Raw genomic sequence first — 57671 nt, 5'->3', positions numbered from 1 at the left:
CGGATGGATGGCGTCGGCGCCGCTGCGCCGGGCGGCGTCGAGAATGGCCGGGATGTTCAGGTAGGACTGCTGCACGGGTGCCGGGCCGATGTTCACGGCCTCGTCCGCCATTTGGACATGCAGTGCGTCAGCGTCGGCATCGCTGAAAACGGCGACGGTGCGATAACCGAGGGCCTGGGCAGTGCGCTGGATGCGGCAGGCGATTTCACCGCGGTTGGCGATCAGGATTTTGTGGAGGGCTGGCATGATAATTTTCCTGAGTTTTTGGCGGTGAATTGAAGGGCCTCATCGCGGGCTTGCTCCGGGCGGCGTTCCGACGAAGCTTTCAGGAGGCCCACCTCGGTTTGCGTTTTTGCACAAACGCCATCGTGCCTTCTATGCCTTCGGCGCCGGTCACCGCTGCGCTGAACCACTGCGCGGCTTCGTCCAGCAACTCACTCGACGGCTGGCCGGCGCTGGCCAGCAGCAGTTTTTTCGTCATGGCGTTCGCTTCGGGGGCACAACACAAGACGTGATCCAGCACTTCATCCAGTCGCTCGGCGAGCGCCTGTGGATCCTGTTCGACAAAATGCACCAGCCCCAGACGCCGGGCCTGATGGCCGTCGAAGCGGGCGGCGGTCAGGGCCAGGCGGCGGGCTTCAGTCAGGCCGATGCGCTGCACCACGAACGGTGCGATCTGCGCCGGCAGCAGGCCTAGGCTGGTTTCCGGCAAACCGAATTGCGCCTGATGATCGGCTATCGCGATATCACTGACACAGGCCAGCCCGAATCCGCCCCCGAGCACTGCGCCCTGCAGCACGGTGATCAGCACTTGCGGTGCGTGCTGCGCTTCTTCCAGCAACGACCCGAACGCCCGGTTCAGGTCGCGATAGGCATCACTGCCCTGAGCACGGGCGTTGGCCATGTCCTTGATGTCACCGCCGGCGCAGAAATGCCCGCCGGCACCGCTGAGCACCAGTGCGCGGACGCTGCGGTCATCGCACACGCTGGTCAGCACGGCGCGCAACTCGGCGACCATTTGCAGGCTCATGGCGTTGCGGCTGTCCGGGCGATTGAGGGTGATGTGCAACACGCCGTTGTGCCGCTCCAGCAGCAGCGTCTGGCAATCGGGCAGGGCGCTCATTTCTTTTTCCCCGGCAGGATGCCCATCAGTTTGCAGATGATCCCCAGCATGATTTCATCGGCGCCGCCGCCAATCGACACCAGCCGCACGTCGCGGTAGGCGCGGGCTACCGGGTTGTCCCACATGAAGCCCATGCCGCCCCAGTATTGCAGGCAACTGTCGCTGACTTCACGGCCGAGACGCCCGGCCTTGAGCTTGGCCATCGAGGCCAGTCGGGTGACGTCCTGGCCTTTGACGTATTGCTCGGTGGCCTGATAGACCAGCGCCCGCAGGCATTCGATTTCGGTCTGCAATTCGGCGAGGCGGAAGTGGATCACCTGGTTGTCGATCAGCGCGTTGCCGAAGGTTTTGCGTTCCTTGCAGTACTCGATGGTGCTGTCGACGCAGTATTCCAGGCCCTTGATCATGTTGGCCGCGCCGAACAGACGTTCCTCCTGGAACTGCAGCATCTGCATCATGAACCCGGCGCCTTCATGGCCGATGCGATTGCGCTGGGGCACGCGCACGTTGTCGAAAAACACCTGGGCGGTTTCCGAGCTGCGCATGCCGAGCTTGTCCAGATGCGAACTGAGGCTGATGCCCGGCGTGTTCATCGGCACCATGATCAGCGATTTGTTGACATGCGGCTTGTCGTCCGAGGTGTTGGCCAGCAGGCAAATGAAATCGGCGCTCGGCGAGTTGGTGATCCACATTTTGCTGCCGTTGATCACATAGTCGTCGCCATCCTTGCGCGCTGTGGTCTTGAGCCCGGCGACATCGGAGCCGGCGCCGACTTCCGAGACGCCGATGCAACCGACCTGCTCGCCGGTGATCGCCGGACGCAGGAATTCTTCGCGCAGTTCATCGGAGCCGAAGCGGGCGAGGGCGGGGGTGCACATGTCGGTTTGTACGCCGATCGACATCGGAATGCCGCCGCAGTGGATGGTGCCGAACTCTTCGGCGGCGACGATCGAATAGCTGTAATCCAGGCCCATGCCGCCGAATTTTTCCGGCTTGGAAATCCCCAGCAGACCGAGGTTGCCGGCCTTGCGGAAAATCTCGTGGATCGGAAAGCGCCCGGCCTTTTCCCATTCATCGACATGGGGGTTGATCTCGTGCTCGACGAACTGGCGGACGGTGCGGCGCAGAGCTTCGTGTTCCGGGGTGAAGATCATTTTTATTGTTCTCCTTTAATCCGTGGCGGTCAGAACCGGCTGACGCCGAAGCTGTTGGGTTGCAACGTGCGGATGTCGGCTTCGTGGCAGATGTCCAGCAGGTAACCGAGCAGGGTGCGGGTGTCGCGCGGGTCGATCAGCCCGTCGTCCCACAGGTTGGCGCTGCCGTAGAGGGCGGTGGACTGGCTGTCGAGTTTCTGCGCGGTGACCTGCTCCAGCATGTCGAGCATTTTCGGATCGGGCACCAGACCGTCCTTGAGCTGTTTGGCTTCGGTGACGATGCGCAACACCTTGCCGGCCTGGGCGCCGCCCATCACGGCGGTGCGGCTGTTGGGCCAGGCGAAGATGAAGCGTGGATCGAGCCCGCGTCCACACATCGCGTAGTTGCCCGCGCCGTAAGAACCTCCGACCACGATCGTCAGTTTCGGCACCCGCGCATTGGCCACGGCCTGGATCAGTTTCGAGCCGTGCTTGATCACGCCGTGCTGTTCCGATTCGGTGCCGACCATGAACCCGGTGGTGTTGTGGAAGAACAGCAGCGGTGTCTGGCTCTGATCGCAGAGCTGAATGAACTGCGCCGCCTTGCTCGCACCGTTGGGCGTGATCGGGCCGTTGTTGCCGATGAAACCGCAGGCGCGGCCCTGGATTTTCAGGTGGCCGCAAACGGTCTGTTGATCGAACTCGCCCTTGAACTCCAGGAAGCGCGACTCATCGGCAATCCGCGCAATGATTTCGCGTACGTCGTAAGGTTTTTTCGGGTCGTCCGGGATCAGGCCGAGCAGTTCGTCGATGGGGTACAGCGGCTCTTTGAATTGCGGCTCGGGCAGCCACGGCAGTTGCTCGTTCCAGTTCAGCAGGCTGACGATTTCCCGCACCTGACGCACGCCGTCGGCGTCGTTTTCGGCCAGGTATTCGGCGGTGCCGGCGACTTGCGCGTGCATCTCGGCGCCGCCCAGTTCTTCGTCGGTGGCGACTTCACCAGTCGCTGCTTTAAGCAACGGCGGGCCGGCAAGAAACAGCTTGGCCTTGCCGCGCACCACCACCACGTAATCCGACAGCCCCGGCTGATAGGCACCGCCGGCGGTGGCCGAGCCGTGCACCACAGTGATCTGCGGCAAACCCATGGCCGACATCCGCGCCTGATTGGCAAAGCTGCGTGCGCCTTCGACGAAAATTTCTGCCGCGTAATTGAGGTTGGCGCCGCCACTTTCGGCGAGGGTGATGACCGGCAGTTTGTTTTCCTGGGCGATCTGTTGCAGGCGCAGGGATTTTTTCAGGCCTGACGGGGAAATCGTTCCGCCCTTGATCGCGCTGTTGTTCGCCACGATCAAGGCGCGCACGCCGGACACGTAACCGATGCCGGCGATCAAGCCGCCACCGGCGGAGCTGCCGTCCTTGTCGTCGTGCAGTTTGTAGCCGGCCAGGCTCGCCAGTTCGAGGAACGGCGCGCCGGGGTCGAGCAACAGATTCAGACGTTCACGGGGCAGCAGTTGCCCGCGCTTGTCGAATTTCGGTTTGGCCTCGGCCGCCTTGTTCAGCAGGTTCTGTTCGAGCTGCTGGACTTGCTCGATGGCGGCGAGCATCGCTGCGCGGTTGCGGGCGAAGGCTTCGCTGTGTGGGTCGAGTCGGGATTGAATGACCGGCATGGCTTACTCCTTGTCCTTCAAGACATCCGGCATGTAAGCCCGGTGAAAACCGTTGAAGGATTCGCTGTGGGTCGCCTTGTGCAACGGCCACGCACGACTGCCCAGACTGGCCGCGCCGTCGATGCGCAAGGTGCTGCCGCTGATGAACGCGGCAGCCGGGCTGAGCAGAAACACGATCGCCGCGCTGACTTCCGATTCGGTGCCGATGCGCTTGAGCGGCACGTGTTCGCGCAAGGTCGGGATCACCGCTTTGAACGCGCCTTCGTAAGTGTCCATGCCGCTGGAAGCGATCCAGCCCGGGGCTACCGCATTCACTCGAACGCCGGCATAACCCCATTCGAACGCCGCGGTTTTGGTGAAATTGTCCATGCCCGAACGCGCGGCGCCTGAGTGGCCCATACCGGGCATGCCGCCCCACATGTCGGCGAGCATGTTGACGATGTTGCCGCCGTGTTTGCTCATCGACTGGTTGAACACTTCCCGGGCCATCAGGAAACCGCCGACCAGATTGGTCCGCAGTACGGTTTCGAAGCCTTTCTGATTGATCGAGGCCAGGGGCGACGGATACTGCCCTCCGGCATTGTTGACCAGCCCGTGGATCGGCCCGTGTTCGCGGATCAGTTCGCTGACCAGTGTCTTCACCGCTTCTTCGTCACGAATATCGCAGGCCTTCCAGTGGGCGCGACCGCCGTCCTCGGCAATCTCGGCGGCGACGGTTTGCAGCTTTTCCGGCTTGCGACCGACCAGCACCACGTTGGCCCCGAGCGCCGCGAGTTCATGGGCGGTGCAACGCCCGATGCCACTGCCGCCGCCGGTGACGATGACGGTCTGACCGCTGAACAGATCAGCCCTGAAAATCGATTCGAACGCCATGGTGCCAATCCTCTAGTCGAACTGTTCGGCGATGCTCTGCGGCACCGGGATCTGGATTTCCAGTAGTTGTTGGGCGAAGGCCTTGCCTTGCGGGTCGATGCGCAGGCTCGCCACGCCACCACCACCGAGGGCGTTTTCCAGCAGAAAGTTGAGGCTGTGGGTGCCCGGCAGATACCAGCGTTCGACCCGGCCGTGAATCGGGTCGAGGACATGGCTCATCCAGTCCACGACCACCGCCGGGGTCAGCGCTTCGGCGATCCACGGAAGGTATTCGGGACGGCGCGGCATGACGCCAATATTGCTGTGATTGCCCTTGTCGCCGGAGCGCGCCACCGCCAGCTTCACCAGTGGCACACTCGCGTCGGCGCGGCCCTGGGGTTTGGGCGTTTCGTGGGGCAGGGGCAGATCCTGACTGTCGAGGGCGGCGGGGACGGGCAGGGCGAGCGGGTGAGATTCGCCGGCGATGTCGATCTGCAAGGTGCAGGCGCTTTTGTCGATCAGGAACGAGAACAGCCGGATCAGCGGATACACCGTCGGCCGCCCGCCGACGATACCGGTGAGGCCCGGCGCCATGCCGGTGGCGGCCTGGGCGATCTCCCGGGAGAACAGGATCAAGGCTTGTTTGTTCGGGTGGCGCACGGCGAGTTTGATCACCACTTCGCGGCTGTCCCGACGCTGGCCGTGAGGACCGTAGGTGGCTTCGCTGCCGAGCAGTTCGACATCGGTTTCGGTGTAGGGACCGAGGCCTTTCTGTTCGAGCATTTCCGAGGTCTTGTCGAGGATCGCCTGGCTGACGCGCCGGGCTTTCTCCACGGCATCGATGCCGGCGATCAGGCAACTGGCGGTGCAACGGAATCCGTCCGGGTACGTTGCGCTGACCTTGTATTGGTCGCTGGGCGGCAAGCCTTTGGCACCGTGGACCCGGACGGCGTTCTTGCCTTGTTGCTGGAGTTTGACCTGGCTGAAATCGCAGACCACATCGGGCAACAGATAGGCCTGCGGATCGCCGATTTCGTAGAGCATCTGCTCGCCGACAGTCAGCGGCGTGACCAGCCCGCCGGAGCCTTCGGGTTTGCTGACGATGAACTGACCGTCGGCGCTGACCTCGACGATCGGGAAACCGATGTGTTCGTAATCCGGGACGTCGCGCCAGTCGGTGAAATTACCGCCGGTGCACTGCGCGCCACATTCGATGATGTGCCCGGCCAGGGCGGCTTGCGCGAGTTTGTCGTAGTCGTGCCACGACCAGTCGAATTCATGCACCAGCGCGGCGCTGACCACTGCGCTGTCGACCACCCGGCCGGTGATGACGATGTCGGCGCCCAGGCGCAGTGCTTCGACAATGCCCGGCGCGCCGAGGTAAGCGTTGGTCGACACGCACATCGGCGGCAGCGGGGCGCCGCTGAACATTTCAGTAATGCCTTGGGAGGCGAGGTGTTTGAAGTGGGGTTGCAGGTCATCGCCCGACAGCACGGCGATTTTCAACGATACGCCGGCCTTGTTGCAGGCCGCTTGCAGCGCGGCGGCACAGGCCTTTGGATTGACCCCGCCGGCATTGCTGATAACGCGAATGTTCTGTTCGGCCAGTTGCGGCAGCAGGGGCGCGAGGACTTCGATGAAATCGCCGGCGAACCCGGCCTGCGGATCCTTCATGCGGGCGCCGGCCATGATCGACATGGTGATTTCGGCGAGGTAGTCGAAGACCAGATAATCCAGCTGTCCTGCGGCCACAAGCTGCGCGGCGGCGGTCGAGGTGTCTCCCCAGAATGCGCTGGCGCATCCGATGCGAACCGTGGTGGGCATTTTGATCTCCGACTCAGCAACCTGTGACAGAAGTGCATCGAGGCTACCAAGCAAGCGCTTGGTTTGTAAACAGCTGAAATTATCTTCTGCCCAAGCGCTTGCTTGGTCACCGCCGGCGGCTTAAATTGCCCGCGCAACCCCGCCGTTTCTGCGGCGTGCGGCGCATTTGACTGATCGACTGTAGGAGAGAACGGGTGGACGAGCAAAAAGCCCTGAGGGTCATGCGTGAACTGGTCGATGCCGGGCAGCTGACCGATCCGGACAGCGCTCGCGGCAAATTGCTGCAAGTGGCGGCCCACCTGTTCCGCAACAAAGGCTACGAGCGCACCACCGTGCGCGATCTGGCCGGTGCCGTGGGGATCCAGTCCGGCAGCATCTTTCATCACTTCAAGAGCAAGGATGAAATCCTGCGGGCGGTGATGGAGGAAACCATCCGCTACAACACGGCGCTGATGCGCGCAGCCCTTGCCGATGCCGCCGATGTGCGCGAGCGGGTGCTGGCGCTGATCCGCTGCGAATTGCAGTCGATCATGGGCGGCAGCGGCGAGGCGATGGCGGTGCTGGTGTATGAGTGGCGCTCGCTGTCCGAAGACGGTCAGGCCAAAGTGCTGGCGCTGCGCGACATCTACGAAGACCTCTGGCTGCAAGTGCTGGGCGAAGCCAAAGAGGCGGGGTTCATCCGTGGCGACGTATTCATTACCCGGCGTTTTCTCACGGGCGCATTGTCCTGGACCACCACCTGGTTCCGTGCCGGCGGCAGCCTGAGCCTCGATCAACTGGCCGAAGAAGCGCTGATTCTGGTGCTCGAAGAGCGCTAGGCGCTTTCTATCGGGTCGGGAAACTGGCTAACTTGGCGAAACCGCCTAGCTTGAATGCAATGATCGGTACTTTTTCGGGGAGTGGGGTGTTTTGAAGTCTTCGCCAATTCGGACGGCCGCCGGGCTGATGCTCGCAGCGCTGGCTGCATTATGGGTATTGCCTGCTCCGGCGGCGCAAGTGGTTCGGGTGGGCGCGGCGCATTTTCCGCCCTACACCATTCGCCCGGAAAACGGCGCCGACACCGGCCTGCTGCCGGAACTGGTCGCGGCTTTGAACAGCGCCCAGAGCGACTATCGTTTCGAACTGGTGCCCACCTCGATTCCTCGCCGGTTCGGCGATTTCAAGGATGGCCGCACCGACATGGCGATCTTCGAGAACCCGGAGTGGGGCTGGAAAGACATTCCCCACATCACCGTCGACATGGGGCTTGAGGACGCAGAGATTTTCGTCGCCCAGAACAAGCCCGGACGCCAGCAGAATTACTTCGCTGATCTCAAGGGCAAACGGCTGGCGCTGTACAGCGGCTATCACTACGAATTCGCCAACTTCAACGCCGATCCCAAGTACCTCGCCGAAACCTACAGCGCCACGCTGACCTATTCCCATGACAGCAACCTGTTGATGGTGCTGCGCGGTCGGGCGGACATTGCGCTGGTCACTCGCTCGTATCTGTTCGATTACCTGCTGCGCAACGAAAAAGTGCGCGATGAATTGCTGGTGTCGCAGCGCATCGACCAGATCTACCATCATTACGCGATTCTCAGTCCGAAAGCGCCAATCACCGGTGAGGCGTTCGGCAAGTTGCTGCAAGGGCTGCGCGACAGTGGGCAGATGCTGAAGATCTTCGATCCGTACAAGATTGCGGTGGTGCCGGTCCCTAAATAGCCAGTGCACTGCGATCGCAGGGACTGCCGTTTATCGGTTTTGCGTTGTCACCTGTCAGATCTGACAGTAGACGGCCCGTGTCTGCCGGGGGTTTGATTCCTGTCAGGTTCTACTCGTTGTGAGGAGGACCCCACACAGAGGAATACCTCATGCCGGCCCCATATCCTATTTCCCTGCATTGCGTGCCCACGCCCGTAGCCGAACAAGCTGTCGGCGATGTCCTGACTCTGAACAGGCCTGAGGAATCGACCGGTGTGAAGGTTGAAGTCTCGCGATGGCCGTTCATGACCGAGAACCAATTGGCGACATTGCATGCCTGTGGGCAGAACACGGATGGCACTGCGCTGATGTTGTGCGTCGCTGATGCCGAGCCAGTTACTCGGAAAGAGTATGAAGAGGGCTGGCATAGAACGATTGAGTGGAGTTATCTGCAGGATCTGAAACACAACAGCCATCTGGTGTTTGTTTTTCAGGTCGCATTGAATAGTGTTGGCTGTGATTGCCCACTGTTGTTTCCGCCACTGAGTCTTCAGATACGGGAGCCCATCGATGATATGACTACATTCGAAAATGGTGACTGGAACAATTGGGAGGTTGGTTCGGACATGCGTCTGGGAGATGTGATTCTGAGGAATGGAATTCTGATTTCGGATACCGCGTCTAAGCCCGCTGGCGAGCTCCTTGTTAAGAAGTTAACCGGTCTCGCAGTAGGTCACAGGTATGATTTCAGCTTGTCGGTAAGACGTAGAAATAGCATCGCACCTGTCCCTATCCTGTCACTTGAAGCCGGTTCTAATTCGGTGACAGAACAGACTCCCTTCGCTCTGACAAGTTGGCAAATTCTTTCCGGTACTTTTGTCGCGACAGAGCAAGATACGACGCTTCGGGTAAAAAGTTATGCATCCGGCAATGATGGAAACGATTTCGAAATCGACAACATTCGCGTCAGAGAGCTGTGAGTCGTCTGATTTCAATCGCAAAGACTAAATTTTCATAAACGGCTCACGTCCCATCGTTGAACTGTCGACGATTATCGTGAGCCCGACCCATGTCCAATCTGAATGACCTGACTGCCCTGGCCTTGCCTTCGGGCAGTCAACTGATAGCCGATGCCACTGAAAGCCGTCTGAGCCTGAGCCTGGACGGGCAACCGCTGATTCGCCTGCGCCTCGATCGTGAAGGCCGGGGGCCGATCCAGATCGATGAACGCTTTGCATTGCCACCAGGCCAGGCGCTGTGGGCCGCCTGCTATTGGCTGTTTGCCCGGGATCCGGCGCGCCAGCAATTGATCTGGCAACTGGATCAGCCGCCGACCGAAGCCTTGCTCAGCGGTTTGCTGGTGAGTACTGAAGTGGCGGGTGAATATCGCTGCGAGCGCACGCTGTTCTGGCAACTGCCGCAACCCTGGCTTGGGGCTTCGCTGACTGGCAGCTACCCGCAGCAGATGGTCATCAGCAACGGCAAACGCCATCCGCTGCGACCGGTGAAACCGAGGGGTGAGGTTTATCGGCGTTTCGATGCGCGTCTCGGTGCGTGGATTTTCCTGCGTACGGTTGAGATCGAGCAGGATCTTGCGCGTTTCAATCGCTGGCAGAACAGTCCGCGAGTCGCCAGTTTCTGGCAGGAGGAGGGCAGCCTCGAGCAGCATCGCGAGTACCTGAGCAAGCTCGAGGCCGATCCGCACACGCTGACGTTGATTGGCTGTTTCGACGACCAGCCGTTCGCTTATTTCGAAGCCTACTGGGCCAAGGAAGATCGCATCGCGCCGTTCTACGATGCTGACAATTACGACCGCGGCATCCACATGCTGGTCGGGGAAGAAAACCATCGCGGGCCGCACAAAGTGGCGAGTTGGCTGTCGGCGCTGGTGCACTACCTGTTTCTGGATGATCCGCGCACTCAGCGGGTGGTCGCCGAACCCCGTGCCGACAACGCGAAGATGATCGGCCACATGCACAACCAGTGCTTCCACTGCGAGAAGGAATTCGACTTTCCGCACAAGCGCGCGGCGCTGATGATCCTCGGGCGCGAACGGTTCTTCGACCGGTGCACGCTGGCGTGACATTTCCCTGAAAACAAAAAAGATCGCAGCCCTTCAACGAAGGCTGCGATCTTTTTTTGCGGCCGATTTTTATCAGCGACGGTTTGCGGTCACTGCATCAGCGCGACTGCTCGACACCTTGCGGCAATGCACCAGCGCGTCGCGAATCATGAAGTTGACCAGGGTCGGCGAAACGCCGAGTTCCTTGGCGATGTCCTTCTGCGGCACGCCGTGCAGGCGGTACATCTCGAACGCATAGCGAGTGCGGACCGGCAGCTCGGTCAGCGCATCGGCGATGTGTTCCAGGGTCGAGAAGTTGATGTGTGAGGTTTCCGGCGAGGCGCCCTGAATGACCACGTTCAACCCTTCCTCCTCGGGGCCGGCGTACTTCTGCTCCAGCGCCTGCTTGCGGTAGTGATCGATGGCCAGATTGCGCACGATCTGGAACAGATAACTCAGCTGGGCCTTGATCGACGACGTGATCGGCGGCGCCGATTGCAGTCGGAAGAACGCATCCTGCACCACATCTTCGGCGCGTGACCGGCAGCCGGTAATGCGGGCTGCAATCTTGACCAGAATCAGTCGATTGTCGACGAATGCCTGAAGTAGCGGTGAATCGCACCTGCTTGTGGATACTTGTTCCGTCATGGAAATCACCTTGCTGCCAATAGGTTAGTGGGACGCCTGGGGGACGGGGCCGTCCTACACATCGAGCGACAAATTATGTTGAATGATAATGATTGTCAATTGAGAAAGAGAACTAATGATCCATAACAGTGCTATCTGAGAACTGCGACACGCCGCCGCACTCGCCCAAGCGCCCAGCCCCATTGGCGATCCAGCCTGCCGACTAATTATTTCAAGACGTCATCCGTTCTCATTGGTGAATGGATCCGGGTACGCAGCCCCGGACCTACCGCATTCCAATGCCGTGCACGGTCGGCGAAGACCGTGTCCCGCATGCCTTGCACGGGCATGCCGCAGCCAACCCGATTCCACCAGCAAGCCGAATTCAGGCAGGAAACCTCATGACCGACGCGTTCGAACTCCCCAGCACCCTGGTCCAAGCCCTTCAGCGCCGTGCGGCCCTGACGCCGGATCGGCTGGCCCTGCGCTTTCTCGCTGAAACCGAGGAGCAGGCTGTGGTGCTCAGTTATCGCGAACTCGATCAACGCGCACGCGCCATCGCCGCCGCGTTGCAGACCGAGGCCGGATTCGGTGATCGCGCGGTATTGCTGTTCCCGAGCGGTCCGGATTACGTCGCGGCGTTCTTCGGTTGCCTGTACGCGGGTGTGATCGCGGTGCCGGCCTATCCGCCGGAATCGGCCAAGCGTCACCATCAGGAACGCCTGCTGTCGATCATCGCCGACGCCGAACCGCGTCTGCTGCTGACCAGCGCCGACCTGCGCGACGCCCTGCAGCAAATCGAAGGCGCGCCGCCGCTGTTGTGCGTCGATACCCTCGACGCTTCGCTGGCCGAGCGTTGGGTCGAGCCGGCCCTGCCGACAGACCATATTGCTTTCCTGCAATACACCTCCGGCTCCACCGCGCTGCCCAAAGGCGTGCAGGTCAGCCACGGCAATCTGGTGGCCAACGAACTGCTGATCCGCCACGGTTTCGGTATCGACGTAAACCCCGACGACGTGATCGTCAGCTGGCTGCCGCTGTACCACGACATGGGCCTGATCGGCGGTCTGCTGCAACCGATCTTCAGTGGCGTGCCGTGCATCCTGATGTCGCCGGCGTACTTTCTCGGCCGGCCGTTGCGCTGGCTTGAAGCGATCAGCCAATACGGCGGCACCATCAGCGGCGGCCCGGACTTCGCTTACCGTCTGTGCAGCGAGCGGGTCAGCGAATCGGCGCTGGAACGCCTCGACCTGAGCCGCTGGCGCGTGGCCTATTCCGGCTCCGAGCCGATCCGGCTCGACACCCTCGAACGCTTCGCCGAGAAATTCACCGCGTGCGGTTTCAGCGAAAGCAGTTTCATGGCGTCCTACGGTCTGGCGGAAGCGACCCTGTTCGTCGCCGGCACACCGCGCGGCACAGGGATTCCGGCGTTGCGCGTCGACGATCAAGCCCTGGCGCAGAACCGTGCCGAGCCGGGCGAGGGCAGCCCGATAATGAGCTGCGGCATCAGCCAGCCGGAACATGCGGTGCTGATTGTCGAGCCGAACACCCTTGAAGAACTGGCCGACAACGCCGTGGGTGAAGTCTGGGCTGCCGGCCCGAGCATCGCCCTCGGCTACTGGCGCAACCCCGAGGCGACGGCCAAGACCTTCGTCCAGCACGCGGGCCAGACCTGGCTGCGCACCGGTGACCTGGGCTTCATTCGCGACGGTGAACTGTTCATCACCGGTCGCCTGAAAGACATGCTGATCGTGCGCGGCCACAATCTCTATCCGCAGGACCTCGAAAAGACGGTCGAGAACGAAGTGGAGGTGGTGCGCAAGGGCCGTGTCGCGGCGTTCGCGGTCAATCAGAATGGCGAGGAGGGCATCGGCATCGCGGCGGAAATCAGCCGCAGCGTGCAGAAAATCCTCCCGCCTGAAGCGCTGATCAAAGCCATTCGCCAGGCCGTGGCCGAGGCGTATCAGGAAGCACCGAGCGTGGTTGTGCTGCTCAATCCGGGCGCGTTGCCGAAAACTTCCAGCGGCAAGCTGCAACGTTCGGCCTGCCGCAATCGTCTGGCTGATGGCAGCCTCGACAGCTACGCCGTATTCCCCTCAGCCACTGCTGAAACCGCTCAGGACTCGACCGCGTCCGCCTCCGAACTGGAAGCGTTGATCGGCAAAGTCTGGGCCGAGCAACTCAACGTCAAACAGGTCAACGCCGACGATCATTTCTTCCTGCTCGGCGGCAACTCGATCGCCGCCGCTCAGGTGATCGCCAAGGTCCGCGAAGAGCTGAGCCTGGAGCTCAATCTGCGTCTGCTGTTCGAAGCCCCGACCCTGTCTTCGTTCGCCGCCGCCGTGGCGCAACAGCAACAGGACGGCGGCAGCGCCCAAGGCGAAATCACCGCGTTGTCGCGCAACGAAGCCTTGCCGCAATCCCTGGCACAAAACCGTCTGTGGATCACTTGGCAGCTCGACCCGCACAGCAGCGCCTACAACATTCCCGGCGCCTTGCGTCTGCGTGGTGAACTGGACGAAGACGCATTGCGCGCCAGTTTCCAGCAACTGATCGAACGCCACGAATCCCTGCGCACGCGCTTCTTCGAACGCGACGGCGTGGCCCTGCAACAGGTTGAAGCAGCGGGCGAATTCAACCTGCAACTGATCGACATCAGCGACCTGCCCGTCGCCGAACGTGAAGCCCGCGCACTACAGATCCGCGAGGACGAAGCCCGCACCCAATTCGACCTGGAGAAGGGCCCGCTGCTGTGGGTGACGCTGGTGCGCCTCGAAGACGAAGATCACCAGTTGCTGGTGACCCTGCACCACATCATCGCCGACGGCTGGTCGCTGAACGTGCTGATCGACGAGTTCTCGCGTCTGTACGCCGCCGCGTCCCAAGGCCAGCGCGCGGAACTGGCGCCGCTGCCAACCCAATACGCCGACTACGGTAGCTGGCAGCGCCAATGGCTGGCGCAAGGCGAGGGCGAGCGGCAACTGGCGTACTGGAAAGCGCAGTTGGGCGATGAGCATCCGACTCTGGAACTGGCGACCGACCTTCCGCGTTCTGCCAAACAAATTCACAGCGCCGCACGCCACAGCGTTCGTCTGGAGATCAGCCTCAGCGACGCCATTCGCCAGACGGCCCAGGCCTATCAATCCACACCGTTCATGCTGCTGCTCTCGGCTTTCCAAAGCCTGTTGCATCGCTACAGCGGCCAGCGCGACATCCGCATCGGTGTGCCCAACGCCAACCGTCCGCGTCTGGAAACCCAGGGCCTGATCGGCTTCTTCATCAACACTCAGGTGCTGCGTGCCGACGTCGATTCACGACTGCCGTTCACCGAACTGCTGGCGCAAACCCGTCAGGCGGTACTCGGCGCTCAGGCGAATCAGGACCTGCCGTTCGAACAACTGCTCGAAGCCTTCCCGCAGGCCCGCGAACAAGGCCTGTTCCAGGTCATGTTCAACCACCAGCAACGCGACCTGAGTGCGCTCAAACGTCTACCGGGCCTGCTCGCCGAAGAACTGTCGTGGCACAGCCGCGAGGCCAAGTTCGATCTGCAACTGCACAGTGAAGAAGACCGTAACGGTCGGCTGACGCTGTCCTTCGACTATGCCGATGAGCTGTTCGACGCCGCAACCATCGAGCGCCTCGCCGAGCATTTCAGCAACCTGCTGCGTGCTGTCTGCGAACGTCCGCAACAATCCATCGGCGATCTGCAACTGCTGACCGCCGCCGAAAATACTCAGCAAAGCGAATGGAGCATCGCTCCGTGCACCCCGGCGCAACAATGGCTGCCGGAGCTACTGAATGAACAGGCCCGTCAGACCCCGGAACGCACGGCATTGGTGTGGGACGGCGGCAGCCTGGACTTCGCCGAACTGCAAGCCCAGGCCAACCGTCTCGCCCATTACCTGCGCGACAAGGGCGTCGGCCCGGACGTGTGCGTGGCCATCGCCGCCGAGCGTTCGCCGCAACTGCTGATCGGCCTGCTGGCGATCATCAAGGCTGGTGGCGCCTACGTGCCGCTGGACCCGGATTACCCGGCCGAGCGTCTGGCCTACATGCTCAGCGACAGCGGCGTCGAACTGCTGCTGACCCAGACGGCATTGCTCGACCGCTTGCCGGCCAGCGAAGGCGTCAGCGTGATCGCCATGGACACCCTGCACCTGGAGAACTGGCCGAGCCAGGCACCGGGCCTGCACCTGCACGGCGACAATCTCGCCTACGTGATTTACACATCCGGCTCCACCGGCCAGCCAAAAGGTGTGGGCAACACGCATGCGGCGTTGGCCGAGCGTCTGCAATGGATGCAGAACACTTATCGCCTGAATGAAACCGATGTGCTGATGCAAAAGGCGCCGATCAGTTTCGACGTGTCGGTGTGGGAATGCTTCTGGCCGCTGATCACCGGTGCGCGCCTGCTGATCGCCGGCCCCGGCGAACACCGCGATCCGCATCGCATTGCGCAATTGGTTCAGCAGTACGGCGTGACCACGCTGCACTTCGTGCCGCCGCTGCTTTCGCTGTTCATCGACGAACCGTTGAGTGCCGAATGCACCAGCCTGCGCCGCGTGTTCTCCGGCGGTGAAGCGCTGCCGGCGGAACTGCGCAACCGCGTGTTGGCGCAACTGCCGGCGGTGCAGCTGCACAATCGTTACGGCCCGACCGAAACCGCGATCAACGTCACCCACTGGCATTGCAGCGTGGCGGATGGCGAGCGTTCGCCGATTGGCCGTCCGCTGGGCAACGTCGTTTGCCGGGTGCTCGACAGCGATCTCAATCCAGTGCCGGCCGGTGTGCCGGGTGAACTGTGCATCAGCGGCATCGGTCTGGCTCGTGGTTACCTCGGCCGTCCGGCGCTGACGGCCGAGCGTTTCGTGGTCGATCCGCTGGGCGAGCAGGGCGCGCGTCTGTACCGCACCGGTGACCGCGCACGCTGGACGAATGATGGTGTGATCGAATACCTCGGCCGTCTCGATCAGCAGGTCAAACTGCGTGGTTTCCGCGTCGAGCCGGAAGAAATCGAAGCCCGTCTGCTGGCTAAGGACGGCGTGGCGCAGGTCGCCGTGCTGGTGCGCGAAACCGTCGCTGGCCCGCAACTGATCGGTTACTTCACCGCCACCGACGCCAGTGAAGATCAGGACGGGCAAATCGCTCGCCTGAAAACCGCACTGGCCGCCGAGCTGCCGGAATACATGGTCCCGGCGCAACTGATGCGTCTCGACGCAATGCCCCTGAGCCCGAGCGGCAAACTCGACCGCCGCGCCTTGCCCGAGCCGCAATGGCAGGTGCGCGAACACGTCGAGCCGGTCTCCGAGTTGGAGCAACAGATCGCCGCGATCTGGCGCGAAGTGCTCGGCCTGAAGCAGGTCGGCCTGCGCGACGACTTCTTCGCCCTCGGCGGTCACTCGCTGCTGGCCACGCAAATCATCTCCCGCACCCGTCAGGCCTGTGACGTCGAGCTGCCGTTGCGTGCCTTGTTCGAACACAGCGAGCTCGGTGATTTTGCCGAGCAGATCCGCCAGATCCAGGCCAGCGGTCGCACCAACAAACAGCCGCCGATCAACAAGGTTGATCGCAGCCAACCGGTGCCGCTGTCCTACTCGCAGCAGCGCATGTGGTTCCTCTGGCAGATGGAACCGGACAGCCCGGCGTACAACGTCGGCGGCATGGCGCGCCTGCGTGGCGTGCTGGATGTCGGGCGTTTCGAGGCAGCATTGCAAGCGTTGATCCTGCGTCACGAAACCCTGCGTACCACGTTCCCGAGCGTCGATGGCGTGGCCCGTCAGCAAGTGCATGCCGAGACCGGCGTGCGCATGGGCTGGAAGGATTTCTCGAAACTCGCCGCCGATGTGCGCGAGCAGAAAGTCCAGCAACTGGCCGACGACGAAGCGCACCTGCCGTTCGATCTGGAAACCGGTCCGCTGCTGCGCGCCTGCCTGGTCAAGACCGCCGAGCAGGAGCATTACTTCGTCCTGACCCTGCACCACATCGTCACCGAAGGCTGGGCGATGGACATCTTCGCCCGTGAACTCAGCGCACTGTACGAAGCGTTCGTCGACGACCGCGAATCGCCGCTGGAACCGTTGCCGGTGCAGTACCTCGACTACAGCGTGTGGCAGCGCCACTGGCTGGAATCCGGTGAGCGTCAGCGTCAGCTCGACTACTGGACCGCACAACTGGGCCGCGAACATCCGCTGCTGGAACTGCCGGGCGACCGTCCGCGTCCGCCAGTGCAAAGTCACCAGGGCGAGTTGTTCCGTTTCGACCTTAGCGACGATCTTGCCGCGCGGGTTCGCGCGTTCAACGCGCAGAACGGTCTGACCCTGTTCATGACCATGACCGCCGCCCTCGCCACACTGCTTTACCGCTACAGCGGCCAGACCGATCTGCGCATCGGCGCGCCGGTGGCCAACCGTATCCGCCCGGAAAGCGAAGGCTTGATCGGTGCGTTCCTCAACACGCAGGTGCTGCGTTGCCAGCTCGACGGCCAGATGTCGGTCGGCGAATTGTTCGAGCAGGTGCGCCACACCGTGATCGAAGGTCAGTCCCATCAGGACCTGCCGTTCGACCATCTGGTTGAAGCGTTGCAGCCACCGCGCAGTGCCGCGTACAACCCGTTGTTCCAGGTGATGTGCAACGTGCAGCGCTGGGAGTTCCAGCAGAGCCGCATGCTCGCCGGCATGACCGTCGAGTACCTTGCCAACGATGCGCGGGCGACCAAGTTTGACCTCAACCTGGAAGTCACCGACCTCGACCATCGCCTTGGTTGCTGCCTGACCTACAGCACTGACTTGTTCGACGAGCCGACGATTGCGCGCATGGCCAAGCACTGGCGCAACCTGCTGGAAGCGCTGATCGCTGACCCGCAGCAGCGTCTCAGCGAACTGCCGTTGCTTGATGCGCCTGAGCAACAGCAATTGCTCGACAGCCTTGGTGTCGAGCCGGGCGAGCGTCGTCTCGACCAGTGCATTCATCATCTGTTCGCCGAGCAGGCGCTGGCGCGCAAAGATGCGCCGGCCCTGACTTTCGCCGGGCAGACCCTCAGCTACGCCGAACTCGACGCTCGCGCCAATCGCCTGGCCTGGGCCCTGCGTGAGCGCGGTGTCGGCCCGCAAGTGCGGGTCGGTCTGGCGCTGGAGCGTTCGCTGGAAATGGTCGTCGGCCTGCTGGCGATCCTCAAGGCCGGCGGCGCCTACGTGCCGCTGGACCCGGAGTACCCGCTCGACCGTTTGCATTACATGATCGAAGACAGCGGCGTCGGCCTGCTGCTCAGCGACCGGGCGATGTTCAAAGCCCTCGGCAAACTGCCGGCGAACGTGGCGCGCTGGTGCCTGGAGGATGACAGCGCCGCGCTGGCCGATTACCCGGCCACCGAACTTCCGTTCATGAGCTTGCCGCAGCATCAGGCGTACCTGATCTACACCTCGGGTTCCACTGGCAAGCCGAAAGGCGTGGTGGTGTCCCACGGTGAAATCGCCATGCATTGCCAGGCGGTGATCGAACGCTTCGGCATGCGTCCGGACGACTGCGAACTGCACTTCTATTCGATCAACTTCGACGCCGCTACCGAGCGTCTGCTGGTGCCACTGCTCAGCGGTGCGCAGGTGGTGCTGCGTGCGCAAGGCCAGTGGGACGCGGAAGAAATCTGCGGCCTGATCCGTGAACACCGGATCAATATTCTCGGTTTCACCCCGAGCTACGGCAGCCAGTTGGCGCAGTTCCTCGCGACGCAAAACGAGGTTTTGCCGGTGCGGATGATCATCACCGGCGGCGAAGCACTGACTGGCGAACACCTGCAACGGATTCGCGCAGCGTTCAAGCCGAGTCTGTTCTTCAACGCTTACGGCCCGACCGAAACCGTGGTCATGCCGCTGGCCAGCCTTGCGCCGGAAGTGCTGGAAGAGGGCGCCGGCAGTGTGCCGATCGGCAGCGTGATCGGTGATCGCGTGGCCTACATTCTCGACGCCGATCTGGCGCTGGTGCCGCAAGGTGCGACCGGTGAATTGTTCGTCGGCGGCGCCGGTCTGGCGGTGGGGTATCACGAGCGTGCGGGCATCACTGCCGAACGTTTCGTCGCTGACCCGTTTGCCGTCGATGGCGGGCGCATGTACCGCACCGGCGACCTGGTGCGCCAGCGCGCCGATGGTCTGGTGGAATACCTCGGGCGGATCGACCATCAGGTGAAGATCCGTGGTTTCCGCATCGAGCTGGGCGAGATCGAAACCCGCCTGCTCGATCACGATTCGATCCGCGAAGCGGTGGTGCTGGCGCTGGATGCGCCGAGCGGCAAGCAACTGGTCGGCTATCTCGTGACCGAGGTCGCTTCGCGAAGCGAAGCCGAGCAAGCCGAACTGCGCGATGCGCTGAAGGCGCACCTGAAGACTCAACTGCCGGACTACATGGTGCCGACCCATCTGATTCTGCTGGCGAGCATGCCGCTGACCGCCAACGGCAAGCTCGACCGCCGCGCCTTGCCGGCGCCGGACCCGGAGCTCAATCGTCAGGATTACGTGGCGCCGAGCAACGAGCTGGAGCAGACCCTGGCGCAGATCTGGTGCGAGGTGCTCAACGTCGAGCAGGTCGGTCTCAACGACAATTTCTTCGAGCTGGGCGGCGACTCGATCCTGTCGATTCAAGTGGTCAGCCGCGCGCGCCAGCAGGGCATTCACTTCAGCCCGCGCGACTTGTTCCAGCACCAGACCGTGCAGACCCTGGCCGCTGTTGCCAGCCGCAGTGAAGCCGTGACCGCCGAGCAAGGTCTGGTGACGGGCGAATCGCGTCTGACCCCGATCCAGCACTGGTTCTTCGACACCGAGATTCCCGAGCGTCAGCACTGGAACCAGGCGTTGCTGCTGGAGCCGACGGTGGCGCTGGAACCTCATCGTCTGGAGCAAGCGTTGCTGGCGGTGATCGAGCAGCATGACGCCCTGCGTCTGCGCTTCAGCGAGGTCAACGGCGCATGGCAAGCGACCCATCAACCGGTGACCGATGCTGCCGTGCTGTGGCAGGTTCGCGTGCCGTCGATGGACAAGTGCGCCGCGCTGTTCGCCGATGCCCAGCGCAGCCTCGACCTTGCCCAGGGCCCGCTGCTGCGTGCCGTGCTGGTCGATGGGCCGGACGCTCAGCAACGACTGTTCATCGCGATCCATCACCTGGTCGTCGACGGTGTGTCGTGGCGGGTGCTGCTCGACGATCTGCAAACCGTGTATCGCCAGCTCGACGCCGATCAGTCGGTGAAACTGCCGGCCAAAACCAGCGCCTTCAAGGACTGGGCGGCGCGCTTGCAGGCTTACGCCGGCAGCGAATCCCTGCGTGAAGAACTGAGCTGGTGGCAAGCGCAACTGGCCGGCCCGAGCGCCGATTTGCCGTGCGAACGTCCTGAGGGCGGTCGCGAGAATCGGCATGCGCAAACCGTCAGCGTGCGTCTGGATGCCGAGCGCACTAAGCAACTGCTGCAACAGGCACCGAGCGCCTATCGCACGCAGGTCAACGACCTGTTGCTGACCGCGCTGGCCCGCGTGCTGTGCCGCTGGAGCGGGCAGCCGTCGGCGCTGATTCAACTGGAAGGCCACGGCCGCGAAGCCCTGTTCGACGAGATCGACCTGACCCGCACCGTCGGCTGGTTCACCAGCGCCTATCCGCTGCGCCTGACCCCGCACAATATCGAAGAGGCTGCGGGGCAGGGCGCTTCGATCAAGGCGATCAAGGAGCAACTGCGCGCCGTTCCGCACAAAGGCCTCGGTTATGGCGTACTGAGTTATCTCGCCGATGACGCCAGCCGTCAAAGCATGGCGGCGTTGCCGAACGCACCGATTACCTTCAACTACCTCGGCCAGTTCGACCAGAGTTTCGGCAGCGACGCGCTGTTCCGGCCACTGGATGAGTCGGTCGGCGCCGCCCACGATCCGCACGCACCGTTGCCGAACGAGTTGAGTGTCGACAGTCAGGTGTATGGCGGGGAACTGCTGCTGCGCTGGACCTTCAGCGCCGAACGCTACGACGCGCAGACCATCAACGAGCTGGCCGATGCCTACGTCGGCGAGTTGCAGAGCCTGATCGAACATTGCCTGCAGGACGAGGCCGGTGGCCTGACGCCGTCGGACTTCCCGCTGGCGAAACTGACCCAGGCGCAACTTGACGCACTGCCGGTGCCGGCGGCGCACATTGAAGACGTGTACCCGCTGACGCCGATGCAAGAAGGCATGCTGTTGCACACCTTGCTCGAGCCGGGCACCGGTCTGTACTACATGCAGGATCGCTACCGGATCAACAGCGAACTCGATCCCGAGCGTTTCGCCCAGGCGTGGCAAGCGGTGGTCGCCCGTCACGAAGCGCTCCGTGCCTCGTTCTGCTGGAACGTCGGCGAAGACATGCTGCAAGTGATTCATACGCCGGGGCGCACGCCGATCGAGTACCTGGACTGGAGCGCCATCGCTGACGCCGAGCAAGAGCCGAAACTGCAAGCGCTGCTCAAGGCCGAGCGCGAGGCCGGGTTCGATCTGCTCAATCAGGCACCGTTCCACCTGCGTCTGATCAAGGTCGGCGCGGCGCGTTACTGGTTCATGATGAGCAACCACCACATCCTCATCGATGCCTGGTGCCGCTCGCTGCTGATGAACGATTTCTTCGAGATCTACACGGCCCTCGGCGAAGGTCGCGAAGCACAATTGGCGGTGCCGCCGCGTTATCGCGATTACATCGGCTGGCTGCAACGCCAGAGCCTGGCCGAAGCGCGTCAGTGGTGGCAGCAGAACCTGCAAGGGTTCGAGCGCACCACGCCGATCCCGAGCGACCGTCCGTTCCTGCGTGAACACGCCGGCGAAAGCGGCGGCATGATCGTCGGTGACCGCTACACCCGACTGAATGTCGAGGACGGCGCCCGTCTGCGTGAGCTGGCCCAGGCCCATCAACTGACCATCAACACCTTCGCCCAGGCGGCGTGGGCACTGGTGCTGCGCCGCATGAGCGGTGATCGCGACGTGCTGTTCGGCGTGACCGTGGCCGGACGCCCGGTGGAGATGCCGGAGATGCAACGCACCGTCGGCCTGTTCATCAACAGCATCGCGCTGCGGGTGCAGATCCCGGCGGACGATCAGCGTGTCAGCGTGCGCCAGTGGTTGAGCGGTCTGCTCGACAGCAACATGCAACTGCGCGAGTACGAATACCTGCCGCTGGTGAACATTCAGGAGCAGAGCGAACTGCCGAAAGGCCAGCCGCTGTTCGACAGCCTGTTCGTGTTCGAAAACGCCCCGGTGGAAGTCTCGGTGCTGGACCGTGCGCAGAGCCTCAACGCGACCTCGGACTCGGGCCGTACCCACACCAACTTCCCGCTGACCGCCGTTTGCTATCCGGGTGATGACCTCGGTCTGCATCTGTCCTACGACCAGCGTTACTTCGACGAGTCGACCATCGAGCGCATGCTCGCTGAGTTCAAGCGTCTGTTGCTGGCGCTGGTCGATGGCTTCCATGGCGACATGGCCGACCTGCCGCTGCTGGGCCATGAGGAACAGGACTTCCTGCTCCACGGCTGCAACCAGAGTGAGCACGACTATCCGCTGGAGCAGAGCTACGTCGAGCTGTTCGAAGCCCAGGTCGCCGCGCATCCGCAACGCATCGCCGCCAGTTGCCTCGATCAGCAACTGAGCTATGCCGAGCTGAACCGGAACGCCAACCGTCTCGGTCATGCACTGGTCGCGGCCGGGGTGCAGATGGATCAACCGGTGGCGCTGCTGGGCGAACGTAATCTCGATCTGCTGGGCATGATCATCGGCAGCTTCAAGGCCGGTGCCGGTTACCTGCCGCTGGATCCGGGCCTGCCGAGCCAGCGTCTGCAACGCATTATCGAGCTCAGTCGCACTCCTGTTTTGGTGTGCACCGAGGCTTGCCGTGAACAGGCGACGACCTTGCTGGATGAGTTCAGCTGCGCCAACCGCCCACGCTTGCTGGTGTGGGAAGAGGTTCAGGCCGGTGCGGTATCGTCGGCGAATCCGGGCCTCTTCAGCGGCCCGGACAATCTGGCCTACGTGATCTACACCTCGGGCTCCACCGGGTTGCCGAAAGGCGTGATGGTCGAACAGCGCGGCATGCTCAACAACCAGTTGAGCAAGGTGCCGTACCTGAACCTGAGTGACGCCGATGTGATCGCCCAGACCGCTTCGCAAAGCTTCGACATTTCGGTCTGGCAATTCCTCGCCGCGCCGCTGTTCGGGGCGCGGGTGGACATCGTGCCGAACACCATCGCCCACGATCCGCAAGGCTTGCTGGTGCATGTGCAACAGCAGGGCATCACCGTGCTGGAAAGCGTACCGTCGCTGATCCAGGGCATGCTCGCTTCGGATCGTCTGAGCCTCGACGGGCTGCGCTGGATGTTGCCGACCGGTGAAGCAATGCCGCCGGAACTGGCGCACCAATGGCTGCTGCGTTATCCGGAGATAGGTCTGGTCAACGCCTATGGCCCGGCGGAGTGCTCGGACGACGTGGCGTTCTTCCGTGTCGACCTGGCCTCGACTCGCGGCAGTTACCTGCCGATCGGTACGCCGACCGACAACAATTTGCTGTACCTGCTCGATGGCGCGCTGGAGCTGGTGCCGCTGGGTGCGGTGGGTGAGTTGTGCGTGGCGGGCACCGGGGTCGGTCGTGGTTATGTCAGCGATCCGCTGCGCACCGCGCCGGTGTTTGTGCCGAATCCGTTCGGTGCGCCGGGCGAGCGTCTGTACCGCACCGGCGACCTGGCGCGTCGTCGCAGTGACGGGGTGCTGGAGTACGTCGGTCGGGTCGACCATCAAGTGAAGATCCGCGGTTACCGGATCGAACTGGGTGAAATCGAGGCGCGTCTGCACGAGCAACCGGAAGTCCGTGACGGCGCGGTTGGCGTGCAGGAAGGCGTCAATGGTAAGCATCTGGTCGGCTACCTGGTGGCCGCGGATTCCGCACTGAATCAGAGCGAACGCCTGGAGCGGATCAAGCAGCGCCTGCGCGCCGAACTGCCGGAATACATGGTGCCGCTGCACTGGTTGTGGCTCGACCGGTTGCCGCTCAACGCCAACGGCAAACTCGATCGCAAGGCCCTGCCGGCGCTGGAGATCGGCCAGTTGCAGAGCCAGGATTACCTGGCGCCGCGCAGCGAACTGGAACACACCCTGGCCGATATCTGGGCCGAGGTGCTGAAGGTCGAGAAGGTCGGGGTACGCGACAACTTCTTCGAACTCGGTGGCCACTCGTTGCTGGCCACGCAGATTGCCTCGCGGGTGCAGAAAGCCTTGCAGCGGGATGTGCCGCTGCGAGCGATGTTCGAGTGCAGCACCGTGGAGGAACTGGCCGGGTACATCGAAGGACTGGCGGCCAGCGACATTACCGAGGAGAAGGTTGATCGTCTCAATGACCTGATGGCAGAGCTGGAAGGCTTGTAGTTTTCAGCGTCTGTACCGGCCTCATCGCTGGCTTGCCAGCGATGGCGTCGGTGCGTTCAACGCAATTGCGTCTGTGCATGGATGTACGTTTGTATAGTTGACGATCGAGATCCGGCAGCCCAGTCTGCCGGTTCTCTTTTTTTGTCGCGGGGGTGATCGATGGCTTTCTTCGAAGTTGACGGACAGGCGCTTCACTACATTGATCAAGGCACGGGCCCGGCGGTGCTGCTGGCTGGCAGCTACCTGTGGGACCAGGCCATGTGGGCCCCGCAGATTGCTGCACTGTCGGCGAACTACCGGGTGATTGCCCTGGATCTGTGGGGCCATGGTGAATCCGGTCGTTTGCCGCAAGGCACCGCTTCGCTGGACGACATCGCCCGTCAGGCACAGGCGTTGCTCGATCATCTGGACATCGACCGGGTGACCCTGGTCGGGCTGTCGGTTGGCGGCATGTGGGGTGTGCGCCTGGCACTGTCGGCGCCGCAGCGGCTCAACGGTCTGGTGCTGATGGACACTTACGTCGGCGTCGAGCCGGAGCCGACCCGTCAGTACTATTTCTCGCTGTTCAAACAGATCGAGGAAAGCGGCGGGATCTCCGAGCAACTGCTGGATATCGTGGTGCCGATCTTCTTCCGCCCGGGCATCGATCGGGCGTCGGCGCTGTATCAGGATTTCCGCGCAAAACTCGCCGGCTATTCCGCCGAACGCCTGCGCGACAGCATCGTGCCGATGGGGCGCATCACCTTTGGCCGTGACGATCTGTTGCCGCGTCTGGGCGAGCTGAATGCGGCGACCACGCTGGTGGTCTGTGGCGATCAGGACAAACCACGTCCGCCGTCGGAAGCACGGGAAATGGCTGAGCTGATTGGCTGTCCGTGTGTGCTGGTGCCGGAGGCGGGGCATATCTCCAATCTGGAGAATCCGTCGTTCGTGACCGACACGCTGCTGAAGTTTCTGACTGAGCTGAAGTAACGAAAACGCCCACGCATTGCGTGGGCGTTTTTTATTTCGGGCCGAGAATCTTCGCCAGCTTGTCCGGCGTCGGTGCACCTTGCTGCTGTTGCAGCTCGCTTTTGTCGTCCATGTAGAAGATCGCCGGGGTGGCCTGCAAGTCCAGGTCTTCCATCAACTGCATGTTCGCCGCGAGTCTGGTCTGCACGGCGACCGGAATGTCCTTCAAGGCCTTGAGGGTGCTGGCCTTGCCGGCCTTCTCGTGATCTTCCAGGGCTTTGCTCGGATCCTTGGCGGCGAGCAGGGCGGCGGCTTTGGCCGGGCTGTCTTCGCGGATGATGCCGACCATGATGTGTCGCAGCTGCACCTTGCCGGCCTTGACCCATGGGCGGGCCTGTTCCCAGAACATGTTGCAGTACGGGCAGTTCGGGTCGCTGAACAGGTACACGGTGCGCGGGGCATCCTTGTCGCCGTCCTGAATCCAGTTGCTCGCTTCGAACTTGGCCCAGATTTCCTTGGCCATCGGCGCGTAGACCAGTTTTTGCAGTGGCGCGCTGCTCAAGTCGTTGCCGTCGGCGTCGTACAGGTTGCCCAGCAGCACGTGCTTGCCGTCCGGCGTCAGGTACAGCGCCATACCGCGGTTCTGGTATTGCGCGGCGTAACCGCGCAAGCCGTCCGGCGCGTCGAACTGGCCGACGATCCTGGCGCCCTTGGCTTCGATCTTCTTGATCGCTTCAGGCAGTTCTTCAGCAGCCTGGACCGACGGCAAGTGCAGCAGGGCGGCGCCCAGGGTCAGCGTCAGCAGGTGGCGGAGGCGGGGCATGGCAGTTTCCTTGAAGAAGAGGTGGCCGGATTCAGGCTGGATGCCGGGGTGTCGAAGCTTTCCAGAGCACGGGCCAGGCTGGCGTTGGACAATTCGCCCAAATGGCTGCCCAGCAGGCGACCGTCCGGGCTATAGAACAGCGTAGTCGGCAGGGCCATGGAGCCCACGGCCTGGCCGAGGCGTCCGCTGCGGTCGAACAGCACGTTGTTCAGGCTCAAACCCTGGGTTTCGAGAAACGTGGCGACGCTTTGCATGCTTTCGGCCTGGTTGACGAACAGGAATGTCAGGTCCGGGCGTTGTTGCTGGGCGTTTTCCAGCACCGGCATTTCCCGGCGGCACGGCGGACACCAGGTGGCCCACAGATTGATCACCAGCGGCCCGCCCTGATAGTCGGTGAGTTTCACGGTTTCCCCGGCGGCGTTGCGCAGAGTGATGTCCGGCAGGCGCGTGCCTTGCTCGTAGATATTCAGCGACAGGGTCGCCAGCACCCAGAACGCCACACCGCTGACCACACCGAAACCCAGCGGTCGACGCAAACCCGGCCGGCGCCAGCCGCGATAGAGTGCCGCGAGCAACAGCACGATCACCCCCGGCCAGGCGAGAAAACCGCCGTCGCGCAGGTCGATGATCTGCCACAGATCGTTGCGATAGTGGCCCCAGTACACAGCGACAAACGCAATGCGCGCCGCCAGCATGCCGAGCAGAAACAGGCTGAACAGCGCCGACTCGGGGTTGTCACCGCCGCGCTTGGCCACCCGCCAGCCGACGAAGGTCGCCAGCGCCAGCGCGCTGATCAGCAGCAGGTGGTTGAGGGCGATGGCAAAGGTGCCGAGGGTGAAGGTCAGCATTAACGGGCGTCTCGGGTGGTGGTCCAGCGTTGCAGGAAAGTATCGGCATCGACCTCGCCGGTGATGCGCTGGCTGCGGCGCTCTTCACCGTCGGCGCCGATCCACACGAAACTCGGTGGCCCCGGCACTTTATAACGGCCGAGCAGTTCGCGGCTGGCGGCATTGTCGGCGGTGACGTCGAGCCGTAGCAAGCGCACATCGCTCAGGGCCTGCATCACCCGTGCCTGGCCGAACACCTGTTTCTCCATGATTTTGCACGACGTGCACCAGTCGGCGTAGTAATCGAGCAACACCCACTGGCCTTGCGCTTTGGCGGCGTCGAGCTCGCGCTGCAGGGCAGCGGGATCCTTGATCGTCGTGAAGGCTTCGTGGCCGCTGGGCGCCGCAGATCCGACGCGGCCGGCGCTGTACACCTGCAACGGCTGATACGGATCGTCACTGCCACCCGCCGCCCCGACCACCAGCAGACTGCCCCACAGGCCCAGCAACAGCGAACCGGCACCGAACAGTTGCGCCACGCGACCAAAGCCCTCGGACTGTTTCCAGGCACTGTAAGCGGCGATCAACAGCAGCGCGCCGCACAGACCCAGCCACAGCGACGGATCCAGCACCGGGCGCAGCATCAGCAGCGCGGTGGCAAGGAACAGGAAACCGAACACGCCCTTGAGCAGGTTCATCCACGCGCCGGGCTTGGGCAGGAAGCGATTGCCGACCGTCACCAGCAACAACAGCGGGACGCCGATGCCGATGCCCAGAGCAAACAGGATCAGACCGCCGTGCAGCGCGTTGCCACTTTGCGCGATGTAGAGCAGGGCGCCGGCCAGCGGCGCGGTCATGCACGGGCCGACCAGCAGACCGGACAGCGCGCCCAATACGCCGGCGCCGATCAGGCTGCCGCCGCGCTGGCTGCGCGAGGCGTGTTCCAGTCGATCTCGCAGGGCCACCGGCAATTGCAGTTCGAAGAAGCCGAACATCGGCAGCGCCAGAACCACAAACACTGCCGCGAACGTCCCGAGCAGCCACGGGTTCTGCAACCACGCCTGCAGGTTGGCACCCAGCAGCGCGGCAATGACGCCCATCGCCGCATACACCAAAGCCATGCAAACCACATAACTGCCGGCCAGCGCGAAACCGCGACGCGGCGTGGCGCCGCTGCCCACGACCATGCCCGCCAGAATCGGCAGCATCGGCAACGAGCACGGCGCAAACGCCAGCAGCAGACCGAGACCGAAGAACACCAGCAGACTCCAGCCCAGCGAATGCTGTTGCAGACCGCTGGCCAGTGCCTGATCCGGCGCCTCATCTGTCGTTGCTGCGGCTTTGCCGCCGAGGTCGATCACTCGGGTCTGCGGGGGATAGCAAAGACCCGCGTCGGCGCAGCCCTGATAGCTGACCTTTATCTGGCCCGTGGCGGCTGCGGGAATCTTCAGTTCCAGACCCTGACGATAAACCGGTTGCTCGCCGAAATACTCGTCGCTGTGGGACTCGCCTTCGGGCAGGGCCGGGACGCTTTCCGTCGCCAGCCCGTCGAATTTCAGACGCTTCTGATACAGGTAATAGCCATCGGCGATTTGCCAGAACAGCTGGGTCTCGCCGGAATCCAGACGCTCCGAGGTCAGCACGAACGCCTTGTCGACCGGCAAAAACTCCGGTTTTGACGCAAAAGGATCATTCCCTGCCTGGGCCAGACTCGAAATCAACAGTGCAAAAAACAGCAAAAAATGACGCATGGAGGAGCCTTGTCCCTGTGCAATTGAGGGGCACAATGGGCGGCGGCGATTAACCGATGATTAACCGCGACGCCCTTGTCGCGGTGGCGTTCGGGGCATAATGTCGGCTTAATCGGCCAGCGGCCTAATCAGCACTTTTCCACGGGACTCACCATGCACGTACTGGTTTGCGAAGACGATGAGTTGATCGCCAGCGGGATCGTCGCCGGGCTGACGGCGCAGGGCCTGACCGTCGAGTACGTCAACACCGCCTCCAAGGCACGGGCGATCCTCAAGGTTGCCGAATTCGACGTGATGGTGCTCGATCTCGGCCTGCCGGACGAAGATGGCCTCAAGTTGCTGCAACAACTGCGTCAGCAAGGCCTGGAGATTCCGGTGCTGATCCTGACGGCGCGTGATTCGGTCACCGACCGTGTCGACGGTCTGCAGTCCGGTGCCGACGACTACCTGCTCAAGCCATTCGACCTGCGCGAGTTGTTCGCCCGCCTGCAAACCCTGCTGCGCCGGGTGGCCGGACGCAGCGTCAATCTGATCGAACACGGCGCGCTGACTTACGATCCGAGCAGTCGCGAAACCACCCTGGCGGGGCGTCCGGTGGATCTGTCGCGGCGCGAGCAGTCGTTGTTGCAAGCCTTGCTGCACAACCGTGGCCGGGTGCTGTCCACCGAGCAGTTGAAGGACAGCGTCTATGGTTTCAACGATGAACTGGAGAGCAACGCGCTCAACGTGCACATCCATCACCTGCGCAGCAAGCTGGGCAAAGGCATCGTCGAAACCGTACGCGGTCTGGGCTATCGCCTGGGCCCGGCCGATGGCGGAGAACCCGACAAGTGATGAGCCTGCGCCTGCGCCTGAGCCTGACCCTCGGCGCCGCATTCGCGCTGATCTGGGCATTGGCGGCCGCCTGGATGCTCAGCGACCTGCGCAACCAGATGATGTTTTCCCTCGACCAGCGCCTGGTGGCGTCGGCGCGGATGGTCGCCGGGTTGCTGGAACAATTGCCGGCTGTCCCGAGCAAAGGCGAGGGCACTCATTTCAGCGCCGAGCAGTTGAACATTCCCGGCGGCATGGCCTGTCAGGTCAGCTCGCTGCGCGGGGAAATCCTCGCACGCAGCCACAACAACCCGGAACAGGCGCTGGAAGCCCAGAAAATGGGCTTCCACGATCAAATGATCGACGGTGCCCCATGGCGCAGCTTCACCCTGGCTCGGGGCGATGTGCGGATCACCACCGCCGACCGGGTGATCGAGCGTGAAGCCCTGAACATGTCGATTCTGCTGGCGGCCTCGGTGCCGGTCGGCGTGGCGTTGCTTGGCTGCCTGTGCCTGTTGTGGCTGGGGATCGGTCAGGGTCTGGCACCGTTGAATCGCTTGCGCGAAGCCTTGATGCGCCGCAATGCCGACTCGCTGGAGCCGTTGCAGTTGCAGTCATTCCCCAGCGAACTGAAACCGCTGCTGGAAACCCAGAATCAGCTGTTCCACCGCATCGGCAAGACCATCGAGCGCGAGCGTCGCCTGACCGGCGATGCCGCCCACGAACTGCGCAGCCCGCTGACGGCGATCAAGACCCACCTGCAAGTGGCGCGCATGACCGATGGCAGCGCCCGCGATCAGTCTCTGGCCCGGGCCGAGGAGGGTGCCGACCGCCTGCATCGGACCCTTGAGCAGTTACTGTTGCTGGCGCGGGTCGAAGGCAGTCTGTCGTTCGACGACGGTGTGCAGTGCAGCGCCGAGCAGGTAGCGAAACTGGCGATCCAGGACTCGGCCGGCGACCAGCGCCAGCGGATAAGACTGCACCTGCCCGAGCGTTTGTCCGAAGCTCCACTGCAAATGCCGGCGGTGCTGTCGATCGCGGCCCTGCGCAATCTGCTGGACAATGCCCTGCGTCATACGCCGACGGACGGCGCGGTGGATCTGAGCCTGGAAACTACCGCCAATCGCGTGCGTTTCGTGGTGCGCGACCATGGGCCGGGGATTGCCCCGGACGATCTGCAACACCTGACCCAACGCTTCTGGCGCAACGGCCAGAGCACCGGCTGCGGACTGGGGCTGGCGATTGTCCAGGCGATCGTTCAGCGCTGCGCCTGCACCCTGCATTTCGACAGCCGTCCGGATGGTTTGCGGGTCGAGCTGACCATGCCGCTGCAACCGGTCTGACAGTTTGCCGGGCACATCAAATGTAACCTCTCTCCATTAGTCATCCGCCGGCCGCGACGGTATTGTCGCCCCAGCCTTTGACTCAATGGATTGAGGGAAACAGCGCCATGGAAGCACCCATCCACATCTGTCCCGCCACTCTTGCCGACGCCGGCGTCATCAGCCGGATTCTCGAACGCTCGATCCGCGTCGGTTGCGCGCTTGACCATCGCAACGATCCACAACTGGTCGATCGCTGGGTCCGCCGACAATCGGCGGAGCACATCAGCGCGTGGCTCGCCGATCCCCGTCATTATCTGAATATTGCGCTGTTGCAGGACAAACCGGTCGGCGTCGGCATGGCCGCGGCCAATGGCGAGATCACGTTCTGTCATGTGCAGCCGGAGTGGTTTCGTCGCGGTGCGGGTCGCGCATTGATGGGCGATCTCGAAGGCTGGTTGAGAATTCGTGGCCAGCCTCGCGTCAGGCTCGCCAGCACGCGAACCGGCGAGGCGTTCTATCGGCGTCTGGGTTATCGCGAAGCGGCGTCTCCCTTTGCACATCACGGCATTTTGGCCCTGCCGATGCACAAGGCGCTGGCATTGTCGGCCTGACATTCGATCAAGGGTGTAAATCCTCGACACGCTGGTGCGTTTCCAGAACAGGAAAACCTGCATGTGCGCCCCGCGACCGGAACGCGCACCTGCCCGGTGTGCAGTTTTGGTCACTATCCATAGCGTATTGAGGGGTCGAAAGATGTCAGTCGCCACCAGCCTTATCGAAGAGCCGTCGGCCCGGATCGCCTCCGCGTCGGCTGAAACGCTGTATCAGTTCAATGAGTCGCCGTTGCTGGCCCGTCAGAGCCAGCAGGAATCCAATGCTCGCAGCTACCCGCGCCGGATTCCCCTGGCGCTCAAGCGCGCCAAAGGCCTGTACGTCGAAGACGTCGAGGGCCGCAGCTTCATCGATTGCCTGGCCGGCGCCGGCACCCTCGCGCTGGGGCATAACCATCCGGTAGTGATCGAGGCCATTCAGCAGGTACTGGCCGATGAGTTGCCACTGCACACCCTGGATCTGACCACGCCGGTGAAAGACCAGTTCGTGCAGGACCTGTTCGGCCTGCTGCCTCCGGCATTGGCCAAGGAAGCGAAAATCCAGTTCTGCGGCCCGACCGGCACCGACGCCGTGGAAGCCGCGCTGAAACTGGTGCGCACCGCCACCGGGCGCAGCACCGTGCTGTCGTTCTCCGGCGGTTACCACGGCATGAGCCAGGGCGCCTTGAGCCTGATGGGCAGCCTGGGGCCGAAAAAACCGTTGGGCGCATTGCTCAGCAACGGCGTGCAATTCATGCCGTTCCCTTACGACTACCGTTGCCCGTTCGGCCTCGGTGGCGCGGCCGGTGTGAAAGCCAACCTGAGCTACCTGGAAAACCTGCTCAATGATCCAGAGGCTGGCGTGCAATTGCCGGCAGCGGTGATCGTCGAAGCGGTGCAGGGCGAGGGCGGCGTGATCCCGGCGGACATCGAGTGGCTGCGTGGTTTGCGCCGCATCACCGAAAAGGCCGGTGTTGCACTGATCGTCGACGAAATCCAGAGCGGTTTCGCCCGCACCGGCAAGATGTTTGCCTTCGAACACGCCGGCATCACGCCGGATGTGGTGGTGCTGTCCAAGGCCATTGGCGGCAGCCTGCCGCTGGCCGTGGTGGTTTATCGCGACTGGCTCGACACCTGGCAACCGGGCGCTCACGCCGGTACGTTCCGTGGCAACCAGATGGCGATGGCCGCCGGCTCCGCGGTGATGCGTTACCTGGTCGAGCACAAGGTCTGCGAACACGTTGCCGCCATGGGCGAACGCCTGAGCGAACACCTGCGCATTTTGCAGCGCGATTTCCCGCAACTGGGCGACATTCGTGGTCGTGGCCTGATGCTCGGTGTCGAACTGGTCGATCCGAACGGCGCACCGGATGCGCTGGGGCATCCACCGACCTTCGCACGTCTGGCGCCGCTGGTTCAGCGCGAATGTCTCAAGCGTGGGCTGATTCTGGAGCTGGGCGGGCGGCATGGTGCGGTGGTGCGATTCCTGCCGCCGCTGGTGATCACCGCCGCGGAAATCGACCGCGTCGCCGAGATCTTCGGCCGTGCGTTGAGCGCCGCGACCGCCGGCCTGTAAATTTTTCGCCGCGTCGAACGTTCTTTCTACATACCCGGCTGCACCGTCGTGCAGCCCACCCTTACAGCGATGGAGACACAGCATGACGTCAGTATTCGACCGCGAGGACATCCTCTTTCAAGTCGTGGTCAACCACGAAGAGCAGTACTCGATCTGGCCGGACTACAAGGCCGTGCCGCAAGGCTGGCGCACCGTTGGCAAGAGCGGCCTGAAGAAGGAATGTCTGGCCTACATCGAAGAAGTCTGGACCGACATGCGTCCTCTGAGCCTGCGCCAGAAGATGGAAGCGCAAGCGGCTGCCCAGTAAGGCGCCGGACAAAAAGAAACCCGCTGGACTGGAATCAGTCAGCGGGTTTTTTCATGTCCGGCATTCGATCGTTCCCACGCTCTGCGTGGGAATGCAGGCCGGGACGCTCCGCGTCCCTTCCGAAGCGGACGCGGAGCGTCCAATGAGGCATTCCCACGCAGAGCGTGGGAACGATCACTGAACCTCAGGCGCCGCTCAAGCCCTTGAGCAGCACATCCACATTGCCTTCCAGCTCTGCCACCGGATCCGCTGCATCGGTGCTGAGCACCAGCAGTTGACTGCCCGATTCGGCAATCGCCGCTTTCACCGCATCCGAAGGCTGGCGATGGTGCAGCACCACTGCTACGTCGTTGTCTTTCAAAGTCGCGGTCAGTTTTTTCAGCTCCTCCGGCGTCCATTCTGCATCCGGTCGAGCGTCCTGTCCGATCAACTCCAGATTGAGGCTGCCGATCAGGTAACCGAAGTGATCGCTCAGGCTCATCACGCTCAGGTTGTCGGCACGGGCCAGACGCGCTTCGCTGTCGGCACTGAGTTTCAGCAGACGCTGTTTCAGCGCCGCCAGATTGGCCTCGATCTTCGGTTTGTCCTTCGGTGCCAGGCGCACCAGATCCGCCGCCATCACGTCAGCCATACGCCCCATGTTGTTGCTCGCCAGCCACGGCTGACTGTTCAGGCCGTCGACCTTGAGCCCCGGTTGCACGGCAATGCCGGGCAGGGCGCCGTCCACCGGGCGGGCAGCATCGACTTCGACGATGCGGATGTTGCTGCGGCGGGCGATCGGATACAGCGGGTCATCGGCCCACAGCGAGCGCACGCCGATCACGGCATCGGCGCCAGTGGCCAGTTTGCTCAGCGCCGGGGCGCCGCGACCGGTGAAGTAGGCGGTCTGGCGGCTGCCTGGCAGGTTGGCCGGTGCTGCGCGTTCGAGGCTGATGTCGGTGCCTTTGATCAGGACTTCGCCCAGACCATAAGTGATCGGCAGCGAGGCCAGCACCCGCAATGGTTTCTCGGAAGCCAGCAGAGGGCTCGAAACCACGCCGCTTAGGGCGATGGCCAGAGCAAGTTGTCGTAATGAAAAAGCCATTTATCCAAGGTTCCCTTTCAGACTGGGGACGACGCCCCGGGCAATTGCGGCGAGGGCGAAGGCGATACCGGCGACCAGAATGATCGCGGCGCCGGACGGAATCGGCAGGTCGAACACGATCGGCGCAAGAATCCCGCACAGCGTGCTGACCGTGGCGATCAGCACCGAACACCAGAAAAAGCCCTTGAGCGACTGGCTGAGCAAACGAGCCGCCGCCGCCGGAATCACCAGCAGCGCACCGACCAGAATCGCGCCGATGACTTTCACGGCGGCAACGGTGATCAGCGTCACCAGAATCACGAACAGGTAATCCAGGGTTTTCACCGCGACACCGCGCACCGCCGCCAGTTGCGGGTTGAAGCTGGCCAGCATGATCCGGTTGTACAGCGGTAGGGCCAGCGCCATGACCAGTGAACCGACAATCGCCAGCACCAGCAGGTCGTTACCGTTGACCGTCAGCACCGAGCCGAACAGCACGTTTTCCAGAATGTGCACGTTGATCTTGCCTGCCAGAATCAGCAGCAGGCTGGCACCCAGAGCGAGAGACACCGACAGGAATACGCCAATCAATGTGTCCGGGGCCAGCCCGGTACGGTTGCGCAGGTAATTGAGCAAAATCCCGAACAACAGGCAGTAGCCGAACAGGCTGCCGTAAGGCCCGGTGTAGGGTTCGCCGAGCAGAATGCCGATGGCCACCCCGGTCAGTGCCGCGTGGCCGACCGCCTCGGAGAAAAACGCGAAGCGCTTGACCACCACCAGCGTGCCGAGGCCACCCAGTACCGGGCCGATCAGCAGACCGGCGAGCAAGGCATTGACCACAAATCCATAGGCCAGGGCTTCCGGCAGGTAACCGGATGAGGCCCAGCCTTGCACCGTCAAACGAAAGGCTTCGTAACTCATCAGGCAGCGCTCCGTGGATGGGTCGAGAACAGGGTCAGCAGGCGCTCCGGAGTCAGGGCCTGTTGCGGCGTGGCGTCGAACAGCACCCGGCGGTTGAGGCCGGTGACGCGATTGGCCAGACGCCCGACCGCTTCTAGATCGTGCTCGATCCACAGCACGGTGATGCCCGCCGCACGCCAGTCACCGAGCAAACGTTCGAACACCTGGATCCCGGCTTCGTCGAGGGCCGACATCGGTTCATCCAGCACCAGCAATTGCGGCGCCGGAATCAGGCCTTGGGCAAGCAGTACCCGCTGGCGTTCGCCACCGGACAGCGCACCCATCCGGCGCTTGCGCTTGTCCTGCATGCCGACCCGCTCCAGCGCATCACCGATGGCGCCGGCGTAGCGTTTGCTCAGGCCGAGAAAGGCCGGGCGCCGCTGACACATGGCAGCCATGAAGTCGTCGACGGTCATCGGCAGGCCCCGATCGAATTCCAGCGCCTGCGGCACGTAACCGATGGTGCCGGGCTCGCCGGGCCATTGCAGACTGAGCCGGCCCTGATGGGGCATCTGCCCGAGCAGGGTCTTGATCAGCGAACTCTTGCCGCCGCCGTTGGGGCCGACCAGCGCATGCACGCTGCCGGGCTGCACCTGGAAGGAGACTTTGTCCAGAATCGTCGTGCGCCCAAGAGTCAGGCTGACGTCGGCGAAATCCAGGGTCGGGCCGTTAAGGGTGATTGAGAGGTTTTCCTGAGCCGTCATGCGCCGGACTCCTGAATCGCCCGCACTACGGTGTTGAGGTTGCCGGTCATTTCCTTTTCGTACTTGTCGGCGGTGTACTCGCCATAGGAAATGTGCGACAGCGGGTACAGCTTCACACCGGATTCACGCTGGATGGTTTCGACGTAGGTGGACGGGAAATCCATCTCGGAGAAGATCACTTTCACGTCCAGCTCGCGCAGTTGGTCGATGGTTTTCTTCAACTGGCTCGGGCTTGGCTCGATGCCGTGGGCCGGCTCGACCACCGCGGTGACTTCCAGGCCGAATTCACGCAGCAGGTAGTCATAAGCGGCGTGCACCGTGGCCACTCGCAGTTCGGCGTTCGGCGCCTGGGTCAGCTTGGCCAGGGCGTCGGCGCGCATCTGCCGCAGGCGTTTGCCGTAGGCGCGGGCGTTCTGGGTGTAAGCCTTGGCATTGTCCGGGTCGAGCTTGCCCAGCTCACGGGCGATGTTGTTGACCTGGGCAATCGAGGCGCTGATCGAAAGGAAGGTGTGCGGGTTCACCACTTTGCCGGCACCGCGCGCGGCAACCCCGGTGGCGGCCAGCAACGGCACGTTTTCGTTGGCTTCGATGGTCTTGATGTTCGGCGTTTCGCTGGCGGCGATCATGCGATCGGCGAAGTCGTCATGGCCAACGCCGTTGAGCACGATCACATCCAGCCCGCTGATGCGCTTGATGTCTTCGGCGCGCGGCTCGTAGGCGTGCGGGTTGAAGCCGGCGGGAATCAGCGGCACGACCTCGGCCTTGTCGCCGACGATGTTCGCCACATAGCTGTAATACGGATGCAGGGTGATGCCGATGCGCAGGCGCTTGGCATGATCGGCGCTGGCCAGCGGGCTCAGCAGGCAGGCGCACAGACCGATCAGCAGCAGGCGCAGGAAAGGACGGCGTTGAGATGAACTAGGCATGGGCAAGCGGTCTTCTCTCGGTAAAGGCGAGGGTTCAATGGCGATGTTCGCGGGTCACCCCGGCATCGAATTGCGCGACGATCTGTTTCCATCCGGCAGCGGTCAGCGCTGCGTCTGACAGGTCTTTCGGCGCTTGCAGGTCGGTGGCGCGGTTGAGCCAGATGTCCGGCGCGGCGTCGTTCAGGCGCATCAGAAACGAACCGGCCACGGCTGGTGCCTGGCTGTGGCCGAAGTAGGCGCGGTCCGCCAGCAACTGCCAGGCGTGACCGCCTCGACTGACCGAGCTGGCGTCCTGGGCGAACGGTGCAAAACCTTCATCGGCCAGGTTCTGCGGGCTTGGCAGCGTTTGCTGTTCTTCACGCAGCAGGCGGATCTCGTCGAGGGTCACGCGCAGATCCGCATAGATGCCCTGCTCGCTGGCGCCAAGGTCGCGACGGGCGTCCAGTTGATGGCTTGAAACCGGCTCCGGTTCGCGGGAAACGCCGCGCCATGTCACTACCGAGCCGGCAACCGCGATAATCAGCAGGCACATCAGCAGCACATTGAGGGTTTCGTGCCCGGCACCGGCCGGGCGGACAACCTGGGTGGTCGGCGTGGTCATGGGGCTTCGATATCCGCTTGGTCGATTTCGACCACGTGGCCAGGGCCGGCGTCGAACAGCACGTAGAACTCGGCGCCGGGTTTCTTGAAGGTCAGGGTCGAGTCGGCGCCGAGCTTGCCCGGCACCAGGATGGTTTCGTCGTAGCCGATCACATCGAGGGTCACCCCCGGCGCGCCGCTGCCGTCGGAGAAACCGCCGGTGCACTTGATCTGCTCGGCATCGATGGCCTTGCACTCGCACATCGGGTTATGGGCCAGGACGCCGGCGCTGAAACCGGCAGTCAGCACCAGCAAGGTATTGCTCAGGAGCAAGCGGAAGGGGCGTTGGGCATGACTCATGGTTTGGCTCCTTGTTTGTTCAGCCAGGCGAGGGTGGCAGGCGAGGCCTGGCTCAGCGGAATCGAGGCTTGGTGCATGCTGCCGTCCCAGCCTTCCATGGTGATCCACAGTTCGGCGTCGGCAGCGGTCTTTTCCGGAACCGGCAACTGGGTACCCATGCGGTACGGCGTGCCGAAGAAAATCACCCCGGCCGCGCGCAGGCTGCGAGGTTTGCCGATGCGCAGGTACGTCGCCTTGACGTGCTCGACACAGGCGTCGCAGAGGGCGGCGCTGAAATCTTTCATGTAGCCGGCCGGGCCGGTCAGGGTCGGTGCCTGATTACGCAGTTCGGCCAGTCGCAGGCTCCAGGGACCGACCTGGATTTCGCCGATCTCCCGTTCACCCAGTCCGCTGTCACCGCGAAACAGCGAAGCATCGGCGAAGTATTTGGGCATGAAGCCGAGCGGGATCAGCAATAACAGGACATTGAGGTGGAAACGCCATTTGTGCCAGAACCGGTTCAGGCGCGACGTTGGTGTTATTCCAATGTGGCTCACGGACGCACCTCCGAAGGTTCATGTCGGGACGTCGATCGTGACGCGACCTTGCGGTTTCTCTTGTCTTCGCGCTTGAGTGCGTTGAGCGTGGCCAGGGCGGTGCGCTTGGTCCAGATCAGCAGGCCGCTGAGAACCATCATGCTCAGCAGCAGGCCGAAGAAGAACCAGATCAGCTTGATCCAGATTCCGCCGAAATCGCCGGTGTGCAGCGGACGCATCGATTCGGTGACGAACTCCAGGGCGGAGCGGTCGGACAGCAGGCGCGAGGCGGCAATGTCACCGTTGTAAGGATTGAGCGTGGCGGTCTGGAACATCAGCGGATACCAGCCACGACCACCGACACTCATGTGGCTGTAGGCGTTGCCGGGCAGGCTGACGAAACTGGCTTCCAGCCCCGGGATCTTTTGTTGAGCGATCTCGATGGCCGAGTCGAGACTGATCCGCGGTGGAGGTGTGCCGTCGGCGGAGATCGGCACACTCTCCCGGGACATCGCCGGGATGACCGGCTCGCTGGAAATGGAAATCTGGAAATCGAACAGCAGGGCGCGGATCAGGAACCACACGCCGGTAATGGAAATCACCGCGATGAACCAGATCGACCAGATGCCGCTGAGGCGGTGAAAGTCGCCCCAGAAAATCCGCGCACCGTGACGAATGCGCAGGGTCGGGCGGAAAAAGCCTTTCCAGAAGCGCTTGTACACCACCAGCCCGGTCACCAGCGAAGCGAGCATTGGCAGGCCGAGGAACGACACCAGGTACCAGCCCCAGCTGAAACCGTTGGTGAACGGCACCAGCCACCAGCCATGCAGTGCGCGGGTGAACGCCTTGAAGTTGAAGGTTGGCGCGGGGCCCTGGATGACGCCGGTGTACGGGTTGACGTAGACCGTCAGCGAACGCCCGTCGGGGTAGCTGACCTCGACGTCGAGGGCAAAGTGCGATTCGTCCGGACGACTGATGCTTTGCACCACTGTCTGCGGTTCGGCCTTCTTGATCGCGGCCAGGACCTGATCATAGCTGAGCAATGGTGCGTCGTCCGAAGGGGCGCTGGCGCGCATCTGCGGGTTGGCCAGCCAGACGATTTCCTGGCTGACCACCGCCAGGGTGCCGGTGACGCAGACGATCAGAACGAAAAACCAGATCGGCAACGCCAGCCAGCTGTGTACCAGGAACCACAGTTTCGAGCGGGATTTCTTCGACATGATGACGGGTCTTGATTCAGTGAGAGGGAGCGGTACTACGGGCTTCGCAGCACGGGAGTCCCCTGAAAGGCCGGTCGTGGCTTTTGCCTACGCGACCGGCCCGCATCTCTATAAGACGGATGACCGAAGCAAATCCCGATAAACGATATGAAAGTAAATGTTTCGCGATTGCATGTTGCTGTCGCGTGGGCAGATTTCTGCGGGGGAGGCGAAGCAGTCCGACGGCACATGCCGTCGGATTGAAGGAGGGGAATCAGCGGAGAAAGTCGAGCGCTTCGGTGAGCAACAGTTCAGGGACTTCTTCGGCGAGGTAATGCCCGGCCGGCAAAGCCTTGCCCCGTACGTCGGTGGCAACCTGTTGCCATTCCTTGAGTGGATCGAAGCAGCGACCGACAGTGCCCTCGGCGCCCCACAGCACCAGCAAAGGCAGGTTCAGGTGACGACCGGCCGCGAGATCGGCGCGATCATGTTCCAGGTCGATGCCGGCACTGGCGCGGTAGTCCTCGCAGATCCCCCGAGCACTGCCGGGACGTTCCAGGCAACGCCGGTATTCGCTGAAGGCCTCGTCGGTAAAGGGCGCGAGCCCGGCGCTGCGACTGCCCATGACACTGCGCAAATAACCTTCGGGATCGGCTTCGATCAGGGTTTCCGGCAACGGCGCCGGGCGGATCAGGAAGAACCAGTGCCAGTAGGCGCGGGCAAAGGCTTCATTGGTCTGGCTGTACATCGCCAGCGTCGGCGCGATGTCGAGCAGAACCATGCGATGTACGACGGCGGGATGATCGAGCGCCAGGCGATGGGCGACCCGCGCGCCACGGTCATGGGCAAGGATCGAGAACTGCGTGAAGCCCAGCGCTTTCATCAATTCCACGCCGTCGCGGGCCATTTCGCGTTTGGAATAGTTGGTGTGCCGCTCATCGGCCGGCGGTCGGCTGCTGTCGCCATAACCGCGCAGGTCGGCGGCGATCACCGTGAAGTGCTCCGCCAGTTGTTCGGCGATCTTGTGCCAGATGACGTGGGTCTGCGGGTGCCCGTGCAACAGCAGCAGGCCCGGGCCGCTGCCTTTCAGGCGGTAGCTGATGTCCACACCGTTGACGTGGCGCTGATCTTTGACGAATCCGGCAAACATCGGGTGATCCTTTATTCAGGCGAGTGGCCTGCATCCTGAAATCGCCGGGCGTTCATGACAAGACGTGAAGCGTGGTTCGACGGTTCATGAATCGTGTTCGCCCATCCCCGCGCGCTGCGCGGGAATGGACACTCGGCGTTGCTAACCCTGCTGAAACATCTCCTTCGCCCGCTGCTCGATCTGCGCCTGGGTCAGATCCTCCTTGCGCGTGGCCAAGAACCACAGATGCCCGTACGGATCTTTCAACGTGCCGCTGCGGTCGCCGTAGAACTGATCCTTGACCTCGGACACCGAGGTGGCGCCGGCCTCCAGTGCGCGTTGGAAGGATTTGTCGACATCGGTCACGTACAGATGCAGGCCGACCGACACTGCGTTGTCCGGATTGCTCAACGGCCCTTGATCGCACGGCGAGCCGAGCATGATCGCGCTGTCACCGATGCGCAGTTCGGCGTGGCCGATGCCGCCGTCGGGCATGCTCAGGCGCATGACTTCGGTGGCACCGAATGCTTTCTTATAGAAATCGATGGCTTCGGCAGCTTTGTGAATGCCGAGGTACGGGGTAATGCTGTGGTACCCCTCGGGAATGGGTTTGACGCTCATGGCGGTACTCCCTGTTATTTGTTGCCTGGTTTTTATTAGAGGTTGAAGGTGTGCCTTCGCCGGGGTTGCCGGTCGCTCAACTATAGATCCGTGCCGCCGCCATGGCCGAGTAGCCGACGAGCAGCCACCGCAGTGTTCAGCCATCGACAGTGAAGCAGCAGAATGCGCGGGTTTTCATCGTCAGATACCCTGAAAGTCCGCTGTAACCCGCGAAAAACAAGGCCTGTCAGTCAGGCACAGAAGCTGCAATGACCCGGTACAACACCGATACCGAGAGTCATCCATGTCTGAATCTGCCGTTTATCCGATCAACACGCCAGCCGCCCACCGGATCGCCGACGACGCCGAAGCCTTGCGCGTGGCCGCGCAGGTCGCCGCCGTCTTGCAGGAACATGCCGCCGAGCGTGACCGCAGCCGCGAAGTGCCCGCCGAGATCGTCGACCTGTATTCCAACAGTGGCCTGTGGGGCATCACCGTGCCGAAGGAGTACGGTGGCGCGCAGGTGTCCCTTGCGGTGCTGGCGCAGGTGATCGCGATCATTTCCGCCGCCGATCCGTCCCTCGGGCAGATTCCGCAAAACCATTACTGCCTGCTCGAAGACATCCGCCTGCAAGGCACTCCGGCCCAGCAGGCGCATTTCTTTGAGCTGGCGCTGCAAGGTCATCGCTTCGCCAATGCGCTGTCGGAAACCGGCGGCAAGAACGTGCAGGACATTCAGGCGACCCTCCGCCGTTATGGCGACGGCTTCGTGATCAACGGCCGCAAGGGCTACTGCACCGGTTCGCTCTACGCCCACTGGCTGGCGGTGCTGGCGCTGGATGAAGAGCAGAAGGGCCAGTTGGCCTTCGTCGAGCGCGGTACGAAAGGGCTGGTGATCGTCGACGACTGGGACAGCATCGGTCAGCGCACTACTTCCAGCGGCACGGTGCTGGCGGAAAATCTGCAAGTGGCGCCCTTCAATCTGTTTCCGACGTACCGTTCCTACGAGAGCCCGACCCTGGCCGGGCCGTTCGCCCAGTTGACCACCGCCGCCATCGACGCCGGCATTGCCCGGGCGGCGCTGCGCGACACCGTGGAATTCGTCCGCCAGTTTGCGCGGCCATGGATCGATGCAGGTGTGGACAAGGCCAGCGAAGATCCGCTGACCATCATTCAGATCGGCGCGCTGGAAATCCGTCTGGAAGCCGCCGAAGCCTTGCTTGAACGCGCCGGCTGGGCGCTCGACGCCGCACGTCCGGCGCCTGATGAAGACAACGTCGCGCTGGCCTCGCTGGCCGTGGCCAAGGCCAAAGTGCTGACCACCGAAATCGCCATCGAGGCCAGCAACAAGCTGTTCGAACTCGGCGGTACCCGCTCGACCCTGAAAAAGCACAACTTCGACCGCCACTGGCGCAATGCTCGGGTCCACACCCTGCATGACCCGGTGCGCTGGAAATACCACGTGGTCGGCAACTGGCTGCTCAACGGCGTCAAACCACCGCGCCACGACTGGTCCTGACCATGGCCGAGTGGTTCAAACACATTTACTGGGCCGACATCGCCCAGGCCTGTCTCGACACCCTGAGCATGCTCGGCGCGGCGTTGCTGTTCACGGTGTTGCTGGGCCTGCCGCTGGGGCTGCTGCTGTTTCTCACCGGCAAGCGCCAGTTGCATGAAACCGTCGGCCTGTACCGGGTGCTGTCGGTGATCGTGAACATGCTGCGTTCGCTGCCATTCATCATTTTGCTGATCGTGCTGATTCCGCTGACCACGTTGTTGGTGGGGACGTCACTGGGCGTGCCCGGAACCATTCCGCCGCTAGTCGTCGGTTGCACACCGTTCTTCGCGCGGCTGGTGGAAACCGCACTGCGCGAAGTCGATCGCGGGGTGGTCGAGGCGACTCAGGCCATGGGCGCCAACACCTGGCAGATCATCCGCCACACCCTGTTGCCGGAAGCCCGCGGCGGGTTGCTGGCGGCGGTGACGGTCACCGCCATCGTGCTGGTGGACTACACGGCGATGGCCGGCGTGATCGGTGGCGGCGGGCTCGGCGATCTGGCGATCCGCTACGGCTATCAGCGTTTTCAGACCGACGTGATGGTGGTCACCGTGGTGTTGCTGCTGATTCTGGTGCAGGCCCTGCAAATGACCGGCGACCGCCTGGTGGCGCACTACAGCCGACGCTGACAAAACAGTTTCAACCCATAAAAGGCCCCACGTTCACCCCACGACGGCCACTCAAGTCTGCCTTGGAGCACAGCATGAAAAAGACCCTGGCCGTACTGGCTGCCGTTCTGTCGTTCGGCGCCCATGCCAACGAAAAACTGATCGTCGGCGCCACCCCGGTGCCGCATGCGGAAATCCTCGAGTTCGTCAAACCGACCCTGGCCAAGGAAGGCGTGGATCTGGACATCAAGGTCTTCACCGACTTCATCCAGCCCAACCAGCAACTGGCGCTGAAAAACCTTGACGCCAACTACTACCAGTACCGGCCGTTTCTCGATGATTTCAACAAGACTCGCCACACCGATCTGGTGCCGGTGGTCGGTGTGCACATCGAACCGTTCGGCGCCTACTCGACCAAAATCAAGAACATCTCGGAGCTGAAGGACGGCGCCAGTGTGTCGATCCCCAATGACCCGGTGAACACCGGTCGCGCCCTGGTGCTGTTGCACGAGGCCGGGCTGATCAAACTCAAGGATCCGAGCAACACCCTGGCCACCCAGCGCGATATCGTCGAAAACCCCAAGCACCTGAAAATCCGTGAACTGGAGGGCGCATTGCTCGCTCGTTCAGTGAGTCAGGTGGATCTGGCATTCGTGTTCGCCAACTACGCGCTGGAAGCCGGGATCGACACCAACAGCGCACTGATCGTCGAGAAGGGCAAGAGCCTGTACATCGAGTTTCTGGTCGCACGGCCTGACAACATCAACGACCCGGGCCTGCAGAAACTGGCCAAGGCGTTGAATTCCGATGAAGTGCGTCAGTTCATTCTGACTCGCTACAAAGGGCAGATTGCGCCGGGTTTCTGATCGATCAATCCGAGGGTTCCTCTGGGAACCCTCACTTGGGAACATCGAGGAAATGTGCTCCCGGCCCTTGCTCGCCCAACACATCGCCCTGATTGCGCAGCGGGCAGGCTTCCATCGACAGGCATCCGCAACCGATGCAACCGGTCAGCCGGTCCCGCAGCAGCATCAGCTGATTGATCCGTTCGTCCAGCTCACGCCGCCACTGCTCCGACAACACTTTCCAGTCCGCCGCCGTTGGTGCGCGGTTGTCCGGTAGCTGTTTCAACGCCTCGCCGATTTCTGCCAGTGGAATGCCCAGGCGTTGCGCCACCTTGATCAGCGCCACCCGCCGCAGTACTTCCCGTGGATAACGCCGCTGGTTGCCGGCATTGCGCTGGCTCTTGATCAACCCTTTGGATTCATAAAAGTGCAGGGCGGTGACCGCCACACCGCTGCGGGCCGCAACTTCGCCGACGGTCAGTTGCTTGTGCAGATTTTTCGCAGTGATCATTTGAAAAATGCCCCTTGACCTCTAGTTAACTCGAGGTTTTACCCTGCAGGCCTTCGAATCGCAAGATTCGCCTGACCGAGTGGGGATCTCATGCAAGCACCAGCGAAAAACCGCAGCTTTACCCAATTGATCGAATTTGAAATCGAACCCGGCCAGCAACCGGCGCTGGTCTCGGCGCTGGCGCTGCAGACCGAACGTCTGGCCCAGCGTTACGCCGGCTTCGTCAGCGCCAGCGTCCAGGCCAGCGACGACGGGCGGCGAGTGTTGAGCTTCCTGCAATGGCAGTCCCGCGAGGCGGGGGAGGCGGCGTTCCAGAGTTTCGAAACCGGCGAGCAGGACTTCTGGCAACTGATCCGCACCCATCAGGCGCGCACCGTGACCTTCGGTTCATTCCAGGTGCTGAGCAGTATCGCTCGCAGTCACGACGATGGCTTGCACTGTCAACTGGTTGGTTAGATCGACAGCTGGATCAAGCGCTCGCCTTGCAGGTTTTCCGTGGGCCGGCGCTTGTTCACCGCCAGTTCGCCGATTTTGATCAGTCGCGTGCGGGTGACGTTGCGGCTCAGGCCGAGCAAGGACGCGGTGTGCACTTGGTTGTAATGGCAGAAGCGATAGGCCGCGCGCAGCAACGCGTCTTCGACTTTTTCATGCAGGGCGCCGGCCTGTTGCTCGAACAGTTTCTGGAAGGCGCGTTCCAGCAGCGCTTCCGGTGAGTCGTCGGCGGCCGCGTGTTGATCGTCGGGACGGTCGATGCGCAGGTTGGATAGACGTAGATCGTCGCGTTCGATCACGCCGTTACGGCAGATCAACAGCGTGTGATGGATGACGTTTTCCAGTTCGCGGATGTTGCCCGGCCAACTGTAGCCGCGCAGCTTGTGTTCGGCGCCGGGGCTGATGGTGATGCGTCCGTAACCCAGGCGCTGACTGTAGGCCTCGATGAAATGCCGGGTCAGCGGCAGGATGTCGCCGGGGCGGTCGCGCAATGGGCTCAGCTCCAGATTGACCACGTTCAGCCGGTAATACAGATCCTCGCGGAAATGCCCGGCGTTGATGGCTTTCTCCAGTTGCACGTTGGTCGCTGCCAACACTCGCACATCGATGGGAATGCTCTTGCGCGAACCCAGGCGCACCACTTCACGCTCCTGCAACACCCGCAGCAATTTGACCTGGATCGCCATCGGCAGATCGCCGATTTCATCGAGGAACAGGGTGCCGCCATCCGCCTCTTCAAACCACCCGGCCTTGGCGCTGAGGGCACCGGTGAAGGCGCCTTTTTCGTGGCCGAACAGTTCGGCTTCCACCAGCGATTCGGAAAACGCCCCGCAGTTGACTGCAATGAACGGCCGGTTGCGCCGGTTGCTCAGGTTGTGGATGTGCCGCGCTACCAACTCTTTGCCGGTGCCCGTTTCGCCGATGATCAGCACGCTGGCTTCGCTCGGTGCGACCTGTTGCAAATGCGCGAGCAGGGCCTGGGATTTCGGGTCTTCGAACACCTGAGCGGTGGCGCGGATTGAGGTGGCCAGGGCGGGTGAAGGCGGCAGGGTCAGCAGTTGCATGGGGTCTCGCTCCACGAAAGAAAATCAGGAATAGAACGTCGGCACCGGCAGGGACTGGTTCAGCGCCCAGTCGCCCAGCTCGTGGAGCTTGTAATCCAGCGGGTCGTGCAGGGTTTGCGTGCGCAGGTTGCGCCAGTGTCGGTCGAGGCGCAGCGATGCGTGGGTCGAGCGGGCGCCAGTGACTTCGAACAATCGGCTACAAATTTCCAGGCCCTGACGACTGGCGGCGACCTTGGCCGTGGCAATCGCCGTGGCCAGATGACCGCGTTCTTCGGCACTGAGGTTCGGGCCTTTGGCCCAGGCCTCGTCGAGCAACGCGGCGGCGCGTTCTACCAGCAGACGAATACCTTCGAGGGCGACCCAGAACTCGCCGTAATGGGCCAGCACATACGGATCTTCGCGCACCTCGCGCACCGAGGATTTGTGCCAGACACGGGTTTCGCTGAGGGTGTATTGCCGCGCCTCTTCAAAGGCCCCTTCGGCAATGCCGAGAAACATGTGGGTGAACGTCAGTTGCGCGATCAACGGGCGCAAGCAGGCGAACGGTGTGCTCAACGGACCGGGATCCAGCAGCAGTTCCGACTCTTCGACCCGCACCCGTTCGAACGTGGCGCTGCCGCTGTCGGTCTGGCGCTGGCCGATGTTGTTCCAGTCGTTATGCAGGGTGATGCCGCTGCGGCCGCTGGGGATCGCCGCGATCAACAGTTTGCCGCCGTTGCTTTCGTCCACCGCCGAGGCGATCAGCATCTGCGAATCGCTGGCGCCGGAGCAGAAGCTCTTCTTGCCGGAAAACTCGCGCCAGCCGCCCAGATCCTTGACTACGGTGCGGGTGTCCAGCGGGTTGAGCGCGTTGCCCCAGAACCAGTTCTGCCGCGCGGTCTGTTCGAACCACGGTTTCCATTGTTCGGGGCGGGAAAACAGGCGCACGGTGGCGAGCATCAAATGATGAAAACCGAAGACGTGGGCGATCGAGCTGTCGACCTTGGCGAACTCGCGCACGACTTCCAGGGTTTCGCTCCAGCGCGCGCCGAGGCCGCCGTAACGGGTGGGAATGCTCAGGGCCAGCAGACCGCTGTCGCGCAGGGCGTCACGTTCGGCTTTCGGTGTGCCGCCACGCTCGTCGCGCTCGACGGCGGTCAGGGCAAATTCGGCGGCCAGTTGGCGGGCGGTCTGCAACGGGGAGAGCAGGGTGCTTTGCGGTTTGGCAGTCACTCGGTCTTCCTCAGGCGTTGGCTTTGGCGGGCAGTACATCGTTGGCGATCATTTCGCCAAACGGCCCGGTGAGGTTGGTCACGCCGCGTCCGGCCAGGCTCGCGTACGGCTCGGGCAACAGCGGGAAGACCAGCTCGGCAAAGCGGTAGGCCTCTTCCAGATGCGGATAGCCGGAGAAGATGAAACTCTCGATGCCGAGGTCTGCGTACTCCTTGATTCGCGCTGCCACTTGCTGCGGATCGCCGACCAATGCGGTACCGGCACCGCCACGCACCAGTCCGACGCCGGCCCACAGGTTGGGGGCGATTTCCAGGTTGTCGCGGCGCCCGTCGTGCAGGGCAGCCATGCGTCGCTGGCCTTCGGAGTCGAAACGGGAGAAGGATTTCTGCGCAGCCTCGATGGTTTCGTCGCTGATGTGTTCGATCAGTTTGTCGGCGGCTTTCCAGGCTTCTTCGGCGGTCTCGCGCACGATCACGTGCAGGCGAATGCCGAACTTCACCTTGCGTCCGTGGCGGGCGGCGCGCTCACGCACGTCGGCGAGTTTTTCGGCGACGGCGGCGGGAGGTTCGCCCCAGGTCAGGTACACGTCGACCTGCTCGGCGGCCAGATCGTGGGCCGCGTCGGAGGACCCGCCGAAGTACAGCGGCGGATAGGGTTTCTGCACCGGCGGATACAGGGCTTTGGCGTTCTGTACCTTCAGGTGTTTGCCTTCGAAATCCACCGCTTCGCCTTGCAGCACCCGGCGCCAGATCTTGAGGAATTCATCGGTGACTTCGTAGCGTTCGCTGTGGCTGAGGAAGCTGCCGTCGCCACGGTTTTCGTCCGGGTCACCGCCGGTCACGACGTTGATCAGCAAGCGGCCGTTGGACAGTCGATCCAGGGTCGCGGCCATGCGCGCCGAAACGGTCGGCGAGATGATCCCCGGACGGATCGCCACCAGATAACGCAGGCGTTCGGTGAGCGGCACCAGCGCCGAGGCGATCACCCACGAGTCTTCGCAGGAACGCCCGGTGGGAATCAGCACGCCGTGGTAACCGAGGCTGTCGGCGGCTTGCGCCACCTGTTTCAGGTAATTGAGGGTGACCGGGCGCGCGCCTTGGGTGGTGCCCAGATAGTGACCGTCGCCGTGGGTCGGCAGGAACCAGAAAACATCCATGAACAGCTCCTCAGGCGATTTTCAGCAACGGTTTGATGTGAGTGCCAAACAGCGGCGCGGCGCGTTCAGCCGCCAGGCGGATACGTGCCTTGAGCGGTTCGCTGGTGATCTGGTAGTCGGCGAAATCGGCTTCGGTGGCGTACACGCCAATCGGCAGGGTCACGGCCTGGAAGAAACTGAACAGCGGGCGCAACTGGTGATCGAGGACCAGCGCATGGCGTTCGCTGCCACCGGTGGCGGCGAGCAGCACTGGTGTGTCGATCAGCGCATTCAGGTCGATCAGGTCGAACAAATGCTTGAGCAATCCAGGATAGGAACCGCGATAGACCGGCGCGGCGACGATCAGCAGGTCAGCCTGTTCGATGGCTTGCAGCTCGGCTTCGATCTCGGCCGGCAACTCCTGGCGGGACAGTGCGGCGCCAAGCGGGCGGGCGATGTCACCGAGTTCGATCAGATGACTCTCGACCGGCAAGTGCCCGGACAATTCGGCCAGCAGGGCCTGGGTCAGCACCAGGGTGCGGGACGGACGCCAGGTTCCGCCGGACAGGGCGACGACTTTCAGTGGACGCGACATGGTCAGTTCCTTTTTCAACAGTTGCTCGGCGAGCAGTGAGTAGTCACTGGAGCAGAGCAAGCGCTGTACCAATTCCTGTAAGGCCCGTATTCCGGGGCTTTGAGCGTTGTCGGCGGCTGTGCTCGTGTGACTTTCAGGCGGGTTTGTTGAACCGCTGTTGCCTGGGAAACAGTTGCTGGAGCAACAGTGCCGAACGCGATGAAGGATTTATAAAGGCTGACTTTTATTCCGTAAAAGACTGTTAATTGATATTGATAGGTCTTTTGAGAATATGCAGAGCGAATCCTGCCCGAATTCTGATAGCCACTATTGAGAGCGTTGATTTCTGCCAAAGCGTGCCCGGGCGTAGCCTTTCTCCATCGACCCACACTGCTCGCCAGGACGCTCCCATGAATCGTTTACTGACTGTTTCGCTGATGCTCGCTGTCTCCGTTCTCGCCGGTTGCGCGAGTCATGTTTCCCCGGAGCTGCGCCCTTACACGGCGGAGGAAACCCGCGAACTGGCGCTTGAATCGCTGAACCGTCGCGGTCTGTCCTTCGAGGAATACCACGCGAAAAAAGCCGAATTGCTCGGCCAGCCACAGAAGACATTCGGTTTCGATACCAAGGGTGAAATGAGCGCCGAGCGGGCCGTACAGCTGCACGGTCGTCCAAGCTGATAGCAAACTGTACTGCTCGAAGTTTTACCCAACTGTCCGTGGGTTTGCGCGGCGCCGTGGGATAGGGTCAACACCTGAATGACCCTGACGGACTGCCTGCCATGACCCTCTCGCTCGACCTGTTGCTGGGCTTTGCCCTGTTTGCCCTTGTCACCTCGATCACACCGGGGCCGAACAACACCATGTTGCTGGCATCGGGCGTGAACTTCGGTTTCAACCGCACCATCCCTCATATGCTTGGCATTACCTGCGGCTTCTTCGTGCTGGTGGTGGCGGTGGGTTTTGGCCTGGGCGCGGTATTCCAGACCTATCCGCTGCTTTATACGATCCTGCGTTATGTCGGCGCGGCGTACTTGCTGTACCTGGCGTGGAAAATCGCTCACTCCGGCCCGGTCGGCGACAGCGAGCAGGGCGAGGCGAAACCGATCAGCTATCTCGGAGCGGCCGCTTTTCAGTGGGTCAACCCCAAGGCGTGGATCATGGCCATTGGTGCCATCAGCACCTACACGCCGATGCAGGGCTATTTCACCAACGTGATCGTGATTGCGGCGGTGTTCGCCATCATCAACCTGCCAAGCGTCGGCGTCTGGGCGGCGTGCGGGACCTTGCTGCGCAACGTGCTCAAGGATCGCCGCTGGTTGCGGCTGTTCAACTGGGGCATGGCAGCGCTGCTGGTGATTTCGCTGTATCCGTTACTCCTTGAAAGCTTTAGCTGACGCAGCGCTACAACCGCCGGCCCGATGCCTGTTAAAGTCGCGTTCAGGAGCGTTCCTACGCACTTTTAAATGAAGTTGTTCTTCTTTAACGGCCTCCGATCAGGTATTGATGACGCTCTCGAACCCGGACGCAGCTCACAAGGCTGCGTCGTGCCGTTTGCAGACACGAGCCTCCTGATCCCGGAACACGCTCTGCGAGTCTTTTTATGAACACACGTCCGCTGTATTTCGATTACGCCGCCACCACCCCGGTGGACGAGCGGGTCATCCAGGTGATGATCGAGTGTCTGGGTTTCAACGGTAATTTCGGCAACCCGGCTTCCAGTTCCCACGCCTTCGGCCAGCAGGCCCGGCAAACGGTCGAGAACGCTCGCCGGCAAGTCGCCGAACTGGTCGGCGCCCAGGCGCAGCAGATCGTCTGGACCTCCGGCGCCACCGAATCCAACAACCTTGCACTGAAAGGCGTGGCCCAGGCCCGTGGTGTGTCCGGCGGGCACATCATCACCAGTCAGATCGAACACAAAGCCATCCTCGACACCGCCCGGCAATTGCAGGACGCCGGTGTCGCCGTGACCTATCTGGTGCCGGACGCCGAAGGCCTGATTACCGCGCAAGCGGTCAGCGAAGCGATGCGTGAAGACACCTTTCTGGTGTCGCTGATGCTGGTCAACAACGAACTCGGTACCGTAAACGACATCCCGGCCATCGGCGAAGTGGTGCGTGGGCGCGGGGCGTTGTTCCACGTCGATGCGGCCCAGGGCGCCGGCAAGGTCGCGATCGATCTGGCGCAATGGCCGGTCGATCTGATGTCGTTTTCGGCGCACAAACTCTACGGGCCCAAAGGCATCGGTGCGCTGTATGTCGGCCCGCGTGCGCAACAGCGTTTGCAGGCGCAGATTCACGGTGGCGGGCACGAGGGCGGCTTGCGTTCCGGTACGCTGGCGACTCACCAGATTGCTGCCATGGGCTCGGCGTTTGCCCTGGCCGCCGACGCTTTCGATGACGAGAAGAAAACCATCGTTGCGTTGCGCGAACGACTGCTCGAACAACTCTTGAGCCTGCCCGGCGTGCGCCTCAATGGCAGCAGCACCCAACGTATCCCGCACACCTTGAGCCTGACCTTCAGCGAAGGCGAGTTCAACCCGGCAGCGCTGAGCCATTCGATCGCGTTTTCCGCGACCTCGGCCTGCAATTCCGCGAGCAACACACCGTCCCACGTTTTGCTGGCATTGGGGCATGACGCGCACCTGGCCGGCCGTACCATTCGCCTGAGCCTCGGCCGTTTCACCACCGCCGAAGACATCGACAAGGCTGTAGATCTGATCAAGACCGCCTGCGCCAGTGCTCCGGCATTCTGGGCGACAGGACTTTAACCAGCCGACCTGACGGCTACGAACAATAACGATGAAGTGATTGGCAGGAGACATGATGAGTACCCAGACTTTGACCGAAGGAACGGTTCCCCAGCGCCTCGCGCACACCCGTGAATTGATGCGTCGCGAAGGTATCCATGCGTTGCTGGTGCCGTCCGCCGACCCGCACCTGTCGGAATACCTGCCGGGTTACTGGCAGGGCCGGCAATGGCTGTCGGGTTTCCATGGCTCGGTCGGCACGTTGATTGTCACCAACGATTTCGCCGGGGTCTGGGCCGATAGCCGTTACTGGGAACAGGCGACCAAGGAACTCAAGGGCAGCGGCATCGAGCTGGTGAAACTGCAACCGGGTCAGCCGAGCCCGCTGGACTGGCTGGCCGAGCAGACGCCGGAAGGTGGCGTGGTTGCGGTCGACGGCGCGGTGATGGCCGTCGCGTCGGCGCGTACGCTGGGCAGCAAGCTCGAAGCGCGGGGCGCCAGCCTGCGGACCGACATCGACTTGTTGAAGGAAGTCTGGAGCGATCGCCCGGCGTTGCCGAACGCGCCGATCTACCAGCACCTGCCGCCGCAGGCGACTGTCAGCCGTGGCGAGAAACTCGGCAAACTGCGCGAAACCTTGCAGGAACGCGGCGCCGATTGGCACTTCATCGCCACCCTTGACGACATCGCCTGGCTGTTCAACCTGCGCGGCGGCGATGTGTCGTTCAACCCGGTATTCGTTTCCTTCGCGCTGATCAGCCAGCAACAAGCCACGCTTTTTGTGGCACTGAGCAAGGTCGATGCTGAGCTGCGCGCAGTGCTGGAAAAAGACGGCGTGGCCCTGCGCGATTACAGCGAAGTCGCTGACGCCTTGCGGGCGATCCCGAGTGGCGCGAGCCTGCTGGTGGATCCGGCGCGGGTCACCAGCGGTCTGCTGGATAACCTCGACACTGGCGTGAAACTGGTCGAAGGCCTGAACCCGACCACACTGGCCAAGTCGCAGAAGAGCCTGGCGGACGCCGCACACATCCGTCAGGCGATGGAGCAGGACGGCGCGGCGCTGTGCGAGTTTTTCACCTGGCTGGATTCGGCCTGGGGTCGTGAGCGCATTACCGAACTGACCATCGACAAAAAACTCACCGCCGCCCGGGAGCGTCGCCCGGATTATGTGTCGCTGAGTTTCAACACCATCGCTGCGTTCAACGCCAATGGTGCGATGCCGCACTACCACGCCACTCCGGAAGAACACGCGGTGATCGAGGGTGACGGCTTGCTGCTGATTGATTCCGGTGGCCAATACCTGGGCGGTACCACCGACATTACGCGGATGGTGGCGGTCGGTACGCCGAGTGAAGAGCAGAAACGTGACTGCACTCGGGTGTTGAAGGGCGTGATCGCCTTGTCCCGCGCGCATTTCCCGAAAGGCATTCTGTCGCCGCTACTGGATGCGATTGCCCGTGCGCCGATCTGGGCCGAAAACGTGGACTACGGTCACGGCACCGGTCACGGCGTGGGCTACTTCCTCAACGTGCATGAAGGTCCGCAGGTGATCGCCTATCAGGCGGCGCCGGCGCCACAAACCGCCATGCAGCCTGGAATGATCACCTCCATCGAGCCGGGCACTTATCGTCCGGGCCGCTGGGGTGTGCGGATCGAGAACCTGGCGATGAACGTTGAAGCGGGGAGCAGTGAGTTCGGCGAATTCCTCAAGTTCGAAACCCTGACCCTGTGCCCGATCGACACTCGCTGCCTGGAACCGTCGTTGCTGACGCAGGAAGAGAAGCAGTGGTTCAACGCCTATCACGCCGAAGTGCGCGAGCGTCTGAGCCCGTTGCTTGAGGGCGCGGCGCTGGATTGGTTGAACACCCGTACTGCCGCTATTTAACAGGTTGAAGCTCGGGCGCTGCGGCCAGCGCCTGGGTCATGAAGTCGACAAACGCGTTGACCCAGGCGGACTGGTGTGGTTGTGGAGATTTAACGCAGGGCTTCCACAACGAAGTCGAGCCGGTCCTGACCGAAGAACAACTGGTTGTCGATGAACATGCTCGGCGCACCGAAGACGCCACGCTTCACGGCGGTTTCGGTGTTGTCCTTGAGCGCAGCCTTGACCGCTTCATCGTTGGTCAACGCCAGTACTTCTTCAGGATTGAAGCCATGTTCGGTCAGCACGGCGGCAACTGTTGCCGGCTCATCGAGGGCGCGGCCTTCAACCCACAGCGCTTTGAACAGGCAATCGATGAATGCCAGGAAGCGATCCGGATAACGCAGTTGAATGCCGGTGACCGCGCGCATCAACATCAGGGTATTGATCGGGAAATGCGGGTTGAATTTCAGGGGCACGCCGTAGCGTTTGGCGTAGCGGTCCAGGTCCTGAAACATGTAACGACCCTTGGCCGGGATCATTGCCGGCGACGCGTTGCCGGTGGCTTTGAAGACGCCGCCCAGCAATATCGGAATGTAGATCAACTGGCTGCCGGTTTCAGCGCAGATTTTCGGCAGTTGGGTATACGCCAGGTAGGTGGCGGGGCTGCCGAGATCAAAATAGAACTCCACGGTTTTGCTCATGTTCGCTGCACTCTGTTTTTGTTCTTGGTGGGATTACCAGCGTTCGTTCCACGGACGCAGATCCAGTTCGAACGTCCAGGCGTCCCGTGGCTGGCTATGCAGATACCAGTAGTTCTCGGCAATGTGTTCGGGGTCGAGGATACCGTCCTGATCTTTGGTGGCATATTTGTCAGGGAAGTTGTCGCGGATGAAATCGGTATCGATGGCACCGTCGACCACAACGTGGGCGACATGAATGTTCATCGGGCCGAGCTCTCTGGCCATGCTTTGTGCCAGAGCCCGGATACCGTGCTTGGCTCCCGCGAATGCGGCAAAACCCGAGGCGCCCCGCAGACCAGCGGTGGCACCCGTAAACAGGATCGTGCCGCGACGGCGGGTCACCATACGTTTGGCGACTTCCCGGGCATTGAGAAACCCGGAGAAACAGGCCATCTCCCAGATCTTGAAATACTTGCGGGCGGTTTCTTCAAGAATGCTGCAGGGCACGTTGGCGCCGATGTTGAAAACGAACGCTTCAATCGGTCCGAGGCGGGTTTCGATATCTTCAATCAGTGCAATTACGTCTTCTTCCTTGCGCGCATCGCACGCAAAACCGTGGGCTTCGCCGCCGTCCGCCTGAATGGCTTCCACCAACGGCTGCAGTTTGTCGGCGCTGCGCCGCGTGACGCACGCGACGAAACCTTCCTTGGCGAACCGCTTGGCGATGGCGCCGCCCGTGGCATCACCTGCACCGACAACCAATACGACCTTCTTGTTATTCATGGGTGGATCCCTTTAGTAAACGATCGTTAAGTGAACGAACGTTATGCTAGGATTTGCTCAGCGTCAAGGCACTCAATGTGAGGACAAAACATGCGGTATTCCGCCGGTCACAAGCTGGAAACCAAAGAAAAGCTCCTGCAAAGCAGCTCGTTGTCTGCGAAAAAAAATGGGTTTTCATCAATGGGCGTCGATGGTCTGATGAAGGCGATCGGCTTGAGCGGGGCGGCGTTCTACAGTCATTTCTCGTCCAAGGACGCCTTGTTCGCGGCGATCGTCGAACGCGAGTTGGGCCAGAGTCTGGAGCGCTTGGGCGGGCAGGGTACGCAGGATCGCGAACGGTTGGAGCGATGCTTGAAACTGTATCTGAACATGGCCCATGTCGAGCAGCCTGATCTGGGCTGCGCATTGCCTGCGTTGGGCGCCGAGATCGCGCGGTCCGATATTGTTGTGCGGGAGCAGGCCGAGCTGTGGATTTGCAAACTTCAGGAGAATTGGGCGCAAATTCTGGAAAGTGACAGCCTGGCCTGGGCAATTCTGTCGCAATGCGTCGGAGCACTGGTGGTGGCGCGTATGCTGGCGTCGCCCAGGATTCAGCAGCGGGTGCTGGATTCATGCCGTGAAGAGATCGGGATCCAGCTCGCCGCTTCGCGAACGCAGTAGGGGCGATGATTTATTTGCAGATGACGATCATGCTACGGCTGGTATAGCCGGCGGGGTTGAGGCCAAAGGGATAATCACCTGGCTCTTCCACGGTGTCGCCAGATTTTGCAATGACTTTGTAGCCCTTCGGCGCGCAAGAGTTCGCGGCACTGGCGTAGCACTTGTCCCAAGAGGAGGACAACCCCGAACAGTTGATGTGCAGCCCTTTTTTGCCGTGTTTGACCTGGGTCTTCGACGTCGCCGCGCAGCCCGCAACGGCGAGTATGGCGATCAGTATCAAAATTCGTTTCATTACCGTCCTTATGGCCGCCTCGAGTCTGACGCTCGGGTCTGCCTGTATGCGCTCTCGCTTGAAGCGTTCCGATATCCCTATCCGAAAAAATCCATGTCTGGCACTGGGTTGCGAGGCTAAACATGGCCTAAATGAACGCCAATTGCCAGACCTTCGTAAAATCCTCTTTCAATCTGCCGCGATGGCGGGTTTAGAGGTGCTGCCCATCGTCATGGTTGCTCCTACGGAGGCCAGAATAATGCACAGGATCGCCATCCATTGTGACAAAGAGAGGTATTCCTGAAGGAAAAACAGACCCGAGAGTGCGCCGAAGGCCGGTTCGATGCTCATCAGCGTGCCGAAGGTGCGGGCGGGCATGCGGGTAAGGGCGACCATTTCCAGTGTGTAGGGGAGAGCTGTGGACAGGATCGCGACCCCGATAGCGATCGGGATCAATGCGGGTGTCAGCAGTGCGCTGCCGGCGTGGACGATGCCTATGGGGGCGACGAACAGGGCTGCGATCATCACGCCAAGCGCCGCGGTGGTCACGCCATTATCTGCTCCAGCCTTCTGGCCAAACAGGATATACAAGGCCCAGCACGCGCCGGCTCCCAGCGCATAACCTGCACCGATCAGATCGATACCCGTTGTCGTGGCGCCGGTCGGTATCAACAGCAACAAGCCGATAGCAGCCAGGGCAATCCAGAGAAAATCGATCGCGCGACGCGAGGCATAGATAGCTACTGCCAGCGGACCCGTGAACTCCAGCGCGACTGCGATGCCGAGCGGAACGGTGCGCAACGACATATAGAAAAGGAAGTTCATGCCGCCTAGCGCCATCCCGTAGATAATCACTGTGCGCAGTGATTTGGCTGTCAGCTTCGCTCTCCAGGGTTTGAGCAATAACAGCATGATCACGCTGGCGAAGATCAGGCGAAGGGTAGTAGTACCTTGGGCTCCAACGATAGGGAACATGCTTTTGGCCAGCGAAGCGCCTGACTGGATTGATGCCATGGCTATTAATAGCAGGCCAACCGGGAACAGAGTTGAGGCAAGGCTGCGAGGTTGATCGTTCATTGCGTGGCATCATCCGAAGAGTAGCTGTTGTATTGGGCAATATAGTGCGCACTCGCCAAGTCCCCGTCTATATAGAAGCGGTCTTTTTCCTTCTCTTGATAGAAAATTCAAATTAAGGGTTGACGGCAGATTCTGAGTCTCTATAATTCGCCCCACTTCCGGCGCAGCCGAAACGGAAAACTCCTTGAAATTCAATGAGTTAAGCAGGTTTCGAATG

Annotated in this window: 48 protein-coding genes and 1 pseudogene (1 of these 49 running past the window's edge); 20 read left to right on the top strand and 29 right to left on the bottom strand. The window is 62.2% G+C overall.

The genetic code is table 11. From position 1 onward, the window contains the following. From CAF80_RS25915 to CAF80_RS25890, 6 genes and pseudogenes are all read right to left on the bottom strand, one after another. Positions 1-246 (bottom strand): annotated as a pseudogene (locus CAF80_RS25915) (acetyl/propionyl/methylcrotonyl-CoA carboxylase subunit alpha); its annotated part reaches 1237 nt to the left of the window's first position; the annotation flags it as partial. A 79-nt stretch (positions 247-325) separates the two neighbouring features. Next, positions 326-1123 (bottom strand): enoyl-CoA hydratase/isomerase family protein, encoded by a 798-nt coding sequence (locus CAF80_RS25910; RefSeq protein WP_074687952.1) that lies wholly within the window; start codon positions 1121-1123, stop codon positions 326-328. Continuing rightward, positions 1120-2277 (bottom strand): citronellyl-CoA dehydrogenase, encoded by a 1158-nt coding sequence (atuD, locus tag CAF80_RS25905; RefSeq protein WP_074687950.1) that lies wholly within the window; start codon positions 2275-2277, stop codon positions 1120-1122. The genes CAF80_RS25910 and atuD overlap by 4 nt, the downstream gene beginning before the upstream one ends. A 29-nt stretch (positions 2278-2306) precedes the next feature. Continuing rightward, positions 2307-3923, bottom strand: coding sequence for a geranyl-CoA carboxylase subunit beta (gene atuC, locus CAF80_RS25900; protein WP_074687948.1), 1617 nt, complete (start codon positions 3921-3923; stop codon positions 2307-2309). A 3-nt stretch (positions 3924-3926) separates the two neighbouring features. Next, a complete protein-coding gene (locus CAF80_RS25895) occupies positions 3927-4796 on the bottom strand; it encodes an SDR family oxidoreductase (protein ID WP_039770395.1) in 870 nt (289 codons plus the stop codon). Positions 4797-4808: 12 nt separating this feature from the next. Beyond that, complete coding sequence (locus tag CAF80_RS25890; RefSeq protein WP_085668143.1) at positions 4809-6599, bottom strand: acyclic terpene utilization AtuA family protein; 1791 nt, start codon at positions 6597-6599, stop codon at positions 4809-4811. Positions 6600-6793: 194 nt separating this feature from the next. Here CAF80_RS25890 and CAF80_RS25885 point away from each other — a divergent pair, with 194 nt between their 5' ends. From CAF80_RS25885 to CAF80_RS25870, 4 genes are all read left to right on the top strand, one after another. After that, complete coding sequence (locus tag CAF80_RS25885; protein ID WP_007955773.1) at positions 6794-7417, top strand: TetR/AcrR family transcriptional regulator; 624 nt, start codon at positions 6794-6796, stop codon at positions 7415-7417. 91 nt (positions 7418-7508) lie between these two features. After that, the gene (locus CAF80_RS25880) at positions 7509-8303 is read left to right on the top strand and encodes an ABC transporter substrate-binding protein (protein ID WP_074687944.1); all 795 of its coding nucleotides are present in this window, start codon (positions 7509-7511) and stop codon (positions 8301-8303) included. Positions 8304-8452: 149 nt separating this feature from the next. Beyond that, the gene (locus CAF80_RS25875; protein WP_074687942.1) at positions 8453-9262 is read left to right on the top strand and encodes a hypothetical protein; all 810 of its coding nucleotides are present in this window, start codon (positions 8453-8455) and stop codon (positions 9260-9262) included. A gap of 89 nt (positions 9263-9351) precedes the next feature. Further along, positions 9352-10365: a GNAT family N-acetyltransferase gene (locus CAF80_RS25870; RefSeq protein WP_085668144.1), complete on the top strand. Its 1014-nt coding sequence runs from the start codon at positions 9352-9354 to the stop codon at positions 10363-10365. A 72-nt stretch (positions 10366-10437) separates the two neighbouring features. Here the strand turns inward: CAF80_RS25870 and CAF80_RS25865 are convergent, their stop codons facing one another. Further along, positions 10438-10992, bottom strand: a complete 555-nt coding sequence (locus CAF80_RS25865) for an RNA polymerase factor sigma-70 (RefSeq protein WP_011335256.1) — start codon at positions 10990-10992, stop codon at positions 10438-10440. Positions 10993-11372: 380 nt separating this feature from the next. Here CAF80_RS25865 and CAF80_RS25860 point away from each other — a divergent pair, with 380 nt between their 5' ends. Continuing rightward, positions 11373-24374, top strand: a complete 13002-nt coding sequence (locus CAF80_RS25860; protein ID WP_085668145.1) for a non-ribosomal peptide synthetase — start codon at positions 11373-11375, stop codon at positions 24372-24374. Positions 24375-24533: 159 nt separating this feature from the next. Then, the gene (locus tag CAF80_RS25855) at positions 24534-25346 is read left to right on the top strand and encodes an alpha/beta fold hydrolase (RefSeq protein WP_074687936.1); all 813 of its coding nucleotides are present in this window, start codon (positions 24534-24536) and stop codon (positions 25344-25346) included. Between the two features lie 31 nt (positions 25347-25377). Here the strand turns inward: CAF80_RS25855 and dsbG are convergent, their stop codons facing one another. Genes dsbG through dsbD form a run of 3 tightly spaced genes read right to left on the bottom strand, consistent with a single transcriptional unit; the run spans position 25378 to position 28726 of the window. Then, the gene (dsbG, locus tag CAF80_RS25850) at positions 25378-26148 is read right to left on the bottom strand and encodes a thiol:disulfide interchange protein DsbG (protein ID WP_074687934.1); all 771 of its coding nucleotides are present in this window, start codon (positions 26146-26148) and stop codon (positions 25378-25380) included. Next, positions 26124-26996 carry a TlpA disulfide reductase family protein gene (locus tag CAF80_RS25845; protein ID WP_074687932.1) on the bottom strand — a complete coding sequence of 291 codons (873 nt, stop codon included), beginning with the start codon at positions 26994-26996 and terminating at the stop codon, positions 26124-26126. Before CAF80_RS25845 ends, dsbG begins: the two co-directional genes overlap by 25 nt. Beyond that, positions 26996-28726: a protein-disulfide reductase DsbD gene (gene dsbD / locus CAF80_RS25840; RefSeq protein WP_085668146.1), complete on the bottom strand. Its 1731-nt coding sequence runs from the start codon at positions 28724-28726 to the stop codon at positions 26996-26998. Before dsbD ends, CAF80_RS25845 begins: the two co-directional genes overlap by 1 nt. Before the next feature lie 153 nt (positions 28727-28879). On the opposite strand from dsbD, the gene CAF80_RS25835 reads away from it, so the two are divergent. The 5 genes from CAF80_RS25835 (at position 28880) to CAF80_RS25815 (ending at position 33337) form a co-directional block, all read left to right on the top strand. Beyond that, positions 28880-29560: a response regulator gene (locus CAF80_RS25835; protein WP_085668147.1), complete on the top strand. Its 681-nt coding sequence runs from the start codon at positions 28880-28882 to the stop codon at positions 29558-29560. Continuing rightward, positions 29560-30882, top strand: coding sequence for an ATP-binding protein (locus CAF80_RS25830; RefSeq protein WP_085668148.1), 1323 nt, complete (start codon positions 29560-29562; stop codon positions 30880-30882). The genes CAF80_RS25835 and CAF80_RS25830 overlap by 1 nt, the downstream gene beginning before the upstream one ends. A 107-nt stretch (positions 30883-30989) precedes the next feature. Further along, on the top strand, positions 30990-31475 hold the full coding sequence (locus CAF80_RS25825) for a GNAT family N-acetyltransferase (protein WP_074687926.1): 486 nt from the start codon (positions 30990-30992) through the stop codon (positions 31473-31475). 142 nt (positions 31476-31617) lie between these two features. After that, positions 31618-33030, top strand: a complete 1413-nt coding sequence (locus CAF80_RS25820; protein WP_074687924.1) for an aspartate aminotransferase family protein — start codon at positions 31618-31620, stop codon at positions 33028-33030. Between the two features lie 82 nt (positions 33031-33112). Then, positions 33113-33337, top strand: a complete 225-nt coding sequence (locus tag CAF80_RS25815) for an MbtH family protein (protein ID WP_038364139.1) — start codon at positions 33113-33115, stop codon at positions 33335-33337. A gap of 184 nt (positions 33338-33521) precedes the next feature. On the opposite strand, the gene CAF80_RS25810 is transcribed toward CAF80_RS25815, so the two are convergent. The 10 genes from CAF80_RS25810 to CAF80_RS25765 form a co-directional block, all read right to left on the bottom strand. Further along, positions 33522-34421, bottom strand: coding sequence for a metal ABC transporter solute-binding protein, Zn/Mn family (locus tag CAF80_RS25810; RefSeq protein WP_039770373.1), 900 nt, complete (start codon positions 34419-34421; stop codon positions 33522-33524). Next, positions 34422-35321 (bottom strand): metal ABC transporter permease, encoded by a 900-nt coding sequence (locus CAF80_RS25805; RefSeq protein ID WP_064598224.1) that lies wholly within the window; start codon positions 35319-35321, stop codon positions 34422-34424. Next, positions 35321-36064, bottom strand: coding sequence for a metal ABC transporter ATP-binding protein (locus tag CAF80_RS25800; RefSeq protein WP_074687922.1), 744 nt, complete (start codon positions 36062-36064; stop codon positions 35321-35323). The genes CAF80_RS25805 and CAF80_RS25800 overlap by 1 nt, the downstream gene beginning before the upstream one ends. Further along, positions 36061-36990, bottom strand: a complete 930-nt coding sequence (locus CAF80_RS25795) for a metal ABC transporter substrate-binding protein (RefSeq protein ID WP_074687920.1) — start codon at positions 36988-36990, stop codon at positions 36061-36063. The genes CAF80_RS25800 and CAF80_RS25795 overlap by 4 nt, the downstream gene beginning before the upstream one ends. A 34-nt stretch (positions 36991-37024) precedes the next feature. Beyond that, complete coding sequence (locus CAF80_RS25790) at positions 37025-37591, bottom strand: DUF6162 family protein (protein WP_074687918.1); 567 nt, start codon at positions 37589-37591, stop codon at positions 37025-37027. After that, complete coding sequence (locus CAF80_RS25785; protein ID WP_039770363.1) at positions 37588-37929, bottom strand: hypothetical protein; 342 nt, start codon at positions 37927-37929, stop codon at positions 37588-37590. The genes CAF80_RS25790 and CAF80_RS25785 overlap by 4 nt, the downstream gene beginning before the upstream one ends. Next, positions 37926-38465 (bottom strand): thiamine pyrophosphate-binding protein, encoded by a 540-nt coding sequence (locus tag CAF80_RS25780; protein ID WP_085668149.1) that lies wholly within the window; start codon positions 38463-38465, stop codon positions 37926-37928. Before CAF80_RS25780 ends, CAF80_RS25785 begins: the two co-directional genes overlap by 4 nt. Next, positions 38462-39664, bottom strand: a complete 1203-nt coding sequence (locus CAF80_RS25775) for a PepSY domain-containing protein (RefSeq protein WP_039770359.1) — start codon at positions 39662-39664, stop codon at positions 38462-38464. Before CAF80_RS25775 ends, CAF80_RS25780 begins: the two co-directional genes overlap by 4 nt. 253 nt (positions 39665-39917) lie before the next feature. After that, positions 39918-40793, bottom strand: coding sequence for an alpha/beta fold hydrolase (locus CAF80_RS25770; protein WP_085668150.1), 876 nt, complete (start codon positions 40791-40793; stop codon positions 39918-39920). Between the two features lie 141 nt (positions 40794-40934). After that, positions 40935-41393 (bottom strand): VOC family protein, encoded by a 459-nt coding sequence (locus CAF80_RS25765; protein ID WP_085668151.1) that lies wholly within the window; start codon positions 41391-41393, stop codon positions 40935-40937. A 283-nt stretch (positions 41394-41676) separates the two neighbouring features. Between CAF80_RS25765 and CAF80_RS25760 the strand changes: the two genes are divergently transcribed. The 3 genes from CAF80_RS25760 (at position 41677) to CAF80_RS25750 (ending at position 44404) form a co-directional block, all read left to right on the top strand. Then, positions 41677-42891 carry an SfnB family sulfur acquisition oxidoreductase gene (locus CAF80_RS25760; protein WP_074687910.1) on the top strand — a complete coding sequence of 405 codons (1215 nt, stop codon included), beginning with the start codon at positions 41677-41679 and terminating at the stop codon, positions 42889-42891. Positions 42892-42893: 2 nt separating this feature from the next. Further along, positions 42894-43559 carry a methionine ABC transporter permease gene (locus tag CAF80_RS25755; RefSeq protein WP_007955819.1) on the top strand — a complete coding sequence of 222 codons (666 nt, stop codon included), beginning with the start codon at positions 42894-42896 and terminating at the stop codon, positions 43557-43559. 74 nt (positions 43560-43633) lie between these two features. After that, positions 43634-44404, top strand: a complete 771-nt coding sequence (locus CAF80_RS25750; RefSeq protein ID WP_039770347.1) for a MetQ/NlpA family ABC transporter substrate-binding protein — start codon at positions 43634-43636, stop codon at positions 44402-44404. A gap of 31 nt (positions 44405-44435) precedes the next feature. Here the strand turns inward: CAF80_RS25750 and soxR are convergent, their stop codons facing one another. Continuing rightward, the gene (gene soxR / locus CAF80_RS25745; protein ID WP_039770345.1) at positions 44436-44894 is read right to left on the bottom strand and encodes a redox-sensitive transcriptional activator SoxR; all 459 of its coding nucleotides are present in this window, start codon (positions 44892-44894) and stop codon (positions 44436-44438) included. A 90-nt stretch (positions 44895-44984) separates the two neighbouring features. On the opposite strand from soxR, the gene CAF80_RS25740 reads away from it, so the two are divergent. Continuing rightward, positions 44985-45350: an antibiotic biosynthesis monooxygenase gene (locus tag CAF80_RS25740; RefSeq protein ID WP_085668152.1), complete on the top strand. Its 366-nt coding sequence runs from the start codon at positions 44985-44987 to the stop codon at positions 45348-45350. Here CAF80_RS25740 and CAF80_RS25735 read toward each other — a convergent pair. Genes CAF80_RS25735 through msuE form a run of 4 tightly spaced genes read right to left on the bottom strand, consistent with a single transcriptional unit; the run spans position 45347 to position 49392 of the window. Further along, on the bottom strand, positions 45347-46450 hold the full coding sequence (locus CAF80_RS25735) for a sigma-54-dependent Fis family transcriptional regulator (protein ID WP_039770342.1): 1104 nt from the start codon (positions 46448-46450) through the stop codon (positions 45347-45349). The two genes, CAF80_RS25740 and CAF80_RS25735, sit on opposite strands and share 4 nt — an antisense overlap. Before the next feature lie 24 nt (positions 46451-46474). Beyond that, positions 46475-47662 carry an acyl-CoA dehydrogenase family protein gene (locus tag CAF80_RS25730; RefSeq protein ID WP_039770341.1) on the bottom strand — a complete coding sequence of 396 codons (1188 nt, stop codon included), beginning with the start codon at positions 47660-47662 and terminating at the stop codon, positions 46475-46477. A 10-nt stretch (positions 47663-47672) separates the two neighbouring features. Next, complete coding sequence (ssuD, locus tag CAF80_RS25725; protein WP_007955828.1) at positions 47673-48818, bottom strand: FMNH2-dependent alkanesulfonate monooxygenase; 1146 nt, start codon at positions 48816-48818, stop codon at positions 47673-47675. A gap of 10 nt (positions 48819-48828) precedes the next feature. Continuing rightward, the gene (gene msuE, locus CAF80_RS25720; RefSeq protein WP_007955830.1) at positions 48829-49392 is read right to left on the bottom strand and encodes an FMN reductase; all 564 of its coding nucleotides are present in this window, start codon (positions 49390-49392) and stop codon (positions 48829-48831) included. Between the two features lie 389 nt (positions 49393-49781). Between msuE and CAF80_RS25715 the strand changes: the two genes are divergently transcribed. From CAF80_RS25715 to CAF80_RS25700, 4 genes are all read left to right on the top strand, one after another. Continuing rightward, positions 49782-50051, top strand: a complete 270-nt coding sequence (locus CAF80_RS25715; RefSeq protein ID WP_011335229.1) for a hypothetical protein — start codon at positions 49782-49784, stop codon at positions 50049-50051. 101 nt (positions 50052-50152) lie between these two features. Then, positions 50153-50767 (top strand): LysE family translocator, encoded by a 615-nt coding sequence (locus CAF80_RS25710; protein ID WP_039770336.1) that lies wholly within the window; start codon positions 50153-50155, stop codon positions 50765-50767. Between the two features lie 206 nt (positions 50768-50973). Next, a complete protein-coding gene (locus tag CAF80_RS25705) occupies positions 50974-52140 on the top strand; it encodes an aminotransferase class V-fold PLP-dependent enzyme (RefSeq protein WP_074687904.1) in 1167 nt (388 codons plus the stop codon). A 55-nt stretch (positions 52141-52195) separates the two neighbouring features. Next, positions 52196-54004 carry an aminopeptidase P family protein gene (locus CAF80_RS25700; RefSeq protein WP_074687902.1) on the top strand — a complete coding sequence of 603 codons (1809 nt, stop codon included), beginning with the start codon at positions 52196-52198 and terminating at the stop codon, positions 54002-54004. Between the two features lie 89 nt (positions 54005-54093). Here CAF80_RS25700 and CAF80_RS25695 read toward each other — a convergent pair whose 3' ends face one another. Then, the gene (locus tag CAF80_RS25695) at positions 54094-54684 is read right to left on the bottom strand and encodes a 2-hydroxychromene-2-carboxylate isomerase (RefSeq protein WP_039770330.1); all 591 of its coding nucleotides are present in this window, start codon (positions 54682-54684) and stop codon (positions 54094-54096) included. A 33-nt stretch (positions 54685-54717) separates the two neighbouring features. Continuing rightward, on the bottom strand, positions 54718-55446 hold the full coding sequence (locus CAF80_RS25690; RefSeq protein WP_039770328.1) for an SDR family oxidoreductase: 729 nt from the start codon (positions 55444-55446) through the stop codon (positions 54718-54720). A 90-nt stretch (positions 55447-55536) separates the two neighbouring features. Between CAF80_RS25690 and CAF80_RS25685 the strand changes: the two genes are divergently transcribed. Continuing rightward, positions 55537-56106: a TetR/AcrR family transcriptional regulator gene (locus tag CAF80_RS25685; RefSeq protein WP_039770327.1), complete on the top strand. Its 570-nt coding sequence runs from the start codon at positions 55537-55539 to the stop codon at positions 56104-56106. 10 nt (positions 56107-56116) lie between these two features. Here the strand turns inward: CAF80_RS25685 and CAF80_RS25680 are convergent, their stop codons facing one another. Continuing rightward, positions 56117-56398 carry a hypothetical protein gene (locus CAF80_RS25680; protein ID WP_007955851.1) on the bottom strand — a complete coding sequence of 94 codons (282 nt, stop codon included), beginning with the start codon at positions 56396-56398 and terminating at the stop codon, positions 56117-56119. Between the two features lie 168 nt (positions 56399-56566). Beyond that, complete coding sequence (gene rhtA, locus CAF80_RS25675) at positions 56567-57454, bottom strand: threonine/homoserine exporter RhtA (RefSeq protein ID WP_039770325.1); 888 nt, start codon at positions 57452-57454, stop codon at positions 56567-56569. Positions 57455-57671 lie beyond the last annotated feature (217 nt).

The sequence above is a fragment of the Pseudomonas sp. B34(2017) genome (assembly GCF_002112915.1).
GTDB classification, from domain to species: Bacteria; Pseudomonadota; Gammaproteobacteria; order Pseudomonadales; family Pseudomonadaceae; genus Aquipseudomonas; species Aquipseudomonas pharyngis.
The sequence above is the reverse complement of the archived record's forward strand: the minus strand, read 5'-3'. Positions and strand labels throughout refer to the sequence as shown.

Bases quoted from the DNA above. Each gene is read 5' to 3' on its own strand.
- CAF80_RS25910 (WP_074687952.1), bottom strand. From the start codon at position 1,123: ATGAGCGCCCTGCCCGATTGCCAGACGCTGCTGCTGGAGCGGCACAAC.
- atuD (WP_074687950.1), bottom strand. From the start codon at position 2,277: ATGATCTTCACCCCGGAACACGAAGCTCTGCGCCGCACCGTCCGCCAG.
- atuC (WP_074687948.1), bottom strand. From the start codon at position 3,923: ATGCCGGTCATTCAATCCCGACTCGACCCACACAGCGAAGCCTTCGCC.
- CAF80_RS25895 (WP_039770395.1), bottom strand. From the start codon at position 4,796: ATGGCGTTCGAATCGATTTTCAGGGCTGATCTGTTCAGCGGTCAGACC.
- CAF80_RS25890 (WP_085668143.1), bottom strand. From the start codon at position 6,599: ATGCCCACCACGGTTCGCATCGGATGCGCCAGCGCATTCTGGGGAGAC.
- CAF80_RS25875 (WP_074687942.1), top strand. From the start codon at position 8,453: ATGCCGGCCCCATATCCTATTTCCCTGCATTGCGTGCCCACGCCCGTA.
- CAF80_RS25870 (WP_085668144.1), top strand. From the start codon at position 9,352: ATGTCCAATCTGAATGACCTGACTGCCCTGGCCTTGCCTTCGGGCAGT.
- CAF80_RS25865 (WP_011335256.1), bottom strand. From the start codon at position 10,992: ATGACGGAACAAGTATCCACAAGCAGGTGCGATTCACCGCTACTTCAG.
- CAF80_RS25860 (WP_085668145.1), top strand. From the start codon at position 11,373: ATGACCGACGCGTTCGAACTCCCCAGCACCCTGGTCCAAGCCCTTCAG.
- CAF80_RS25855 (WP_074687936.1), top strand. From the start codon at position 24,534: ATGGCTTTCTTCGAAGTTGACGGACAGGCGCTTCACTACATTGATCAA.
- dsbG (WP_074687934.1), bottom strand. From the start codon at position 26,148: ATGCCCCGCCTCCGCCACCTGCTGACGCTGACCCTGGGCGCCGCCCTG.
- CAF80_RS25845 (WP_074687932.1), bottom strand. From the start codon at position 26,996: ATGCTGACCTTCACCCTCGGCACCTTTGCCATCGCCCTCAACCACCTG.
- dsbD (WP_085668146.1), bottom strand. From the start codon at position 28,726: ATGCGTCATTTTTTGCTGTTTTTTGCACTGTTGATTTCGAGTCTGGCC.
- CAF80_RS25835 (WP_085668147.1), top strand. From the start codon at position 28,880: ATGCACGTACTGGTTTGCGAAGACGATGAGTTGATCGCCAGCGGGATC.
- CAF80_RS25830 (WP_085668148.1), top strand. From the start codon at position 29,560: ATGAGCCTGCGCCTGCGCCTGAGCCTGACCCTCGGCGCCGCATTCGCG.
- CAF80_RS25825 (WP_074687926.1), top strand. From the start codon at position 30,990: ATGGAAGCACCCATCCACATCTGTCCCGCCACTCTTGCCGACGCCGGC.
- CAF80_RS25820 (WP_074687924.1), top strand. From the start codon at position 31,618: ATGTCAGTCGCCACCAGCCTTATCGAAGAGCCGTCGGCCCGGATCGCC.
- CAF80_RS25815 (WP_038364139.1), top strand. From the start codon at position 33,113: ATGACGTCAGTATTCGACCGCGAGGACATCCTCTTTCAAGTCGTGGTC.
- CAF80_RS25810 (WP_039770373.1), bottom strand. From the start codon at position 34,421: ATGGCTTTTTCATTACGACAACTTGCTCTGGCCATCGCCCTAAGCGGC.
- CAF80_RS25805 (WP_064598224.1), bottom strand. From the start codon at position 35,321: ATGAGTTACGAAGCCTTTCGTTTGACGGTGCAAGGCTGGGCCTCATCC.
- CAF80_RS25800 (WP_074687922.1), bottom strand. From the start codon at position 36,064: ATGACGGCTCAGGAAAACCTCTCAATCACCCTTAACGGCCCGACCCTG.
- CAF80_RS25795 (WP_074687920.1), bottom strand. From the start codon at position 36,990: ATGCCTAGTTCATCTCAACGCCGTCCTTTCCTGCGCCTGCTGCTGATC.
- CAF80_RS25790 (WP_074687918.1), bottom strand. From the start codon at position 37,591: ATGACCACGCCGACCACCCAGGTTGTCCGCCCGGCCGGTGCCGGGCAC.
- CAF80_RS25785 (WP_039770363.1), bottom strand. From the start codon at position 37,929: ATGAGTCATGCCCAACGCCCCTTCCGCTTGCTCCTGAGCAATACCTTG.
- CAF80_RS25775 (WP_039770359.1), bottom strand. From the start codon at position 39,664: ATGTCGAAGAAATCCCGCTCGAAACTGTGGTTCCTGGTACACAGCTGG.
- CAF80_RS25770 (WP_085668150.1), bottom strand. From the start codon at position 40,793: ATGTTTGCCGGATTCGTCAAAGATCAGCGCCACGTCAACGGTGTGGAC.
- CAF80_RS25765 (WP_085668151.1), bottom strand. From the start codon at position 41,393: ATGAGCGTCAAACCCATTCCCGAGGGGTACCACAGCATTACCCCGTAC.
- CAF80_RS25760 (WP_074687910.1), top strand. From the start codon at position 41,677: ATGTCTGAATCTGCCGTTTATCCGATCAACACGCCAGCCGCCCACCGG.
- CAF80_RS25755 (WP_007955819.1), top strand. From the start codon at position 42,894: ATGGCCGAGTGGTTCAAACACATTTACTGGGCCGACATCGCCCAGGCC.
- CAF80_RS25750 (WP_039770347.1), top strand. From the start codon at position 43,634: ATGAAAAAGACCCTGGCCGTACTGGCTGCCGTTCTGTCGTTCGGCGCC.
- soxR (WP_039770345.1), bottom strand. From the start codon at position 44,894: ATGATCACTGCGAAAAATCTGCACAAGCAACTGACCGTCGGCGAAGTT.
- CAF80_RS25740 (WP_085668152.1), top strand. From the start codon at position 44,985: ATGCAAGCACCAGCGAAAAACCGCAGCTTTACCCAATTGATCGAATTT.
- CAF80_RS25735 (WP_039770342.1), bottom strand. From the start codon at position 46,450: ATGCAACTGCTGACCCTGCCGCCTTCACCCGCCCTGGCCACCTCAATC.
- ssuD (WP_007955828.1), bottom strand. From the start codon at position 48,818: ATGGATGTTTTCTGGTTCCTGCCGACCCACGGCGACGGTCACTATCTG.
- msuE (WP_007955830.1), bottom strand. From the start codon at position 49,392: ATGTCGCGTCCACTGAAAGTCGTCGCCCTGTCCGGCGGAACCTGGCGT.
- CAF80_RS25715 (WP_011335229.1), top strand. From the start codon at position 49,782: ATGAATCGTTTACTGACTGTTTCGCTGATGCTCGCTGTCTCCGTTCTC.
- CAF80_RS25710 (WP_039770336.1), top strand. From the start codon at position 50,153: ATGACCCTCTCGCTCGACCTGTTGCTGGGCTTTGCCCTGTTTGCCCTT.
- CAF80_RS25705 (WP_074687904.1), top strand. From the start codon at position 50,974: ATGAACACACGTCCGCTGTATTTCGATTACGCCGCCACCACCCCGGTG.
- CAF80_RS25700 (WP_074687902.1), top strand. From the start codon at position 52,196: ATGAGTACCCAGACTTTGACCGAAGGAACGGTTCCCCAGCGCCTCGCG.
- CAF80_RS25695 (WP_039770330.1), bottom strand. From the start codon at position 54,684: ATGAGCAAAACCGTGGAGTTCTATTTTGATCTCGGCAGCCCCGCCACC.
- CAF80_RS25690 (WP_039770328.1), bottom strand. From the start codon at position 55,446: ATGAATAACAAGAAGGTCGTATTGGTTGTCGGTGCAGGTGATGCCACG.
- CAF80_RS25685 (WP_039770327.1), top strand. From the start codon at position 55,537: ATGCGGTATTCCGCCGGTCACAAGCTGGAAACCAAAGAAAAGCTCCTG.
- CAF80_RS25680 (WP_007955851.1), bottom strand. From the start codon at position 56,398: ATGAAACGAATTTTGATACTGATCGCCATACTCGCCGTTGCGGGCTGC.
- rhtA (WP_039770325.1), bottom strand. From the start codon at position 57,454: ATGAACGATCAACCTCGCAGCCTTGCCTCAACTCTGTTCCCGGTTGGC.